The sequence below is a fragment of the Candidatus Pelagibacter communis genome (genome assembly GCF_001179985.1).
In the GTDB taxonomy this organism is placed as follows: Bacteria; Pseudomonadota; Alphaproteobacteria; order Pelagibacterales; family Pelagibacteraceae; genus Pelagibacter; species Pelagibacter ubique_J.
Map to the genome: position 1 here is coordinate 287,902 of NZ_CVSI01000058.1, position 55,536 is coordinate 343,437.

Annotated in this window: 67 protein-coding genes, 1 tRNA gene and 1 pseudogene (2 of these 69 cut by a window edge); 30 read left to right on the forward strand and 39 right to left on the reverse strand. The window is 29.4% G+C overall.

What is annotated here, in order from left to right:
• The 5 genes in view from AMN80_RS03855 to dctP are tightly spaced (at most 46 nt apart) and all read right to left on the reverse strand, a layout consistent with a single transcriptional unit that may run on beyond the window.
• Window positions 1-433 carry the 5' portion of a sulfite exporter TauE/SafE family protein gene (locus AMN80_RS03855; protein ID WP_075520658.1) on the reverse strand. The gene continues 404 nt to the left of window position 1, outside the view, so the window shows 433 of its 837 coding nt (coding positions 1-433); it begins with the start codon at window positions 431-433; the stop codon falls past the left edge of the window.
• Window positions 433-1,419 carry a tRNA dihydrouridine(20/20a) synthase DusA gene (gene dusA, locus AMN80_RS03860; protein ID WP_075520753.1) on the reverse strand — a complete coding sequence of 329 codons (987 nt, stop codon included), beginning with the start codon at window positions 1,417-1,419 and terminating at the stop codon, window positions 433-435. The genes AMN80_RS03855 and dusA overlap by 1 nt, the downstream gene beginning before the upstream one ends.
• Window positions 1,420-1,426: 7 nt before the next feature.
• Window positions 1,427-2,758, reverse strand: a complete 1,332-nt coding sequence (locus AMN80_RS03865; RefSeq protein WP_075520659.1) for a TRAP transporter large permease — start codon at window positions 2,756-2,758, stop codon at window positions 1,427-1,429.
• Window positions 2,758-3,255, reverse strand: coding sequence for a TRAP transporter small permease subunit (locus AMN80_RS03870; protein WP_075520660.1), 498 nt, complete (start codon window positions 3,253-3,255; stop codon window positions 2,758-2,760). The genes AMN80_RS03865 and AMN80_RS03870 overlap by 1 nt, the downstream gene beginning before the upstream one ends.
• Before the next feature lie 46 nt (window positions 3,256-3,301).
• Entirely contained in the window at window positions 3,302-4,312 is a 1,011-nt protein-coding gene (dctP, locus tag AMN80_RS03875; RefSeq protein ID WP_075520661.1) for a TRAP transporter substrate-binding protein DctP, read from the reverse strand.
• A gap of 92 nt (window positions 4,313-4,404) precedes the next feature.
• Here dctP and AMN80_RS03880 point away from each other — a divergent pair, with 92 nt between their 5' ends.
• Window positions 4,405-5,550: a CaiB/BaiF CoA transferase family protein gene (locus AMN80_RS03880; RefSeq protein WP_075520662.1), complete on the forward strand. Its 1,146-nt coding sequence runs from the start codon at window positions 4,405-4,407 to the stop codon at window positions 5,548-5,550.
• On the opposite strand, the gene AMN80_RS03885 is transcribed toward AMN80_RS03880, so the two are convergent.
• The 3 genes from AMN80_RS03885 to AMN80_RS03895 are packed head-to-tail and all read right to left on the reverse strand — an operon-like array spanning window position 5,547 to window position 7,992.
• The gene (locus AMN80_RS03885) at window positions 5,547-6,176 is read right to left on the reverse strand and encodes a (d)CMP kinase (RefSeq protein WP_075520663.1); all 630 of its coding nucleotides are present in this window, start codon (window positions 6,174-6,176) and stop codon (window positions 5,547-5,549) included. The genes AMN80_RS03880 and AMN80_RS03885 overlap by 4 nt on opposite strands.
• Window positions 6,177-6,215: 39 nt before the next feature.
• Window positions 6,216-6,743: a DNA-directed RNA polymerase subunit omega gene (gene rpoZ / locus AMN80_RS05745; RefSeq protein ID WP_075520664.1), complete on the reverse strand. Its 528-nt coding sequence runs from the start codon at window positions 6,741-6,743 to the stop codon at window positions 6,216-6,218.
• A 43-nt stretch (window positions 6,744-6,786) separates the two neighbouring features.
• Window positions 6,787-7,992 (reverse strand): MFS transporter, encoded by a 1,206-nt coding sequence (locus AMN80_RS03895; RefSeq protein WP_075520665.1) that lies wholly within the window; start codon window positions 7,990-7,992, stop codon window positions 6,787-6,789.
• A gap of 8 nt (window positions 7,993-8,000) precedes the next feature.
• On the opposite strand from AMN80_RS03895, the gene AMN80_RS03900 reads away from it, so the two are divergent.
• Together AMN80_RS03900 and AMN80_RS03905 are read left to right on the forward strand one after the other, a co-directional pair.
• Entirely contained in the window at window positions 8,001-8,870 is an 870-nt protein-coding gene (locus AMN80_RS03900) for an NAD(P)-dependent oxidoreductase (RefSeq protein WP_075520666.1), read from the forward strand.
• A gap of 6 nt (window positions 8,871-8,876) precedes the next feature.
• Window positions 8,877-9,476 (forward strand): PNPOx family protein, encoded by a 600-nt coding sequence (locus AMN80_RS03905; protein ID WP_075520667.1) that lies wholly within the window; start codon window positions 8,877-8,879, stop codon window positions 9,474-9,476.
• Between the two features lie 2 nt (window positions 9,477-9,478).
• On the opposite strand, the gene AMN80_RS03910 is transcribed toward AMN80_RS03905, so the two are convergent.
• Window positions 9,479-9,919: a tautomerase family protein gene (locus tag AMN80_RS03910; protein ID WP_075520668.1), complete on the reverse strand. Its 441-nt coding sequence runs from the start codon at window positions 9,917-9,919 to the stop codon at window positions 9,479-9,481.
• A gap of 3 nt (window positions 9,920-9,922) precedes the next feature.
• Window positions 9,923-10,435 carry a gamma carbonic anhydrase family protein gene (locus AMN80_RS03915; protein ID WP_075520669.1) on the reverse strand — a complete coding sequence of 171 codons (513 nt, stop codon included), beginning with the start codon at window positions 10,433-10,435 and terminating at the stop codon, window positions 9,923-9,925.
• Window positions 10,436-10,455: 20 nt separating this feature from the next.
• Between AMN80_RS03915 and AMN80_RS03920 the strand changes: the two genes are divergently transcribed.
• Complete coding sequence (locus AMN80_RS03920; RefSeq protein WP_075520670.1) at window positions 10,456-11,013, forward strand: thioredoxin family protein; 558 nt, start codon at window positions 10,456-10,458, stop codon at window positions 11,011-11,013.
• Complete coding sequence (locus tag AMN80_RS03925) at window positions 11,013-12,095, forward strand: glycosyltransferase family 4 protein (RefSeq protein WP_075520671.1); 1,083 nt, start codon at window positions 11,013-11,015, stop codon at window positions 12,093-12,095. The genes AMN80_RS03920 and AMN80_RS03925 overlap by 1 nt, the downstream gene beginning before the upstream one ends.
• Here the strand turns inward: AMN80_RS03925 and AMN80_RS03930 are convergent.
• Entirely contained in the window at window positions 12,090-13,022 is a 933-nt protein-coding gene (locus AMN80_RS03930; protein ID WP_075520672.1) for a glycosyltransferase family 9 protein, read from the reverse strand. The two genes, AMN80_RS03925 and AMN80_RS03930, sit on opposite strands and share 6 nt — an antisense overlap.
• A 33-nt stretch (window positions 13,023-13,055) precedes the next feature.
• On the opposite strand from AMN80_RS03930, the gene AMN80_RS03935 reads away from it, so the two are divergent.
• The gene (locus tag AMN80_RS03935; protein ID WP_075520673.1) at window positions 13,056-13,445 is read left to right on the forward strand and encodes a DUF6165 family protein; all 390 of its coding nucleotides are present in this window, start codon (window positions 13,056-13,058) and stop codon (window positions 13,443-13,445) included.
• Here the strand turns inward: AMN80_RS03935 and AMN80_RS03940 are convergent.
• Genes AMN80_RS03940 through AMN80_RS03970 form a run of 7 tightly spaced genes read right to left on the reverse strand, consistent with a single transcriptional unit; the run spans window position 13,442 to window position 19,363 of the window.
• Window positions 13,442-14,113 carry an ABC transporter permease gene (locus AMN80_RS03940; RefSeq protein WP_075520674.1) on the reverse strand — a complete coding sequence of 224 codons (672 nt, stop codon included), beginning with the start codon at window positions 14,111-14,113 and terminating at the stop codon, window positions 13,442-13,444. The genes AMN80_RS03935 and AMN80_RS03940 overlap by 4 nt on opposite strands.
• Window positions 14,113-14,805 (reverse strand): ABC transporter permease, encoded by a 693-nt coding sequence (locus AMN80_RS03945; RefSeq protein WP_075520675.1) that lies wholly within the window; start codon window positions 14,803-14,805, stop codon window positions 14,113-14,115. The genes AMN80_RS03940 and AMN80_RS03945 overlap by 1 nt, the downstream gene beginning before the upstream one ends.
• A 43-nt stretch (window positions 14,806-14,848) precedes the next feature.
• Entirely contained in the window at window positions 14,849-15,676 is an 828-nt protein-coding gene (locus tag AMN80_RS03950; protein ID WP_075520676.1) for a transporter substrate-binding domain-containing protein, read from the reverse strand.
• 57 nt (window positions 15,677-15,733) lie between these two features.
• Window positions 15,734-16,774, reverse strand: coding sequence for an adenosylmethionine decarboxylase (speD, locus tag AMN80_RS03955; RefSeq protein WP_075520677.1), 1,041 nt, complete (start codon window positions 16,772-16,774; stop codon window positions 15,734-15,736).
• Between the two features lie 5 nt (window positions 16,775-16,779).
• Window positions 16,780-17,427 carry a class II aldolase/adducin family protein gene (locus tag AMN80_RS03960; protein WP_075520678.1) on the reverse strand — a complete coding sequence of 216 codons (648 nt, stop codon included), beginning with the start codon at window positions 17,425-17,427 and terminating at the stop codon, window positions 16,780-16,782.
• Entirely contained in the window at window positions 17,424-18,494 is a 1,071-nt protein-coding gene (gene mtnA / locus AMN80_RS03965; protein WP_075520679.1) for an S-methyl-5-thioribose-1-phosphate isomerase, read from the reverse strand. Before mtnA ends, AMN80_RS03960 begins: the two co-directional genes overlap by 4 nt.
• Window positions 18,491-19,363: an S-methyl-5'-thioadenosine phosphorylase gene (locus AMN80_RS03970; protein ID WP_075520680.1), complete on the reverse strand. Its 873-nt coding sequence runs from the start codon at window positions 19,361-19,363 to the stop codon at window positions 18,491-18,493. The genes mtnA and AMN80_RS03970 overlap by 4 nt, the downstream gene beginning before the upstream one ends.
• Window positions 19,364-19,404: 41 nt before the next feature.
• On the opposite strand from AMN80_RS03970, the gene AMN80_RS03975 reads away from it, so the two are divergent.
• A complete protein-coding gene (locus tag AMN80_RS03975; protein WP_075520681.1) occupies window positions 19,405-19,932 on the forward strand; it encodes an adenine phosphoribosyltransferase in 528 nt (175 codons plus the stop codon).
• Here the strand turns inward: AMN80_RS03975 and AMN80_RS03980 are convergent.
• Entirely contained in the window at window positions 19,929-20,831 is a 903-nt protein-coding gene (locus tag AMN80_RS03980; RefSeq protein ID WP_075520682.1) for a glycosyltransferase, read from the reverse strand. The genes AMN80_RS03975 and AMN80_RS03980 overlap by 4 nt on opposite strands.
• A gap of 10 nt (window positions 20,832-20,841) precedes the next feature.
• Complete coding sequence (locus tag AMN80_RS03985; RefSeq protein ID WP_075520683.1) at window positions 20,842-21,720, reverse strand: glycosyltransferase; 879 nt, start codon at window positions 21,718-21,720, stop codon at window positions 20,842-20,844.
• Between the two features lie 68 nt (window positions 21,721-21,788).
• Here AMN80_RS03985 and rfbB point away from each other — a divergent pair, with 68 nt between their 5' ends.
• Genes rfbB through rfbC form a run of 5 tightly spaced genes read left to right on the forward strand, consistent with a single transcriptional unit; the run spans window position 21,789 to window position 26,290 of the window.
• Window positions 21,789-22,802: a dTDP-glucose 4,6-dehydratase gene (gene rfbB / locus AMN80_RS03990; protein WP_075520684.1), complete on the forward strand. Its 1,014-nt coding sequence runs from the start codon at window positions 21,789-21,791 to the stop codon at window positions 22,800-22,802.
• Window positions 22,803-23,672, forward strand: coding sequence for a sugar nucleotidyltransferase (locus tag AMN80_RS03995; protein ID WP_102133619.1), 870 nt, complete (start codon window positions 22,803-22,805; stop codon window positions 23,670-23,672). It begins immediately after the preceding gene.
• Between the two features lie 5 nt (window positions 23,673-23,677).
• On the forward strand, window positions 23,678-24,526 hold the full coding sequence (locus AMN80_RS04000) for an NAD-dependent epimerase/dehydratase family protein (RefSeq protein ID WP_075520685.1): 849 nt from the start codon (window positions 23,678-23,680) through the stop codon (window positions 24,524-24,526).
• A gap of 41 nt (window positions 24,527-24,567) precedes the next feature.
• On the forward strand, window positions 24,568-25,773 hold the full coding sequence (locus tag AMN80_RS04005) for a DegT/DnrJ/EryC1/StrS family aminotransferase (protein WP_075520686.1): 1,206 nt from the start codon (window positions 24,568-24,570) through the stop codon (window positions 25,771-25,773).
• Complete coding sequence (gene rfbC, locus AMN80_RS04010) at window positions 25,760-26,290, forward strand: dTDP-4-dehydrorhamnose 3,5-epimerase (protein ID WP_075520687.1); 531 nt, start codon at window positions 25,760-25,762, stop codon at window positions 26,288-26,290. The genes AMN80_RS04005 and rfbC overlap by 14 nt, the downstream gene beginning before the upstream one ends.
• Here rfbC and AMN80_RS04015 read toward each other — a convergent pair.
• Window positions 26,287-26,622: a TlpA family protein disulfide reductase gene (locus AMN80_RS04015; RefSeq protein WP_256997985.1), complete on the reverse strand. Its 336-nt coding sequence runs from the start codon at window positions 26,620-26,622 to the stop codon at window positions 26,287-26,289. The two genes, rfbC and AMN80_RS04015, sit on opposite strands and share 4 nt — an antisense overlap.
• 148 nt (window positions 26,623-26,770) lie before the next feature.
• Here AMN80_RS04015 and AMN80_RS04020 point away from each other — a divergent pair, with 148 nt between their 5' ends.
• Window positions 26,771-27,274: a cupredoxin domain-containing protein gene (locus tag AMN80_RS04020; RefSeq protein WP_082256556.1), complete on the forward strand. Its 504-nt coding sequence runs from the start codon at window positions 26,771-26,773 to the stop codon at window positions 27,272-27,274.
• Between the two features lie 3 nt (window positions 27,275-27,277).
• Complete coding sequence (locus AMN80_RS04025; protein WP_075520689.1) at window positions 27,278-27,724, forward strand: DUF4396 domain-containing protein; 447 nt, start codon at window positions 27,278-27,280, stop codon at window positions 27,722-27,724.
• A gap of 2 nt (window positions 27,725-27,726) precedes the next feature.
• Here the strand turns inward: AMN80_RS04025 and AMN80_RS04030 are convergent.
• From AMN80_RS04030 to AMN80_RS04045, 4 genes are all read right to left on the reverse strand, one after another.
• Window positions 27,727-27,803: transfer RNA gene (locus AMN80_RS04030), tRNA-Met, on the reverse strand.
• Window positions 27,804-27,921: 118 nt separating this feature from the next.
• Complete coding sequence (locus AMN80_RS04035; RefSeq protein WP_179850277.1) at window positions 27,922-28,860, reverse strand: SHOCT domain-containing protein; 939 nt, start codon at window positions 28,858-28,860, stop codon at window positions 27,922-27,924.
• Window positions 28,848-29,168, reverse strand: coding sequence for a hypothetical protein (locus AMN80_RS04040; RefSeq protein WP_075520691.1), 321 nt, complete (start codon window positions 29,166-29,168; stop codon window positions 28,848-28,850). Before AMN80_RS04040 ends, AMN80_RS04035 begins: the two co-directional genes overlap by 13 nt.
• Entirely contained in the window at window positions 29,168-30,022 is an 855-nt protein-coding gene (locus tag AMN80_RS04045) for a bile acid:sodium symporter family protein (RefSeq protein WP_075520692.1), read from the reverse strand. Before AMN80_RS04045 ends, AMN80_RS04040 begins: the two co-directional genes overlap by 1 nt.
• A gap of 100 nt (window positions 30,023-30,122) precedes the next feature.
• Between AMN80_RS04045 and AMN80_RS04050 the strand changes: the two genes are divergently transcribed.
• Window positions 30,123-31,130, forward strand: coding sequence for a helix-turn-helix domain-containing protein (locus AMN80_RS04050; RefSeq protein WP_075520693.1), 1,008 nt, complete (start codon window positions 30,123-30,125; stop codon window positions 31,128-31,130).
• Here AMN80_RS04050 and AMN80_RS04055 read toward each other — a convergent pair.
• The 5 genes from AMN80_RS04055 to AMN80_RS04075 form a co-directional block, all read right to left on the reverse strand.
• Window positions 31,125-31,319, reverse strand: coding sequence for a hypothetical protein (locus tag AMN80_RS04055; RefSeq protein ID WP_075520694.1), 195 nt, complete (start codon window positions 31,317-31,319; stop codon window positions 31,125-31,127). The genes AMN80_RS04050 and AMN80_RS04055 overlap by 6 nt on opposite strands.
• A gap of 85 nt (window positions 31,320-31,404) precedes the next feature.
• Entirely contained in the window at window positions 31,405-33,846 is a 2,442-nt protein-coding gene (locus tag AMN80_RS04060) for a GcvT family protein (protein ID WP_075520695.1), read from the reverse strand.
• Between the two features lie 3 nt (window positions 33,847-33,849).
• A complete protein-coding gene (locus AMN80_RS04065) occupies window positions 33,850-34,632 on the reverse strand; it encodes a hypothetical protein (RefSeq protein ID WP_075520696.1) in 783 nt (260 codons plus the stop codon).
• Window positions 34,633-35,748 (reverse strand): alanine dehydrogenase, encoded by a 1,116-nt coding sequence (gene ald / locus AMN80_RS04070; protein WP_075520697.1) that lies wholly within the window; start codon window positions 35,746-35,748, stop codon window positions 34,633-34,635.
• Window positions 35,749-35,756: 8 nt separating this feature from the next.
• A complete protein-coding gene (locus AMN80_RS04075; protein WP_075520698.1) occupies window positions 35,757-37,097 on the reverse strand; it encodes an omega-aminotransferase AptA in 1,341 nt (446 codons plus the stop codon).
• Window positions 37,098-37,278: 181 nt separating this feature from the next.
• Here AMN80_RS04075 and AMN80_RS05640 point away from each other — a divergent pair, with 181 nt between their 5' ends.
• The 9 genes from AMN80_RS05640 (at window position 37,279) to hisD (ending at window position 45,829) form a co-directional block, all read left to right on the forward strand.
• On the forward strand, window positions 37,279-37,725 hold the full coding sequence (locus AMN80_RS05640; RefSeq protein ID WP_256997986.1) for a type 2 periplasmic-binding domain-containing protein: 447 nt from the start codon (window positions 37,279-37,281) through the stop codon (window positions 37,723-37,725).
• Window positions 37,726-37,732: 7 nt separating this feature from the next.
• Window positions 37,733-38,221: a type 2 periplasmic-binding domain-containing protein gene (locus tag AMN80_RS05645; protein ID WP_256997987.1), complete on the forward strand. Its 489-nt coding sequence runs from the start codon at window positions 37,733-37,735 to the stop codon at window positions 38,219-38,221.
• A gap of 86 nt (window positions 38,222-38,307) precedes the next feature.
• Entirely contained in the window at window positions 38,308-39,105 is a 798-nt protein-coding gene (locus tag AMN80_RS04085) for an ABC transporter ATP-binding protein (protein WP_179850278.1), read from the forward strand.
• Window positions 39,106-41,031 carry an ABC transporter permease gene (locus AMN80_RS04090; protein WP_075520699.1) on the forward strand — a complete coding sequence of 642 codons (1,926 nt, stop codon included), beginning with the start codon at window positions 39,106-39,108 and terminating at the stop codon, window positions 41,029-41,031. It begins immediately after the preceding gene.
• 150 nt (window positions 41,032-41,181) lie between these two features.
• Window positions 41,182-41,547: a hypothetical protein gene (locus AMN80_RS04095; protein ID WP_075520700.1), complete on the forward strand. Its 366-nt coding sequence runs from the start codon at window positions 41,182-41,184 to the stop codon at window positions 41,545-41,547.
• A 17-nt stretch (window positions 41,548-41,564) separates the two neighbouring features.
• A complete protein-coding gene (locus AMN80_RS04100; protein WP_075520701.1) occupies window positions 41,565-42,623 on the forward strand; it encodes a PQQ-dependent sugar dehydrogenase in 1,059 nt (352 codons plus the stop codon).
• Window positions 42,602-43,615: an Ldh family oxidoreductase gene (locus AMN80_RS04105; RefSeq protein ID WP_075520702.1), complete on the forward strand. Its 1,014-nt coding sequence runs from the start codon at window positions 42,602-42,604 to the stop codon at window positions 43,613-43,615. The genes AMN80_RS04100 and AMN80_RS04105 overlap by 22 nt, the downstream gene beginning before the upstream one ends.
• Window positions 43,605-44,516 carry a bifunctional enoyl-CoA hydratase/phosphate acetyltransferase gene (locus AMN80_RS04110; protein WP_075520703.1) on the forward strand — a complete coding sequence of 304 codons (912 nt, stop codon included), beginning with the start codon at window positions 43,605-43,607 and terminating at the stop codon, window positions 44,514-44,516. The genes AMN80_RS04105 and AMN80_RS04110 overlap by 11 nt, the downstream gene beginning before the upstream one ends.
• Before the next feature lie 23 nt (window positions 44,517-44,539).
• The gene (gene hisD / locus AMN80_RS04115; protein WP_075520704.1) at window positions 44,540-45,829 is read left to right on the forward strand and encodes a histidinol dehydrogenase; all 1,290 of its coding nucleotides are present in this window, start codon (window positions 44,540-44,542) and stop codon (window positions 45,827-45,829) included.
• 2 nt (window positions 45,830-45,831) lie between these two features.
• Here hisD and AMN80_RS04120 read toward each other — a convergent pair whose 3' ends face one another.
• From AMN80_RS04120 to AMN80_RS04140, 5 genes are all read right to left on the reverse strand, one after another.
• Window positions 45,832-47,922, reverse strand: coding sequence for an autotransporter outer membrane beta-barrel domain-containing protein (locus AMN80_RS04120; RefSeq protein ID WP_179850279.1), 2,091 nt, complete (start codon window positions 47,920-47,922; stop codon window positions 45,832-45,834).
• 41 nt (window positions 47,923-47,963) lie between these two features.
• Window positions 47,964-48,626: an alternative oxidase gene (locus AMN80_RS04125; protein WP_075520706.1), complete on the reverse strand. Its 663-nt coding sequence runs from the start codon at window positions 48,624-48,626 to the stop codon at window positions 47,964-47,966.
• Between the two features lie 67 nt (window positions 48,627-48,693).
• Window positions 48,694-49,308 carry a LysE/ArgO family amino acid transporter gene (locus tag AMN80_RS04130; RefSeq protein ID WP_075520707.1) on the reverse strand — a complete coding sequence of 205 codons (615 nt, stop codon included), beginning with the start codon at window positions 49,306-49,308 and terminating at the stop codon, window positions 48,694-48,696.
• 1 nt (window position 49,309) lies between these two features.
• The gene (locus AMN80_RS04135; protein WP_218836273.1) at window positions 49,310-49,963 is read right to left on the reverse strand and encodes a class I SAM-dependent methyltransferase; all 654 of its coding nucleotides are present in this window, start codon (window positions 49,961-49,963) and stop codon (window positions 49,310-49,312) included.
• 1 nt (window position 49,964) lies between these two features.
• The gene (locus tag AMN80_RS04140; protein WP_075520709.1) at window positions 49,965-50,627 is read right to left on the reverse strand and encodes a peroxiredoxin; all 663 of its coding nucleotides are present in this window, start codon (window positions 50,625-50,627) and stop codon (window positions 49,965-49,967) included.
• 75 nt (window positions 50,628-50,702) lie between these two features.
• Here AMN80_RS04140 and AMN80_RS04145 point away from each other — a divergent pair.
• From AMN80_RS04145 to AMN80_RS04170, 6 genes and pseudogenes are all read left to right on the forward strand, one after another.
• Window positions 50,703-51,368: pseudogene (locus tag AMN80_RS04145) on the forward strand (MBL fold metallo-hydrolase); the annotation flags it as partial.
• Between the two features lie 48 nt (window positions 51,369-51,416).
• Window positions 51,417-51,998, forward strand: a complete 582-nt coding sequence (gene epsC / locus AMN80_RS04150) for a serine O-acetyltransferase EpsC (RefSeq protein WP_075520711.1) — start codon at window positions 51,417-51,419, stop codon at window positions 51,996-51,998.
• Window positions 51,999-53,000: a cysteine synthase A gene (locus AMN80_RS04155; protein ID WP_075520712.1), complete on the forward strand. Its 1,002-nt coding sequence runs from the start codon at window positions 51,999-52,001 to the stop codon at window positions 52,998-53,000. It abuts the gene before it with no gap.
• A gap of 80 nt (window positions 53,001-53,080) precedes the next feature.
• On the forward strand, window positions 53,081-53,362 hold the full coding sequence (locus AMN80_RS04160) for a hypothetical protein (RefSeq protein ID WP_075520713.1): 282 nt from the start codon (window positions 53,081-53,083) through the stop codon (window positions 53,360-53,362).
• The gene (locus tag AMN80_RS04165; RefSeq protein ID WP_256997988.1) at window positions 53,332-53,667 is read left to right on the forward strand and encodes a DUF1330 domain-containing protein; all 336 of its coding nucleotides are present in this window, start codon (window positions 53,332-53,334) and stop codon (window positions 53,665-53,667) included. The genes AMN80_RS04160 and AMN80_RS04165 overlap by 31 nt, the downstream gene beginning before the upstream one ends.
• Window positions 53,668-53,708: 41 nt before the next feature.
• Window positions 53,709-53,888 (forward strand): DUF2798 domain-containing protein, encoded by a 180-nt coding sequence (locus AMN80_RS04170; protein WP_256997991.1) that lies wholly within the window; start codon window positions 53,709-53,711, stop codon window positions 53,886-53,888.
• On the opposite strand, the gene AMN80_RS04175 is transcribed toward AMN80_RS04170, so the two are convergent.
• The 4 genes from AMN80_RS04175 to AMN80_RS04185 all read right to left on the reverse strand — a co-directional run.
• Window positions 53,878-54,405: a hypothetical protein gene (locus tag AMN80_RS04175; protein WP_075520715.1), complete on the reverse strand. Its 528-nt coding sequence runs from the start codon at window positions 54,403-54,405 to the stop codon at window positions 53,878-53,880. The two genes, AMN80_RS04170 and AMN80_RS04175, sit on opposite strands and share 11 nt — an antisense overlap.
• Before the next feature lie 2 nt (window positions 54,406-54,407).
• A complete protein-coding gene (locus tag AMN80_RS04180; protein ID WP_075520716.1) occupies window positions 54,408-55,031 on the reverse strand; it encodes an SOS response-associated peptidase in 624 nt (207 codons plus the stop codon).
• A 27-nt stretch (window positions 55,032-55,058) separates the two neighbouring features.
• Complete coding sequence (locus AMN80_RS05565; protein ID WP_179850280.1) at window positions 55,059-55,202, reverse strand: hypothetical protein; 144 nt, start codon at window positions 55,200-55,202, stop codon at window positions 55,059-55,061.
• Between the two features lie 69 nt (window positions 55,203-55,271).
• Window positions 55,272-55,536 carry the 3' portion of a DMT family transporter gene (locus tag AMN80_RS04185; protein WP_082256559.1) on the reverse strand. It continues 71 nt past the right edge of the window, so only the last 265 of its 336 coding nucleotides appear in the window; its start codon lies off the right edge, out of view; it ends in the stop codon at window positions 55,272-55,274.

Below are 55,536 nucleotides of genomic sequence, written 5' to 3' on the forward strand. Positions count from 1 at the left end.
TTTTTTTTGGTCTATCCATTAATTGCTCCCTTAAAAAAATAAAAAATAGACCAACACAAAATGAAAATATTGCAAAAAATAAAACTAATGCTGGTGTTTTTAAACTCACTGCCAGGAAAGTTCCACAAATAACGCCTAAAACTATAAAAATTCCAAAAGATTTTACCATATTAAAATCAACTGCATCGTGTTCCATATGTGTTTTTGTAGAAATAATTGAAGTAGGTATAATTATTGCAAGAGAAGTACCAACTGATAAATGCATTCTTGTCACTAAATCAAAATCTAAAACAGTAAAAGCATAGTACAAAGCTGGCACCATTATAATTCCACCTCCTACTCCTAATAATCCAGCCATAAAACCTGCTACGGCTGCCGCAATACCAAGGACGGTTAATAAATTTACTATCTCACTTAAATTTAAATTTTCCATTAAGTGTTAATTTGATTTGCCTTTTCATTATTCTGAACAATTGTCATAATGTGTTTTGCTTTTTTAAAGTCAGAATCTCTTGCCATCATATTATCACTTAAATATCTTTTCCAGTCTTTAGAGCCTGGTTGCCCATGGTACAATCCAACTGTGTGTCTCATAATATGGTTTACTTTTGCCCCTGCTTTCACCTCCTCTTCTAAATATTTTAAAATTTCTTTAGCCACGTCTTCTCTTGAAGGTATATTGTTAGTATTAAAAATTTCTTTTTCTATTTCTGATAAAAAGTACGGATTTTGATAAATCGCTCTACCTATCATAACGCCATCACATATTTCTAAATGTTTTTTTATATCTTCAGTATTTGTAATCCCACCGTTGATGATAACCTCTAAATCAGGATTTTCTTTTTTAATTTCATAAACTCTCTCATAATTTAATTTTGGTATTGAAAGGTTTTGCTTTGGTGTAAGACCTTTTAAAATTGCTTTTCTTGCATGTAATATAATTGTTTTGCAACCTGCTTCTTTGATTTTATTTACAAATTTGTTTAGATAATCAAAATCTTCAATATGATCAACACCAATTCTAGTTTTGGCCGTTACGGGAATATTGCAAGCATTCACCATTTCATTCAGACATTCTGCAACCAGGTCAGGCTCTTTCATTAAACAGGCTCCAAAAGAGTTTTTTTGAACCTTTTTACTAGGGCATCCTAGATTTAAGTTGATTTCTTTATAACTATATTCCTCAGCCAATTTAGCAACTTGTGCAAGCTCTTTTTTATCTGAACCACCCACTTGAAGTGCAACAGGTTGTTCCTCATTTCTAAATCCTAAGATTTTTTCTCTATCACCATGGATAGCTGACTTTGTTGCAACCATTTCTGAATAAAGCATAACATTTTTGCTGATTAACCTTAAAAAAAACCTATCATGACGATCTGTACAATCCATCATGGGTGCAACTGATATTTTGCGATTAATTTTTTTATTAGTATGCAAGAGCTTTTCCCATTAATTTGTCAGGTAACCAAGTTACTATTTCTGGGAAAATACACAATATTATTATACAGATAACCATCATTATCATAAAAGGTATTGAGCCTTTTAATATTTCAGAAAGACTAACATCAGGAGTAATTCCTTTTATAATATATAAATTTAAACCAACGGGTGGAGTAATTAAACCTATCTCCATATTTATTGTAAAGACTATTGCAAACCAATAAGGATCAAAACCAAATTGAGTAATTATTGGAAGCAGAATTGCAGAGGTCATAACAATTACTGCTACTGGTGGTAAAAAGAAACCAGCTATTAAAAGAAAAATATTGATATAAAAAAATAAAACCCACTTATTTAAACCCATTTCTACGATAGTTTGGGCGATTGATTGTGTTACATAGAGAGTTGATAGACTAAAAGCAAATATATATGAGCCCGCAATAATAAACATTATCATTACACTCTCTTTCATTGAAACTTTTACAATGTCCCATATTTTTTTTGGTTGATAAATTTTATAAACGACTGCAATCATAACAAATACAAGAAAAGCACCTACTCCTGATGCTTCAGATGGTGTAGCAACACCTCCATATAAAACATATAAAACTCCAACTACAATTAATAAGAAAGGAAGCACTCTAGGAATGACCTCTAACTTTTCTCTTAAGGTTGGAGGTTTTCTATTTCTAAGAATTTCTGCAGACTTTTTATCTATAAAATATGAATATATATAAGCCCATAACATAAATAATCCTGCAAGAAGTAATCCAGGTATAACACCACATAAAAATAATCTACCAATCGAAGTTCCTGTAGCTAAGCCATAAACTATAAGAACTATACTTGGAGGAATTAATACTCCAAGGGTTCCGCCCGCAGCAATACATCCTGTTGCTAATCTTGCCGAATAACCTCTTTTTCTCATTTCAGGAATTCCCATTGTGCCAATAGCGGCACAAGTAGCGGGGCTTGATCCACTCAAAGCTGCAAATATAGAACAAGCTCCAATGTTAGATACAACAAGTCCACCAGGTAATCTCCAAAGCCATCTATCTAAACCTGTATACAAATCCTTACCAGCTGGAGAATTTGCTACTGCCATTCCCATCAAAATGAACATTGGAATAGATAACAAAACAAATGAGTTTAAACCTGCATAAAATGTTTCTGCAAAAACGTTTAAAATGGAAAAACCTTCTGCAATCACTAAAAACACAACTGAGATGAAACATAATCCAAATGCAATTGGTATTCCTGAAAATAGCATTACAACTGTTGAAACTCCAACAACAAGTCCTAATAATAATGGGTCCACTATTTAAACTCCTTAAGTTTTCTAACATGTAAAATTAATTCAGAAATGTATGACATAGTCATGAGAGTTGCCCCAATAAGCATCGACGAATAAGGTATCCATAATGGGGGTCCCCAAACAGTGCCTGTATTATAATTCTTTACAAAAGCTTCATAAGTTATTTCATAACTCACGTAAAACAAAATTAAAAAGAAAATTAAACAAAGACTGTCTGTAAAAATTTTTAATTTTGTCACATTTTTTTCACTTAAAAATGTATAAAGGTATTCCATGTTTACATGACCTTTTTCACTTAGAACATAAGCACTTCCAATAAATGTTGATGCCACTAGTAACATTGTAACTAGCTCTGTCTGCCATGTAATAGCATTTTTAAATAAATATCTTTCAAATACTAATTCGGTAATAATAACAATAGATAGAAAAAGACAACCCGCAGCGAATATACCACAAGCTTTTGCTAACCAATTTGTTAATTTAATAAATTTATCGGTCATGAAAAATACCCCTGCTTACATTCGCAGGGGTATAATTTTATTTAAATTATTTTACAGCTAAAGCCATATCGATCAATTTTTGACCGTTTGGCACTTTTTCTGCAAAATTTTTGTATGAAGACTGCTTAGCAATAGCTAACCAAGCATCAAAGTCTGATTTTTTCATATAAGACAACTTAACTCCAGCTTCTTTGTAAGCTTTTTCCATTGTCGTGTCTAAACCAGCAGCTTCTTTAGTCATATATTTTTCTGCAACTTTACCAGCTTTCATTAAAGCTTTTTGTTGCTTGCTATCCAATGCATCAAATGATTTTTTTGACATCAAAATTGGTTCATACATAAACCATAAACCGTAGTCTCCTGGAGGTGTGGCACACTTAACTTGCTCATAAATTCTGTAAGATACAAAACTTCCTGAACTTGTGTTTGCTCCATCAAGTACCCCAGTCTGTAAACCATTGTAGATTTCAGAAGATGGCATAGATTGTATACCTGCTCCTGCTGCCTCTAACATTTGGTTAAAAGCTTTACCTGCTGCTCTGAAAGTTTGACCTTTTACAGAAGCTGGATTCGAAATACAATTTTTCTTTGAAACAAATCCACCAGCTAACCAAGCATCAGACAATACTACTACACCTGCATCGTTAATGATTTTTTTAATTTCTTTCATCATTGGAGACGCATTTACTCTTAATGCATGCTTATGGTTTTTAACCATACCAGGCATTAAAGTAATATCGAATTCAGGATGGAACTTAGCAGCATAAGCTAAAGGAAATGCTGAAATATCCAATTGACCTGTAGTCATTGGCTTCCATTGTTCTTTTGGTTTATATAATGATTTTGCAGGATAGATTCTGATATCAACTCCTACATTTGCTTTTTTCATTTCATCAGCAATAATTTGAACCATTTCGTGTCTAACATCGTATGATCCATCAGCTCTTGGTGTACCAGGCCACTGGTGACTAGCTTTTAAAGTTACTGCAAAAGCTGATCCAATAGTTGTTGATACAAAGATTAATGAAATAAAATATAAAGATATTTTTTTAAACATATTTATCCCTCTCTTTAATTATTTAATGGTATATTAAATGTAACTTATTAATAAGAGTCAATATGTATTAAAGTACTGTATAACAATATCTTATGGATGGACCTTTAAAAAACTTATTAGTTCTTGATTTGACAAGAGTTCTCGTTGGACCTTATTGCACAATGGTTTTATCAGATTTAGGGGCCAGAGTTATCAAAGTTGAGGCACCTGGTGCTGGAGATGACTCGAGAAAATTTGGTCCTTTTATAGAAGAGTACTCTGCATATTTTATGTCTTTAAATAGAGGTAAAGAAAGTATTGCTTTAAATTTAAAAGATAAAGAGGATCAAAAAATCTTTGATAAAATTTTAGAAAAAACTGATGTACTTGTTGAAAATTTTAAGCCAGGCACTTTAGAAAAATGGGGTTACGGTTGGAAAGATGTTTGTAAAAAATATCCAAAACTAATATATGCATCTGCTTCTGGTTTTGGGCAAACAGGTCCATTAAGAGAGCTACCAGCTTACGACATGGTTGTTCAAGGTATGGGGGGATTGATGAGTGTAACAGGTCAACCAAACTCTGAGCCAACAAGAGTTGGTACATCAATTGGTGATATTACTGCAGGTTTGTTTACAGCCATAGGAGTTAATGCAGCCTTATATGATAGACAGAAAACAGGAAAGGGAACTTATATCGACGTATCAATGCTTGATTGTCAAATTGCAATTTTAGAAAATGCAATTGCAAGATATCTTTCAAAAAAAGAAATACCTAAACCAATGGGATCTAGACATCCATCAATTGCACCCTTCGAGGCATTTAAAACTAAGGATAGTTATATTATTATTGCAGCTGGTAATGATAAATTGTTTGAAAAACTTTGTGTATTACTAAATATTTCTGAAATTTCAAAAGATGAAAAATTTAATTCAAATTCTGTAAGAAGCAAGAATATGGATGAGTTAAAAATTATTCTTGAGAAAAAACTTTCATCAAAATCAACATCAGATTGGATAAGTCTTATGGAAAAAGAAAAAATACCTTGTGGACCAATATTTAATATAAAGCAAGCGGTAGAAAATCCACAAATAGAAACTAGAAATATGATTGTTAATTCTTTTCACAAAAAGATAGGTGAGTTCAAAACAGCAGGTAACCCTATTAAAATGTCAAACTATAAGGATAGTAAAACTAGAGGTGATATACCTGATTTAGACGAACATAGAAAAAAAATTATTGAGGAATTCTGTAATTAAATAATTTTATCAACCTCATTCGACATTCTTCGTAAAACTTCTTTTTTACTTAATCTATCTGTACTTATATGAATAGCGTCTTTTACTTTTTTAAGTGGTGAATATTTTCTATTTTTATCCATCTTTGTTCTTTTCGCTAAACTTTTTTGAATTTCTTTTAGAGGAGCTTTCTTTTTTAATTCTTTCCATCTTCTTTTAGCTGCAATATTTATTTTACAAGTAAAATAAAATGCTAAATCATATCTTGGGTTTTTATTTAGAATTTTTGTAGCAATATCTCTACCCTCAACACAAATTCTTTTATTTTTTCTAATTATTTTTTTTTGATAAATTTTCATTATTTCTCGAACAGCTTTATCTTTAGCTAAATAACCGACGTGATTACTTATTTCTTGTGAATGAAGTGATTGTTTTTGTATTGAATTATAAGAAGTTCTTTTAAATATTTTTTTTAGATAAGGAATTGGTTTTTTTGGTTTTTTTGTTATTAATATCTTGCTTGCATATCGATATAAAAGACCTGAGTTTAATAACAATAGTTTATACTTTTTTGATAGTAATTTCGCACCAGTGCTTTTTCCACTAGCAGCTTCTCCATCACATGCAACTATAAGAGATTTGCTCATTAAGTTAATGAATATCTTATTTTAAAAATTAATTAAATATTATTGTTCTGAGGGCTCAGAATTTTCTTCAGTCTGGCTATCGTTTTCAGCAATTTCATCTAACGATACTTCACCGGTCTCGTTTTCTTGAGGTTCTGATGAAACATTTTCAGATTGTGCAGGTGCATCAGAATTTTGTAATTCAGCTAAATCTTCTTTTGATACCTGAATTTTTTCAGGAACTTTTCTTGCTCTTTTTGATGGTAAAATTGGTGCACCACTTTTTGAAATTTCACCTTTGTATAAACTGTCAAAATCATCACCTATGTCCTCATCATCTTCGTTCAAATCATCAACCTGTTCAATATGTTTTCTTAATTTATAAACTGCACTATCTGTCAGCTCTTTTACTTGAACATTTTCAACGGCAATTTCTCTTAGAGCTATAACAGTATTTTTATCATTATCCCTGTCAACAGATGGCTCAATACCTGAGTTAAGCTGAGTTGCTCTTTCTTTTGCAACTAAAACCAGTTCATATGGGCTGTCTACTTTATCTATACAATCTTCTACGGTTACTCTAGCCATGCGCAGTGTTTATACACGCATCTTTAAAAAATCAAGTTTTTTTTTAAATTTTGATTGGATTTAGTTTATTTCTGACGAAAATTAGCGCGACTAAAGCTAGAAAAATATAGGTTCCTGAAATCATTGAAATCTGCTCTATTGAAAATCCTTTATCTATTAATAAACCAAACACAGCTGTTCCAAAAGCAGTTGAGAAAACCATAAGTGCTGTTGTTAAAGCTTTAATTGAACCAATATGTTTCACTCCATAAACTTCCGCCCAAGTTGAGGAACCCAGCACGTTTGCTAAACCATTTGAAATTCCTATTAATCCAAGAAATAAAAAAGAAACTATAGCGTTATCAAAAATTATAATCAAAAACAGAGAGAGTAAAAAAGGCAAATTCATATAAATTAAAAGTTTTCTACTCGAAAACTTATCAATTAAAAATCCTGCAATAAATAATGTAATTACTGATAAAATAGAATAAGCCATAAAGGATTGTGCAATAACATAAGGACCCCAATTTTTTGAGGAAAGAATAAATGACTGATAAACAAATATGCCAGTTGCTATCCATGGCATCGCAAGCATATTGGCACAAACTATGTAAAATCTATAATCTTTTATAACCTCAATTCTTTTCCAATTTTTAATCTTTATGTTTCTTTTATTTTTATTGTTATCAATTTCTCTTGAGTCGAGTTTGATATTTTTAATAAGCAAATATGAAATTATTGGCAAAAATAAAATTACTAATGAAATATTAATCCATATACTTCTCCATTCCATAAAAGTTAATAGATAAATGATGAATACAGGTAATATAAATTCAGCTGTGGATAATCCAAACCATCCCGTGCTTAAAGCTTTTCCTCTTGATTTGGTAAAATATCTTGAAATTGTTGTAGTAGCGGTGTGAGACATTAATCCTTGACCTGAAAATCTCATTAAAAAAATAGCGATAAATAAAAAGGTTACCGATGAGATCTTAGAAAAAAAATAACATGAAAAAGATAGAAGCAAAGTTACAAGAGTTCCAAATTTAAAGACATCGATATCATCAATTTTTTTTCCGACCCAAATAATAACTAAACTGCTTAGTAATGTTGCTGATGCATAGATTGTGCCAAATTGTCCGTGAGTGATTGATAATGCATCACGAATACTAGAATTGAAAAGACCTAAAAAAAAACTCTGTCCAAAGCTAGAAAAAAATGTAAATATGAATCCAAATAGAATTACTTTTAAACTTAAACTATTAAACATAAAAAATTATGAGTTGTAATGTAGCTTTTATAGGTCTTGGTGTCATGGGATATCCAATGGCAGGATATATATCAAAAGGTGGTCATAATGTAACTGTTTTTAATCGAACAAAAACTAAAGCAGAGAAATGGATTGGTGAACATAAAGGAAAAATGGCAGAAACACCTGCAGAAGCAGCAAAGGACGCTGATTATATTTTTACATGCGTTGGAAACGATAATGACCTAAGAGAAGTTACATTTGGTGAAAGAGGAATTTTTAAAACAATTAAAAAAGGTGCTGTTTATATCGATAACACTACAGCGTCAGCAACAATCGCGCGAGAAATTTATGATTACGCAAAAAAAAATGGATTTGGATCTTTAGACGCTCCAGTATCTGGTGGTCAAGCTGGAGCAGAAAATGGAGCGCTAACAGTTATGATCGGTGGAGATCAAGCTGACTTTGATAAAGCTAAAGATAAAATAGATTGTTATAGCAAAAAAATGAAATTACTTGGTAAAGCAGGATGTGGTCAATTAGCTAAAATGGTTAATCAAATTTGTATAGCAGGTTTGGTTCAAGGTTTATCAGAGGGAATTAATTTTGGGATTAAAGCAGGATTGAAAATGGAGGACGTAATTGAAGTTATCTCAAAAGGGGCTGCTCAATCTTGGCAAATGGAAAATAGATACAAAACAATGATTGATGATAAATTTGACTTTGGTTTTGCTGTTGATTGGATGAGGAAAGACTTAAAAATTGCAATGGATGAAGCAAAAAATAATGGATCCTTATTGCCTGTAACTGAATTAGTTGATAAATTTTATGGTGAAGTCCAAGGTATGGGAGGAAATCGTTGGGATACATCAAGTTTAATCAAAAGATTTAGAAAGTAATAGTATATGCAACCAGCATACTATGAAGATTTTGGTGAAATTAAAAAGAAAATTTGGCTCATGCTTGATGATGCTGTAAAAAATAGAGCTTCTCAATTTAGAATTCCGACTTTTATTTGTGGTAATGATAATAATATCGATGGAAGAATTGTGGTTTTAAGAAAATCAGATCAATCAAATAATTTAGTTCAATTCCATAGCGATATTAGATCAGATAAAATAGGAATTCTAAAAAAAAATCCAAATGCCTCAATGTTATTTTATGATAAAGATGAAAAAATCCAAGTAAGGTTAAAAGTGAATTGTGTAATAAATCATAAAAATGAAATTGCAAAAACTTCATGGGATAAAACTCAACATATAAGTAGAAAATGTTATTTAGTAGACAAAGGTCCAGGAACTGAGTCTGATGTACCAACATCAGGATTAAAACCAGAATTAGATAATTTTGATTATACAAAAGAGCAAAGTGAGGAAGGTTATAAAAACTTTACTGTTATTCAGTGTAACATTAAATCAATTGAGTGGCTTTATCTAGCAGCTAAAGGTCATCGAAGAGCTAGATTTGATTTAGAAAATAGTAAAGATAGTTGGCTTGTGCCTTAATATTATTTTTCAAGGGCAGATAATTTCTTTTTAAGTTTACTAGATAAACCCACAAACCATTGTTTTTCTTTTCCAGACTCTGGTAAGACAGCACCATATTCAATCATTTGTGAAGGTGGTAAATCTATAATATAAACCCATATCTGTGTTTCATCTAATTTTGATGTTTTAACAATAATATTTTTTAAATCAGAAATTAATCTGTCTTTTGTTTTCTTTGGACGTCCTGCTCTAATTTGACCGAGTAAAAAAATAGAAGGTTCTTTTACTATTTTACCTCCCATAAAATGATTTTTTTTCTTTGTGTTATTAAATATGACTTGAGCGAAATAAGTATTTGCACCAGTTACAACATTATGAATTTTAGTAATTCCTTGAGCTAATTCTTTTTGTTTTTTAGAGTTAAGATTAACATTTGATGTAGTTACTGTATAAGTTGGCATTATCTAAAATATAGATTGTGAATATCTCTTCCAATTATCCTGATAGTGTTTAGTATTTTCATCAACAGCTTTTTTTTCTTCGTCTGTAACCTCTCTGATTACTTTTCCAGGCGATCCTATTACTAGTGAATTATCTGGTATTACTTTATTTTCTGTTATTAAAGCTTTTGCGCCAATAATACAATTTTTTCCTATCTTTGCTTTGTTGAGGATGACTGCACCTATTCCAATTAAACTATTGTCTCCTATTGTGCATCCATGAAGCATTACCAAATGTCCAATGGTTACATTTTTTCCAACTTTTAAAGGACAACCGGGATCTGTATGTAGCACACAACCATCCTGAACATTAGAGCCTTCACCAATATAAATATTTTCTATGTCTCCCCTTAAAGTAGCATTAAACCAAATACTAGAATTTTTTTCTAAGGTCACATCACCAATTATCACTGCATTAGGTGCCACCCAATTTTCGCCAGAGTTTTTTGGTTTTTTATCTTTTAAATCGTAAAACATAATTTATAAATTATTTTAACATGGCATTAACAAAAACTCCAATATGCGATTTTAATCTTAAAGCAATTGATTTCAAATTAAAATCTGTTGAAAACACTGTCTTATCACTTAATGATATCAAGGGTGAAAATGGAACACTGATAATGTTTATTTGCAACCATTGTCCATATGTAAAAGCAATCATAAAAGACTTAGTTGAAGATTGTGAAAAACTTAAAAACTTTGGCATTAATTCAGTGGCAATCATGTCAAATGATACAATTAACTATCCAGATGATTCCTATGAAAATATGATTAAATTTTCTTCAAAACATAAATTTAGTTTTCCTTACTTAATTGATGAAACACAAGAAATAGCAAAAAAATACGATGCTGTATGTACTCCAGATTTTTTTGGATACAATAAAGATCTTAAACTTAATTATCGAGGAAGAATAAGAGAACTTAAGGATTTAAAACCTATCAGAAACGGATCAAGTGAATTATTCGAAGCCATGAAACTAATATCTGAAACACAAAAGGGGCCAGATATACAAAAGCCAAGCCTTGGCTGCAGTATAAAATGGTTTAAAAAATAATGCATTTAATTGTTACTAGAACTTTTCCTCCAGAAGTAGGTGGTATGCAAAATCTAATGTATGGTTTAGCCAAATCATTATCTGAAAATGTAATGATTAAAGTTTTTGCTGATCAACATCCAAATCAAGATAATTTTGATAAGGAATTATCGTTTTCAATTGAAAGGGTAAGTGGACCAAAAATATTCAAAAAATATAGAAAAGCTAATTTAGTAAATACATATTTAGAGAATAATAAAAAAGTTAAATCTATAATTTCAGATCATTGGAAAAGCCTTGAAAATATAAATACTCAAGTTAAAAAAATATGCTTAATTCACTCTAAGGAAATAAATCATAAAAAAAATTCTTTTATTAATAAAAGGTTAATTAAAATTTTAAATAATTGTCATACGGTGGTTGCAAATTCTAATTTTACTAAAAATCTTGCTATAAGTGTTGGTGTTGATGAAAATAAAATTAAAGTAATCAACCCAGGAGTTTTTCCGGTAGATAAAATAGATGAAAAAATTTACAAAAATATACAAAAGAAATTAGAGGGTAGAACTCCTAAGTTAATTACAGTTGCTAGATTTGATAAGAGAAAAAACCATGAAAAAATTATTATGGCTCTAAGAAATTTAAAAGAAATTTATCCAAATATTATTTATATTTGTATCGGACAAGGGGAAAATATTGATAATCTTAAAAAATTAATTTCAGAACTTAAATTGCAAAATCATGTTATATTTCCGAAAAATTTAACTAAAGATGAAAAAAATTCTTATCTAAAATGCTCTGATGTGTTTGTTATGCCTTCTATAACTTATAAAAAATCTGTTGAAGGGTTTGGAATAGTTTATATAGAGGCGGCGCAATTTGGGGTTCCATCAATAGGTGGAAAAGATGGTGGTGCTTCAGATGCAATTGATCACGAACAGACGGGATATATTTGTGATGGTAATAGCTTAGATGACATTTACCAATCAATCTCTAATATTTTACAGAACAATAAATTTAAAGTTTTCGGGAAAAAAGCAGAAGAAATATCAAAAAAATTTTATTGGTCTGAAATTATAAAAAAATATTTAGAAATATTATAAGTTTATTCTTTCAAAAACTTTTTCAGCACTTAATTTATTTAAATCGCTAACTTGAATTGCTTTAAATTTTTCTCTTTCTATACTTACTTTTTTTGCAGTTGTATGTGATCCAAACAATGTTAAACCTTTTGCATTAAGATGAGCTGTCATATGTGCTGGACCAGTATCATTCGCAATTACAAAACTACTTTTTTTTATTAATGAAGATAATTGAGAAATACTCACTGCTTTACCATTATCTAAAATTTTAATTGCATCATATTGATCTGCTTCATTTATCTCTTTAGGACCAGGGGCAGTAATAATTTTAAATTGATCTTTATATTTTCCTTTAATCAAATTTATTAAATTATTAAAGTACGGCCACTTCTTTAACGTTAAATGAGGTGAACAGAATGGAAATAATAATATATACTTAGATAATTTATATTCATTCATAATTTTATTAATATCTACACAACTCCATGAGAAATCAGGGTACATTGTATGTTTTGTTTCTATACCTGAAGATTTTAGCTGATGATTAAACCTTTCAAGAACAGGGCTTTTGTCAAATTCCTCCTTAGTTTTGTCATTTGGTAAAGTTGTCTCTGAGGAACACCAAATATTTAAATTTGCTTTGGGAAATAATATCTTTTTATAAAAAGAAGTTCTGGACGAATTTTGTAAGTCATAAACTTTAATAAATTTATGTTTCTTTATTTTTTTCATTAGACTATAAAGATAAATCAAATTAAATCTTGAAAGTCTTTTATCTAAAATAATTTCTTTTAAAGAGTTGTTTTTCTTAAAGAGATCTAGGTAAGGATTGGTGGTTAAAAGAAAAATATCATCAGTTGAATGATTAATACAAATATCTTGAATTGCACCGCTCGCTTGCGCTATATCTCCTAAAGACCCATGTTTTATGATTAATATATTAGACATATTTTCAACAAGTTATCATATTAAAAAATTTTTATGAATAAAATTCTAGTTGAAGTTTCTGTTGGGGAACTTTTTGATAAAATTTCTATCTTAGAAATAAAAAAAGATAAAATTAAAGATAAAGAAAAACTCAAATATATTGTAGACGAGTATAATTTATTAAAAGAACAAATGGTAAATAATGTAAAACTTAATGAAAAGTTGAGTGATTTGTTTGACACTTTGAAAGATATAAATTCTAAACTATGGGTAATTGAAGATGATAAGAGATTATGTGAAAAGAATTCTAATTTTGGTGAAAAATTTATAAAATTGTCTAGGGATATTCACTTTTTAAACGACAAAAGAGCTTCAATTAAACTTGAAATAAATAATCAAACTGGTTCAAAGATTAAAGAAATTAAGGAATACACTAGTTATTAATAACTATACTTCTTCTCAAGATATCTGATAAAATTATGAATAATAAAGGTCATAAATAAATAAATTCCACCAGCCACTATAAAGACTTCTATTGGTTTAAAAGTTGTAGAAATTATATATTTTGCAACCCCAGTTAAATCCATTAGAGTTACAGTGCTTGCTAGTGAAGTTCCTTTAAGCATTAATATAATCTCGTTTCCATAAGCAGGTAATGATTGTCTTATGGCAATAGGTATTTGAATTTTATAAAATATAATTTTTTTAGAAATACCAAGACTATCACCAGCTTCTATAAAACCCTTGTTTATTGTTTCAAATGCTGATCTTAAAATTTCGGAAGTATAAGCACCTGTATTAAGAGAAAAAGCAATTATTGCACACCAGTAAGGTTCTTTTAAAATAATCCATATAAAAGATGATCTTAAAAATTCTATCTGTCCTAATCCAAAGTATATAATAAATATTTGAACTAATAGAGGGGTGCCCCTAAATACATATGAATAAAAATAAGAAAATTTATTTAAAAATATATTTTTATTTAATCTTAGGATTGCAAAAAAAAGTCCAAGTATAAGTCCAAATATAAGTGAAAAAGATAATAATTTCAAAGTTACTAAAGTTGCATTTAAAAGCTTTGGGAAACTACTTACCATCAAATCTAAATCCATTAGTAGCCTCTCCTATATTTATTTTCTAATCTATTTATCAATTTCATACTTAGAAAAGTTAATAATAAATATAAAACAGCTGCAAAAGAGTAAAAGAATAATGGATCTCTTGTGGATCCAGCTGCAATATAAGATTGTCTCATAATTTCAACCAAACCTGTAACAGATATTAATGAAGTATCCTTTAAAGTAATTTGCCAAACATTGCTTAAATTAGGAACAGCAAGTCTTAACATTTGGGGCATTATTACCTTTAAAAAGTAAATAGGTTTTTTTAAACCTAAAACTTTTGAGGCCTCGAATTGACCTTTGTCAATTGATTGGATAGCGCCCCTAAAAACCTCTGTAGAGTATGCTCCTGAAATAATTCCTATTGCAAAAGAACCCGTGATGAATGCATTGATCTCAATGTATTTGTTATATCCAAAAATTGAAGCAACATACATAACTGCACCACTCCCCCCAAAGAATAATAAATAAATGACTAATAATTCAGGTACACCCCTAATTATTGTTGTGTAAGAATTTCCTAAAAAATTGAGAAATTTATTTTTTGATAATTTGAGTGGAGTAAAAATTAAAGCAAAACAAAAACCTATAATCATGGCTGTTATTGAAACAGCAATTGTCATTAATGTTGCGAAAAATAGTTCATCTCCCCAACCATTATTTCCTAATGCTAAAAGATCCATATTGAGAGGCGACTATATTATATAGTCGCCAATCATTAAATATTTACATCGAAGCGTCGAAGCCAAACCATTTAGTTGCAATCCGGCTTATGTCTCCGTTCTTTCTAGCTTTATTAATTGCATTGTTAAAAGCTTTTAATAGTTCGGTGTCGTCTTTTCTTATACCAACACCAACACCATTTCCAAAAGCACCTCCTGAGAAAGTAGGTCCAACAAGCACTACTGGTTTTTTTGATTTTTCTGCATAATCAGTGAAAGCTACAGCGGCTGCAAGAGCGACGTCACACCTTCCAGATGCCAAATCTAAATTTACCTCATCTTGAGTTTTGTAAGTTCTTACGTTTACTTTACCAACATCACCAGACTCTAAAAAGTTTTGGTGAATAGTTGCTGTTTGCACGCATACAGTTTTACCAGCTAAAGCTCGTGTTATAGTTTTTAAATCTTTTTTAACAGCACCAGATTTTTTAGTAAGATTAATTCCCTCAGAAGTTTGCATCCCCTCAAGATTTGAACCTTTCATTACTGCTAATGAAGCTACTTCATCTGCGTAACCTTGTGAAAAATTTATAGCTTTTTTTCTTTCATCGGTAATAGACATTCCAGCCATTATTGCATCAAATTTTCTCATTATTAATGCAGGTATCATGCCATCCCAATCTTGCTCGACAATTTCACACTGTTGACCTATGTATCTACAAAGTGTCCAGGCTAATTCTACTTCAAATCCAATTAATTTACCTGAAGCATCTTTAGAATTCCAAGGCGGGTAAGCCCCCTCAGTACCAATTCTTATTTTATCAGCATTAGCAGTTACTGATAAAAATAAAGTTATCAATACTCCTAAGCTAAATTTTTTAATTACATTCATATTTCCTCCAAATATATAAACACAATTATTTCACAAATTTTTTGATTAAAAAAGAGATTATTTATTTAATGATGATGCAAAATTCCAAGAACAATCGAAACTTGGTATATAAATTCTATCTAGAGAAGAATTACCAAAACTTTTTCTAAATAAATTTAACCATTTTTCAACTTGTTTTGGTTTTTTGTCTTGGCTACCAACTTGGGCAGTAATAGTGCCATTTGGTTTTAGAATTCTTTTTAAAGACTTAATGTTTTTAGCAGCAAGATCGATACAATATTGGTCGTCATTTAGATCTACGAAAATTTTATCATATTTATTATTTTCAACTTTTTTTATACTTTCAAAGGCATCACCCCATACACACTTAACAGAATTCTTTTTTGTAGCTTTTTGTCCAACTTTACTTAAATGTTTTTCACATACATCAACCACTTGAGGATCAAGCTCATACCAATCTATATAATTGAAACCTTGATTAATACATTCTCTAGCTACTCCTCCATCACCACCCCCAATTATAGCTGAATTATTTTTTTCTAGATTAAGTTTCAATCCAGAATTTACAAAAGTGGAGCTATAAAGGTGTTCATCTTTCTCTGCTACCTGCAACTCATTATCTATAAATAAAGCTTTACCAAATTGCTCTAGATCTAAAATTTGAATGTGTTGTCCTACTTTTGATGTGAAGTCCTCAAGAATATTTTTAACCATATAATATTTCTTAAGGCCTGGTGAACTATAAATATCATCATAATAATCAACTGTATCTCTATTAAACTCTTTCTTAACAATCCTTGTATGTTTAATCTCTTTCTTTAAAATCTCTAATGCAACAGATGGGGATACCTTGCCACAAGTAAAAAAATCAAAACTTATAATTCCTTTTTCAGGAAATGTATGGAAACTAATATGAGATTCTGCTAATAATGCTACTAAGGTAAAACCTTGAGGTTTAAATTTGTATTTTGAAATTTCTAGGACTGTGACTTTTGCTTTTTTAGCAATTTTATAAACTAATTTTTCGTAGAATTTTGGATCATACTCTTTTTGAGTTCCTATAATATCAAAAGTGACGTGCTCCCCTACTTTCGTCATAAAAATTATCCTTTTTTATAATTTTTTACTTTTTCTAATATTACATCCATCTCACTTGATGAAAGAATCTTAGGATTTCCTAACTTTATTGTATTTACGTATTGATGACAAATATTTTCTAGTTCCTCGGCTAATTCAAATGCACTTTCTAAATTTTCTCCAAATGCAACTTGTCCATGATTTGACATTAGACAAGCTTTTCTATTTTTTAATGCATCAATAATATTGTTAGACAGTTCTTGTGTACCAAAAGTTGCGTACTTGGCACATTTAATACTGTCGCCACCAGCTAAAGCTATCATATAATGAAAAGCAGGGATATCTTTACTATGGGCTGATACAGCTGTTGCGTGTGGAGAATGAGCATGAACTATTGCCTTTGCATCTGGTTTTTTTAGATAAATATCTTTATGAAATCTCCATTCAGATGATGGTTTTAAGTTTGTATCGTGATTTCCATCACTGGATACAAAGACTATATCCTCCTCTTTGAGGGTATCATATTTTTTTCCTGAAGGAGTTATTAAAAACCCTTCAACACTATTTTCGATACTTCTTACAGAGATATTTCCAGATCTTAAAGGAGATAAGTTTGTAGTATTAAGTTTAATAGAATATTCAATTATTTCTTTTCTTTTTTCTGAATTTTTCATTTAAATAGTTTTTTTAATCCCTCTGTGGATGCTTGACAAATACCTTTTTCAGTAATTAATCCAGTCACATATTTTGCTGGAGTTACATCGAACGCTAAATTCATTGCTTTGCTTTTTTTTGGATATATTTGTATTTTTTTTAAATTTCCATCACTATCAAAACCTTCTATGGTAGATAGTTCCTCAGAATTTCTCTCCTCAATAGGTATTTCTTTGTGATCTTTTATATTCCAATCAATTGTTGAACTTGGAAGAGCTACGTAAAAAGGAATTTTATTATCATGAGCGGCTAATGCTTTAAGATAAGTCCCAATTTTATTACAAACATCACCATTTGCAAGAGTTCTATCTGTTCCAACAATACACATATCAACTTCTCCTCTTTGCATTAAAATACCACCGGTGTTATCTGCAATTATTGTATTTTTAATTCCTTCCTCATTTAACTCATATGAAGTCAGGTTTGCTCCTTGATTTCTAGGTCTCGTTTCATCTGCCCAAACATGTACCGGAATACCTTTCTTGTGCGCATGATAAATTGGTGAAGTTGCAGTTCCCCAATTAATTGTTGCGAGCCATCCTGCGTTACAATGAGTTAAAATATTTACTGTATCTTTTTTTTTATTATAAATTTCCTCAATTATTTTTAGACCATTCAGTCCGATATTTTCACAAAATTTAATATCCTCTTCACAAATTTTTTTTGCTTCATTTAATGCAATATCTAAAATTTTTTCACTATTAACGCCTGAAAGTTTATTAATCATTCTGTCCACTGCCCATTTTAAATTAATTGCAGTTGGTCTTGATTTTATTAAATCCTCAGCAGATTTTTTCAAAAAAGATTGATCATTATTTTCTAAAATAGCTAAAACTAGTCCATATGCTGCGGTAGCTCCTATTAAAGGAGCGCCTCTTACTTCCATTGTTTTAATTGCATTTATTACATCTTTAACTGTTTTTAGATCTTTGATAACAAATTGATGTGGAAGTTTTGTTTGATCAATTATTTTAACAATATTTTTTTCAAACCATATTGTACGGTATTCTTTTCCATTAATTTTCATTTATTTAATACTCTACCCGCAACTGTTTTTAGTTTATCTTTTGTTTTTTGTGTTCTTTTTTCAGGTGCTGTTATAATAGCAACATCTAGACAATTATTTGTTGGATCTTTAGGATCAATGTGCTTTTCAAAATTATCAATTATATTTTTAATCATATTCTTTGCTTTGGCAGCATTACCCAAAAGAACTTTTATTACTTGTTGAACGTCAACATTTTCATGATCAGGGTGCCAACAATCATAGTCTGTTACCATTGATACTGAGGCATACCTTATTTCAGCTTCTCTTGCTAATTTTGCTTCTGGCATATTAGTCATTCCAATAACATCTGCATTCCAAGACCTATATAAATTAGACTCAGCTAACGTTGAAAATTGAGGTCCCTCCATAACCACATATGTTCCATTTCTTTGATAATCAATTTTTTCTTTTTTTATGGCTTCTTCACACGCATTCATTAATCCATTTGAAGTTGGATGAGCCATAGACACATGTGCTACTATTTCATCATCAAAAAATGTTTTGTTTCTTGCAAAAGTTCTATCGATAAATTGATCTACAATTACAAATTTTCCTGGAGGTAGCTCCTCCTTTAACGATCCAACTGCCGATACAGAAATTATATCTGTAACTCCTAATTGTTTAAGGGCGTCAATGTTAGCTCTGAAATTAATTTTAGATGGACTTATAAAGTGACCTTTGCCATGTCTTGGTAAAAAATAAACTTCTTTTTGGTTATAATTAGTTTTTAATATTTGATCTGACGGATCTCCCCATGGAGTTTTAACGTCTAACAATGCTCTATTTTTAAATTCCTCAACATCATACAAGCCGCTCCCACCTATAATTGCCAATTTATTGTTTGCCATATGTAAAAGATAGTTTATTTAATAATATAACGCAAATTTTAATGGATTTAAAAAAATTTATAAGGTCGATACCTGATTATCCAAAAAAAGGTATTTTATTTAGAGACATTACAACTTTAATTAAAGAAGAGAAAGCATTTGAAGAAACGATTGATCAAATCGTTGAACGATCAAAAAAATTTGAATTTGCAAAGATTGCTGCGATTGAATCTAGAGGCTTTGTATTCGCATCAGCTGTATCTTATATTCTAAAAAAACCTTTTATTATGTTAAGAAAAAAAAATAAGTTACCAGCCGAAACTCACTCTGTTGATTTTGAACTAGAATATGGAAAAGCCACAATTGAAGTACATAAAGACTCCATCAATCAAGGAGAGGCTGTTTTAATTATTGACGATCTAATAGCTACAGGAGGTACAGCTGAGGCAGCCGCTAAATTAATTAATTTTTCAAGAGGATCAGTTGCTGGGTTTATTTTTGTTATAAATCTTTTTGACTTAAAGGGATCGGATAAATTAATTAATTTAGGATATAAAGTAGAAAATTTAATTAACTTTCCTGGGCATTAATGATCAATTCTATAAAAAGATTTCTTTCCAAGAATTGCATTATATAACCCCAAAAAACTATATTTATTTAGATTATACAGCTCATTATTCGATCTTATTTTAAAGAATATCATAAATATAAAAAATTTGATTAATTTATATGAACATTTTTTATGAGCATGTAAAGAACCATAATTTTTTTTATAAAAATAAAATTCCGACCATCTCCAATGCCAGCTTCTAAATTTAATTGCTGCAGTTTTATGTTCGGGCATTACAGCAATAGAACTACTATTACCAATATGTTTAATAAAAAGAATCTTACTAGCTAATATTTTTTTTCCAATTTTACTTAACCTTTTACAAAGATCAAAATCCTCAAAATAAATAAATAAATTTTCATCAAAAACAACTTTGTCTACAAATTTTTTTAGATTAATAATTATTGCACATCCTATTATCCAATCAACCTCGATTAAAGTTTCATTAAATTTTTTTTCAATATTATTTTTTTTAAAATAACCATAAGATGAGTGTCCCGTTTTATTGATATCTTCTTCATAAAAATTAACACCTAAAATAGTAAAATCTAAATCGCTTTCTAAGTAAATTTTTAATTTTTCAAAAAATTTTTTATCACATATTGTGTCAGGACTTAAAGCTAAAGCAAATTTTGTATTAATAATTTTAAAACCAAAATTATGACCTCCTCCAAATCCTAAATTGCTCCCGGTACACTTAATAGATAAATTTTTAAATTTATCTAAAAATTCATTTTTATTTTCAAATTTATTAGAATTTTCTACAATCAAAACATTTACCCTCTCGTCTATAGAGTTAAGGCAATTAATCAAAATATCTCGATTAGTTTTATAAGTAAGAATAACTACTGTAAGCTCAGAAAGAAAATTATTATTCATTTTAATATCTTTAATCTATTTTTGGTCTATACCAAGATGATCTATTTAGCATTGAATTAAATAAACCTAATGTCCTATTATAGTAAACTTTAGATTTAAATTTTTTAAAAATAATATAGTAAAAAAAGAATTTTATTGTTGAAGATACTAACTTAGGCAGTCCTTCAACTAGAGCATATAAATATCCTTTATGTTTTTTTGAAAAATAAAATTTAGACCAAGACCAATGCCAATTTCTAGATAGTTCTACTTCGCGATGGAAAATGTTTGAAACTCCTCTGGCTCCTAGATGTTTGATTTTGCTAGTAGGTACTATAAAGATTTTTTCATTATTTTCTTTTACCCTTTTACATAAATCGTCATTTTCTAAATACATAAAGATTTTTTCATCAAAAAAAATGTCGTCTTTAAACATAGATTTAATTCTTTTTTTATTAATTAGCATGCAATAACCATCTACGCTGTCTACCTCAAAATTTTTTTTGTAATCAATATGTCTTTTTTTTTTAATTGAAAAATTCGGAAATTCCTTATTATCAGAAATCGATGAGATTATTGCAAAATTTCTTAATTGTTTTGCTTCGTTGATTAGATTATCGATTGTATCTTTAAATAATAATACATCAGGATTGAGTATTAGAACAAAATCTGATTTTGCGTACTTTATTCCAATGTTATTTCCTGCACCCATACCAATATTATCATTAGATAATACGCATGAAACATTATTATATTTTTTTTCTAAATAATTTTTAAAATTTTTGTCTTTAGAATTTTCGACTACTATAATTTTAATGTTACTATCTATTGTTTGGATACACTGATCTATAATATGTTGACTTTTAAAGGTAACAATTACTAAAGTTAAATTCTGCCTAGATATTGACATACATAATTGATTAATAATTTATTATAAAATATATACTAACAGTTTCATCTAATGTAAAAAACAAAATTATGAAAAAAGTAATTGTTACAGGAGGATTGGGTTTTATTGGAAGTAATCTAATTAAATTACTACTTAAAAAAAATTATTACGTTCTTAATATTGACAAAGTTACATACTCATCAAACAAATACAATACAAAGGAATTTGTTAGTAATAAGAATTACAAGTTTGTAAAACTAGATATTAAAAATAAAAAATTATTTAATATTTTAAAAAAATTCAAACCTTGTGGAATATTTAATCTTGCAGCTGAAACTCATGTAGATCGATCTATAGACTCTCCCTTTGATTTTATAGAGAGCAATATTGTAGGAACTTTTAATTTATTAGAGTCTTTTAGAAAGTTTTATAAAATGTTTTCAAAAACAAGACTAATTCACATATCTACTGATGAAGTTTACGGTGATGTTTTAAAAGGAAGGTCTGATGAAAACTATCAATATAAACCTAGCTCACCTTATGCGGCAAGCAAAGCTTCATCTGATCATTTAGTTTCTTCTTATGTTAGAACTTTTAAAATTCCAGCAATAGTAACTAATTGTTCAAATAATTATGGACCAAATCAGCATCCAGAAAAATTAATACCAAAATTAATTTATAATATATTGAACAATCGGGAACTGCCTATTTATGGTAGAGGAAAAAATTCTAGAGAATGGATTTATGTTGCAGATCATTGTGAGGGTCTTTTAAAAGTTTTTTTAAATGGAAATATAGGAGAGTTTTATAACATTGGCTCAAATAAAAATTTAAATAATATTCAAATTACAAATTATTTATTAAGAACAGCAAAAAAACATATTAAAGTCGGCAAAAGAGTTAAAATAAAATTAGTTAAAGATAGACCTGGTCATGATTTAAGATATGCTTTAAATAGTAAAAAAATCAAAACAAAACTTAAATGGATACCAAAAACTAGTATCATTGAAGGTCTGAATAAAACTTTTTTATGGTATTATAACAATCAGAAATATTTTAAAAATTTAAAGAAAAAAGATATCGTTAAAAGATTAGGAATATAATTGATTAAAAAAGGAATTATTTTAGCTGGGGGAAAAGGCACTAGAATGAGCCCGATAACAAAAGCTATTAATAAGCAATTGTTACCTATATTTGATAAACCCTTAATATTTTATCCCTTGTCAATTTTGATGCTAGCTAAAATTAAAGATATTTTAATTATTGTAAATAAAGGGGAACTTAAACAATATAAAAAAATATTACCAGATGGTAAAAATCTTGGTATAAAAATTAAGTATGAAGAGCAAAGTAAACCGAGAGGTTTACCAGATGCATTTATATTAGGTGAAAAGTTCATTGGTAAAGACAATGTTGCATTAATTTTGGGTGATAATTTTTTTTATGGACAAAATTTAACAAAACAACTTTTAAATTACAAAAAATTAAAAAAAGGTGCGAAAATTATATTACATAAAGTAAAAAAGCCTGATCAATATGGTGTGGCTAAAATTAGTAAAAATTTTAAAGTAACAATGATTAAAGAGAAACCAAAAAAATTTGTATCTGATTTAGCAATAACAGGATTATATTTTTTTGATAATCTTGTTAGTAAATATTCTAAGGCACTAAAGCCATCTAAGAGAGGTGAATTAGAAATTGTAGATCTTATTAATAAATATAAAAAAAAAGGTAGTTTAAAAGCAAACTTACTTGGTAGAGGGGGAGCATGGTTAGATACGGGTTCTATTGATGATTTTTATAAAACCAGTGCATTCGTTTCCGCAATCGAAAAGAGGCAGGGATTTAAGATTGCATGTATTGAGGAAATAGCACTTTCTAACAGTTGGATTAAAAAAAAAGAAATTAATGAACAAATTAAGTTTTATGGAAAGTGTGAATACTCAAACTATTTAAAAGACTTGATCAAATAGAAAAAGTGAAAAAAATATTATTAACAGGGTCTACAGGATTTGTTGGATCTGCATTGCTTAAAAGTCTATCTAAAAAATATAAGATTTACGTAATCTTAAGAAAAAAAAATCAAAAAGTCTTAAAGAATAAAAATATAATTAAAATTGTTTATATAAATTTAAATGACTTAAATAAAAAGATAAGTAAATTAAAGATTAATACTGTAATTCATTGTGCAACCCATTATGTGAAAAAACATAGTTTTAAGGACATAAAAAAATTATGTGATTCTAATATTTTATTTGGGAATATAATACTTGAAAATCTTAAAATGATGGGTGTAAAAAAATTTATTAATTTTTCAACCGTATGGGAAAATTATGATGGGAAAAAAGGAAACTATTATAATTTATATTCTGCATATAAAGCCTGTTTTAGAAATTTAATTAATTATTACAAAAAAGAATTGGGTAAGATAAATTTTTTGAATTTAACGTTGTCAGATACATTTGGATTAAAAGATAAAAGAAACAAATTAATTAATATTCTTAGATTAAATTATAAAAAAAACCGTGTAACAAAAATAGTTTCAAGAAATTTATATATGAATTTACTAAATGTCACAGATGTAGAAAACGCAATTGATCTTATATTGGAAAGGAATTATAAGTCAGGCACTTATATATTAGAAAATAATAAAATTTTTAAGGTTATAGACTTAATTAACAATATTAATAAAAATCGTAAAAAAATTAAAGTTAAATGGCTATCTAATAAAATTTTAAAGGAAAAAACTTACAAATTCACAGTTCTTAAAAATTGGAAACCCATTAATAGTAATATTGAAGACATAGTAAAAATTATAACGAATTAGAATACTATTGTTTTTTTTTTAATTAAGGCTTAATACAAAGAATGAAAAAAATATATTACGGTAAAGCTGTCTACGATAAAAAAGAAATAAATGCAGTATTAAATGTTTTAAAAAACGATAGCTTGACACTAATTGATGGGAAAAAAGTAAAAGAGTTAGAAAAAAAAGTTTCAAATCTTTATGGCAAAAAATATGGTTTAATGGTTAACTCTGGATCTTCTGCAAACTTGTTAGCCTTATCATCTTTTAATTTTAAAAAAGGTTCTGAAATAATTACACCAAACTTAACCTTTTCTACGACAGTGGCTCCAATTTATCAACTTGGATTGATCCCTCATTTTGTAGGAGCAGTAGAAAATAAATTTGTGTCAGATTGTTCTCAAATTGAAAAATGTATTAACAAAAAGACAGTTGCTTTAATGATTCCAAATTTACTTGGTAATATTGCTGATTGGAAAAATATTTATAAAATTGCAAATAAATACAAATTAAAAATAATAGAAGACTCTGCAGATACTATTGGTTACAAAGTTAATAATAAAAACCTAGGTAAATACTCGGATGTAACAACAAATAGTTTTTATGCATCACATATAATTAATGGTGCTGGTACAGGTGGAATTGTTTGTTTTAATGATTACAAATTATATGAAAAGGCAAAACTGTTAAGAGGATGGGGAAGATCATCAGCAGTTTTTAATGAGTCTGAAAATGCAAATAAGAGATTTAATGTAAAAGTTTCTGGAATTGATTATGATGCGAAATATATCTTTTCAGATTTGGGTTATAATTTCTTGCCTTCGGAAATATCTGCAGCATTTGCACTTGAACAAATAAAAAAATTAAAGAATAATATTTCTATAAGAAATAGAAATTTTGAATATTTAAAAAAATTCTTTAGTAATTATAAAAAATATTTTAAATTGCCTGAACAATATAATGGTGTTAAAACACCTTGGCTGGCTTTTCCTTTAGTAATTAAGAAAAATAAAAAATTCACAAGAAAGAAAATGCAAATTTTTTTTGAGAGAAACCGAATTCAAACTAGAACAATATTTACAGGAAACATTTTAAAACAACCAGTAATGAAAAATAGAATTTATATGAAACACTCAAAATGTGATAAAATCGCAGATGATGTAATGAAAAATGGAATTTTATTAGGTTGTCACCAGGGCATGAATAAAAAAGAATTGAATTATATTTGCTCAACATTCAAAAGATTCATTGGAAATGAAAATAATTAAAACTGAATTTAATGGTCTTTTAATTTATAATAAAAATTCTTATTATGATAAAAGAGGATATTTCAGAGAACTCTATCTTCAAAAACACTTTAAAACATCTTTTCCTTTTGATGTCATGTCGTATTCTAAAAAAAATGTTTTAAGAGGTTTGCATTTACAAAAAAAAAATTCGCAAGCTAAATTGATTACCGTTCTTAGTGGAAAAATATTTGATGTTTGTGTTGACTGTAGAAAAAAATCTAAGACTTTTGGAAAACAATTTTCAATTGTTCTGTCTGATAAAAATAACAAATCTTTATTAATACCTGCTGGCTTTGCACATGGTTTCTATACGTTAACAGACAATGTAATTATGCATTATAAATGCTCAAAATATAGAGATGCAAAATCTGAGATAGGGTTGTTATGGAACGATAAAGATCTTAATATAAAATGGCCAATTAAAAAATTAATAATTTCAGAAAAAGATAAGAAAAATATAAGTTTTAAAGATTTTAGAAAAATGGTTAAAGCTTAAATTGATTTTTTTAAAGCTTCATAAATTAAATCTTCAGTTGTTTCCCCAAGACTTCTATAAATTTCGTTATTATTCTTAAATATTAAAAGTGTAGTTTGAAATTTAACATTTAATAAATTAGCTATATCTTTATTCGTTACATCAAATGAAAAATATTCAATATTATCAAATTTAATATCAAATAGTTTTCCATCATTTTTGGCTTTATTTAAAACTTTCATTTGACTAGCACATGAAGAGCAATATTCTATCCAAGAACTTACTATTACAACTTTTCCTTCTGATTGAGCTTTATCAAACAACGTTTTGTTAAAAGTAGTTTCTTTCTCCATAGAGATCGAAGGGTTTATAATAAAAAGTTGGATAATAAATAATAATATGAATTTTTTAAACATTTTAAAACAATCCCTATATTTCGAAAAATTACAATGTGTCAAAAAAACTTCTTTTAAATAATCATTTATTAATTAATATACTGATATGTTTAGATTATTTTTAACGATTGTGTTTATATTAATTTCTTATAAATCGTATGCTGATAAAAATATGATGATTGGTTCCTTAGGTAAGTCTGAAGAAGTTAATCGTACAATTAAAGTTATAATGTATGATAATTATTATGAGCCAAGTAGCTTTAACATAAAATCTGGTGAAACAATTAAATTTGAGGTTGTTAATGCTGGAGAATTAGTTCATGAATTTAATATAGCTAATGCAATGATGCACAAAAAACATCAGCCAGAAATGGAAAAAATGGTTGAAAACGAAATTTTACTAGCTGATTCAATTGACAAAGAAAAAATGAAAAAAATGGCAAAAATGGACAAGTCAATGGGTCATTCACATAGTAATAGTGTTTTACTTGAGCCAAATGAAAAAGGTGACATTGTTTGGAAGTTTGAAAATGCAATGAACATTGAAATTGCATGCAATGTTCCAGGTCATTATCAAATTGGCATGATTGCTAAAGTTGATATAAAATAATTAATGCAAAAATCATCTGTATCGAGTTTTCACTGGGCATGCAAAAACACGTGGAATAGAAGTGCAAAAAACACTGCATGGTGTTTACTTGGATGTTCAATAGGAGATTTTGGTACAATTTTATTTTTTCAGCTTACAAAAATTCCTTTTCCTGTATTAGGCATAATGACATTAGCAATAATTAATGGATTAATTACAAGTATCATCCTTGAAACTATAATTCTAATGAGACAGAAACTAAATTTTTTGAAAGCATTAAATACAGCGATCGGAATGAGCTTTATTTCAATGATTAGTATGGAAGTTGCAATGAATGTTACTGACTACTATCTTACTGGTGGTGCAATACTAACTTGGTGGGTAGTACCTATTATGTTAATTGTAGGTTTTTTAACACCTTGGCCATATAATTATTGGAGATTAAAAAAATATAATATTGCATGTCATTAATTTGGTAGCGGGAAGTGGGATCGAACCACTGACCTCGGGCTTATGAGTCCCGCGCTCTAACCAACTGAGCTACCCCGCCATTAAATTCGTATTGATTTATACTACTTATTTTTTTTCGTTCAAACAAGAAATTATAAATATTGTTTATCAAGTACATATTTTGCTGGCGTTTCTAGGTTAGTATTATAATTAAATAATCAATTATTTAATAATTTTTTTTTAGCTGTTTCAAACTCATATCCACTTAGAGCTCCACTTTTATATAAATCATTCAATTCCTTTAGTTGTTTCACTATATCTTTACTAGGTGACTTAACTTGAATATCTTCATTCACATAACTAGTTAGATCTAATAAATGGTGCTTCTGTGCTTTTTGTTTTATTTCAAATTTTTTATGATAATTGGCAGCTATAGAGATAAACTTCTCCATTGTTTTTTTATGTTTTGGATGTTTCTCAATGTTGTATTTGTGATATTCAGACGCATCTTCGGTTAAAAATTTACTAACAGGTCCCTCCAATAATTCTGGATCAACTACATAGTTAACTTGGAACCAATTGGATAAATTATGTCTTGAGAAATAAGAGTGATAAGAGTTAAGTCCCATTTGGGGAAATTTTATTCCATTTTCTCTTATGTATTTTCTATATTGAGCTGAATTAACTTTAGAAAAAGGATCATCTGGTGCATAAAGTTCCTTTTGTACATCCCAGTGTGAAATTACCATGCAATTATGTGATCGACCAACTTTTACAACCTTAACTAAATAATATTCTGGTCTTTCATAACAGCCGTCATATTTATCTTTAAATACTGCAGAGTAAATTAGAGGATCTATTTGTCCTTGAAGTCTTACACCCATGTCACCCCAAACAACTTCCCAGAATTCAACAACTTTGTTATTTTCAATTCGTCCAGCACCAAAAATCCTAAAGTCAAAATAACCCCACTTGAACTCCTCTGTTCTAAGAATTGTCCATGTACCTGGAGATAAGTTAATTTTAAATTTTTTAGTAATCTCAAACTCGCCATTATTAATTATTTCACCTGGCTTATAAATTTTGGCATTTATTGATGTACACAAAACAAAGTATATTAAGATAGTAAATTTTAAAAATTTTATTAAATTTTGCATAACCATTTTGATGATGGATCAAACATTGGTATTAAAATTGCTTCTCCTGAAACTAAATTTATTTTCCACTCTCTAATTGGTTTTTCATCATCTACACTTATGATATTTAATTTCTCTTTATCTAAAATAATTTTTTGAAAAAATAACCAAATGTTAGGAGACATTTCCTCTTTTGCAAAGTTTTGCCCATAAACTATATTAGTTTTACTTTTGCTTAATATATTTTGACACTCCAAAGTGTTTAAATCAGCGTATGCAATATTATTGGTTGATATAAATACAAATATTATAAATAATAACTTTTTCATTATGCTTTAGATATTCTATTTATGTTAATATTTCCTATGTAAAACATCAAAGCAACGTATTGAATTAAAGCATATACTGCAATTGGTGTCATATATTCAAGTTCATGAAATAATTGAGCCCCAACAATTAATCCCATAGCTCCATTTTGTAACATAGCTTCAATCATGATTGTTCTTTGTGTTTTAACCTCTTTGAGAGTAAATTTAGTTATCAAATATACGGAAGTTAAAATAGATACAATTACAACAAAAGAGATCGCACCTACATCTGCAAAGTATCCTCCAAGATTATCTCTTTCAGTAAATATTGCTATAATTATTATAAAAATAAATAGAAAAAAGGCTGCTCTGTCAAATCTTAAGTTGTTTCGTTCAGAGAATTTTTTAAAATTTCCCCTAACTAGAATTCCGACAAATGTAGGTAGCGCAATAAATAAAAACATTCTAACTGAAAATTTCAATAAGTTCAGATCAAACGATACATTTTCAAAGAAAGAAGAATATATCTTAAGAAAAATTGGTATAGATATGAAAGAAATCAAAGCGCAGATGGAGGTGATTGTTATTGATAAAGCCACATTTCCTTTAACCAATTTTGTGGCATAGTTTGACATAACCGCCGAGGGTAAAATTAAGAGTAAGAAAACGCCCAATTGAAATTCAGCCTGCATTGGAAAAAAGGATATGATTATAATTCCAATAAGTGGTAAAATCATCATTTGACATATTAAAGCAATTATTAAATTTCTTGGTTTTTCAACTACTTCCAAAAAATTTTTAACAGTTAAATTTAAACCTAAAGAAAACATGATGAAAATCATGCCTATGGGTCCTACATTTTTTACAAATTCCACTTTTCCCTCAAAACACTTATGAAGTAATTAAAATAAATTTCAACAAATATTTATTCTATTAATCTTGAATTATTGGCTTTTTTCATATTATTTACAACCAATGTCATTGATAAATAAAGAAATAAAATTTTCATCAAAAATTCAGATTGAGGATAGCTTTTATGTTTTTAAAAAAAATCATGATCTTCTTATTACTGAAATTTTTTATTTTCAACAACAATGGCTTACTGCTGCATTTAAGAGATTTAAAGATTTCGATAAGTATATAATTTTAATATATTTAATAAATAAAGCCTTCAAAGGATATAACGATCATTTTATTGTTAATTCATTTGATGAATTTTATTCTAAAGAAAATTTTGAAATTCCTAAAATAAACATAATTGATTTATCTAGAGAATTAAACATTTCAAAAGAAACCACTAGAAGAAAAATGATGGAATTGGAAAAAGATGGAGCAATAAACAAGATCAAAAAAAGAATTTTGTTACAAAGAAAAGGTCAAGAAATTCAAAAACCTACAGACTCTATAAAGAATTTATCAAGAGTTATATCTCACTTTAGTGATTATTTAACTAAAGAAAAAATACTTAAAAATAAAATACCTAAAAATGAAATAGAGGACAAAATAAGGAAGAATTTTACTAGGTGCTGGCAATATTTTTTTGATTATCAAATCCCTTTAATTACCAGATGGAAAAAGATATTTGGAGATATTGAAACTTGGACTATTTGGGGAAATTGTGTTTACAATCAAAATTTAGTTTTATCAAAATCAATTAAGGAAAATCAAAATATTTTAAAAAAAGAAGATGCTTTTATAAAAAGACTTAATGAATTTGGAAACCAAGGACTAAATGCTATGACAATTTCAGAATTAACAGGTATTCCAAGACCTACAGTACTAAGAAAGCTAAAAATATTAATAAATAAAAAATTATTAACAAAAGATAAAAATAACCATTATCTAATTTTTGGAGGACCAGGCACAGAAAGTTATACAAAAGATCAAACGAAAGTAATGACTGAAGTCGATGAGATTAGAAAGATTAATGGAAAAGAATTCGTAAATTTAATTACAAAAATACTAAATATTATAGTTTTATAATGAAGCTATAATGCCAGTTACGATGATTACTGAAGCTATGAGACCAAGAAATAATAAATTTTCTTTTCTTTCTCTTTTTTCTTCTCCTCGAACTCTATTTAAGAGTATATTAATATCTACTTTTTGTTCCTGTTTTTTAATTCTTTGAGGTTCAGTTTGGTTTTTAAGGCTATCAACTTCAGTGCTCATATGCCTATTAAACACTAAGCTCGTTACATTATCAATTTATTTTAAGTTCAAAATGGGTTGTAACTTGAACCGGAGTCAAAATGTCCTAGATCTCTGAAAGTTTTTTTGAATTTAAAGGTTTTTTTAAAATTGAAGCCTTAAATTTTTTCTTCTCAACCTCAATTTCAAACTCTGAATTTTCAATCTCCTGATGGCTCATCCCAGAGTTAATATAGCCAAATGTCAAGTTTTTCTTAAAATTAAATGAAAAATTTCCTGATGTGGTCCTTCCAACAATCTTATTTTTGAAAAATATAGGCTCATCGTGTAGCAGAAGTGGTTCTCCAGGTTCAGAATTTTCTAAAATAATCATTTTAAGTTTTTTATTAGTATTTTTGTCTTTAATTTTCTCCAAGGCTTCCCTTCCTATAAAATTTGTATTTTTTTTAAAACTAATTGCAAAATTAAGTCCAGCCTCAAATTGATTTTCTTCAGGAGATATGTCATGGCCCCAATGCACGTAGCCAGACTCCATTCTCATAATATCCATTGCGTGCATACCACATAAAGATAGATTATATTTTTTCCCCTCAGTTACTAAAATTTCAAAGAGTTTTTTTGCATTTTCTTTTTTGACATATAATTCATAACCCAACTCTCCAACATAAGAAATTCTTTGAGCCCATACTTTTATGTCTGATATTTCAACTTCTTTTGCAGTTGCAAATTTAAAGTTATCTTTTGAAAAATCACTATTACTAATTGAAGATATCATTTCTCTACTTTTAGGCCCAAATAAACCTAAACAACAATAATCTTCAGTTACATCCTTAAAGTCTATTTCATTTGAAATATGTTTTAAAATATGAAATTTATCTCTTTCACGATTAGCAGCTGAACTTACTACTCTAAAATAATTTTTATCAATACAGATGACAGTTAAATCAGCTTCGATTCCTCCATCTTTATTAAGCATTTGAGTGTATTTAATAGAACCTGGTATATCTTTTATATTGGCTGTACATAACATTTGTAATTCTTGGTGAACTTTTTCTCCTTTTAAATCAAATTTTGAAAAAGGTGAAAGTTCAAATAATCCAACATTAGTTCTTGCATTTTTTGTTTCAAATTCTGCACTTGGATACCAATTTTGATAGTTGTAACTATATTTATAATCTTTATTTTTTTCATCTTTTGAAAACCACATCGGTCTTTCATATCCGCCTGAAACACCAAAACATGCACCATGTTTTTTTAATTCATCATGGTAAGGGAGGGTTATAACATTCCTTGAAGTTTTGTGTTGTTTGTATGGCCAATGCATTCCATATAAATCTCCAAGCGTTTCAGTAACTCTTTCTTTAATAAAATTTATTTCTGAATGAAATTTTTGAAATCTTTTAATATCATAACTAAATATATCTTCATTGATATGACCATTCATTAACCATTCAGCTGTAACTTTGCCAACTCCACCAGCACTTGCTATTCCAATACTATTTAATCCACAACAAACGAAAAAGTTTTTTACCTCAGGAACTTCACCAAGTAGTGTATTTGTATCTGGTGTAAAAGATTCTGGACCTGCAAAAAATTTTCTAATGCCAACTTTTTCTAATATTGGAAATCTTTTCATACATGCTGTTAAGTAAGGCTCAAAATGTTCAAAATTTTCTGGAAATTCACCAAAAGAAAAGTCTTCAGGAACTTTGTTTGTTTTATCAAATGCAGGAATAGATTTTCCTTCAAATATTCCTAACAATAATTTACCAGCATCTTCTTTAATATAAGTTCTGCTATCAAAATCTCTTATTACTGGTAAATCTTTTGGAACTTCTTTAATTGGTTCTGTGATTACATAAAAGTGTTCAGCAGGATATAATGGAATACTTACACCTAATTTTTCTCCAATTTGTCTCGACCACATTCCAGTTGCTAAAACAATATATTCACATTCTATTTTTTGACCATTAACGACAACGCCTTCAATTCTTTTATTTTTAACTAGTATGTCTTCAACAGGAGAATCTTCAAAAATTTTAGCACCTTCAGCTCTTGCTGCTTTTGCAAGGAGTTGTGTAATACCAGATGGGTCTCCTGAACCATCGCCAGGCATAAGAATGCCTCCTAATAAGTCATCATTTTTAATTAAAGGAACTTTATCTTTAATCTCGTCTTTATTTAAAATTTGAACATTAACATCATAAAGTTGAGCGGTAGTTGCTTGCCTTTTTAATTCCTGCCATCTCCCCTCTTCTTGAGCAATTGACATTGCGCCATTCAAACGAAGTCCTGCTGAATGATCTACTTTTTTTTCAAGTTCTTTATAAAGATCTAAAGAGTACTTTCTAATTTTTGTAATTGTAGCAGATGGACCTAATTGACTAACTAATCCTGCTGCATGCCAAGTGGTACCCGATGTAAGTTTATCTCTTTCTAAAAGAATGACATCTTTCCAACCAAATTTCGCTAAATGATATGCGCAAGAGCATCCAACAACCCCACCACCAATAACAACAACTTTTGCTGAACTTGGTAGTTTTTTCATTAATTAATTTAGAATTTCTTCTTTGAGTTTTTTAAATTCTGCCTCAGTGATTAAACCCTCATCCAACATTTTTTTAATATCCTGCAATTGTTCAACAGTATCATTTTTTTTTGTAAATTTTGATTTAATTTCTTTTCCATTAATGCTCGCAATATAACAATTGTTCATCGCTTCTGATTTTGAACTCCAAGAACTGACAGTAAGTTTGCAAGCATCCAATGCAAGTTTTTTTGCCTGATCCTCATTATTTGCTGACCTTTTTATAAATATATTTTTATCAATTTTATGTTTTGCTGTTGCTGTAATTTTTTTAGTTGAGGAGCTAATTTCTTGATTTGTAGATCCATACCATCTATTTTGTTTGAAAACTGATCTAACTACTTCCTCATCATATTTTCTTGAAAATTTTATGTTTGTTCCGCCCCAAACAACTTTATAACCTCTTGCAAATAATTTACATTTACTGCCACCTCTTGCTTTACTTCTTTTAGAACACATGGAAACTGCTTTAGCTGAGGCTGGAGCACAAGCGCCACTACCAAATTTCGTTGGACAATAAAAATAAAACGATGTTGTTCCTTCTGGATTTACTGCAAAACTTAATGGCTCCCCTTGTCTTTTACCTACATCACCTGATGGATTGCCATCACCCCTTAGATATGCAAAAAAATCATTCATAGTCTGAGTGCTAAATTTAATAGGACCAATGCCAGTTAAAGCTTCGGCTTTGTTATTAAGATTAAAAATTAAAGCGAAACAAATTATTATTTTTAAATATTTTTTCATTTAATTTAACGCTTCAGTTGGAGAAAGAAATTTGTGTCCAAAAGTATCTGCCACAGCTTTATAGGTAACATTGCCTTTACAAACATTTAAACCTGCTAAAAAATTTGGATCATCTTTTAAAGCTTTTTGATAACCATCTTTAGCTAATTTATTTAAAAAAGGTAATGTTACTTTATTTAATGCAAGTGTAGATGTTCTTGGAACACCTCCAGGCATATTAGCAACACAATAATGAACAATATCATCAACAATATATGTTGGGTTTGCATGAGTAGTTGGCTTGCTTGTTTCAACACAACCTCCTTGATCAATTGCAACATCTACTATAACAGAACCTCTCTTCATTAATTTTAGCATTTCTTTTGTAACTAATTTTGGGGCCTCTGCACCTGGAATTAATACACCCCCAACTAATAGATCTGCTTCAGAAATTAGTTTTTTTAAATCAATATTATCTGATTGCTGAGGAATTATTTTATCACCAAATTTTTTAGATAGTTCACTTAATCTTTTTTCAGATTTATCTACAATGTGAACTTTTGCTAACATGCCAGTGGCAATATCAGCAGCATTTTCTCCTACAACACCTCCGCCTAAAATTACAACTGTACCACCTTCTACTCCGGGTGCTCCTCCTAATAAAACTCCTCTACCCTTTTGATTTTTCTCTAAACAATGCGCACCTGCTTGAACCGACATTCTGCCTGCAACTGCACTCATTGGTGCTAATAGTGGTAATCTTCCATTTTGATCTGTGACAGTTTCATAGGCTATACAAATACCTTTAGAGTTAATTAGTCCTTGCGTTAGTTCTTTTGCAGCAGCTAAGTGAAGATAAGTAAAAACAATTTGGTTTTCTTTGATCATTTTTACTTCATTAGAAAGCGGTTCTTTTACTTTTACAATAATGTCAGAGTCGTTAAAAATATCTTCAGCTTTGTCTATTATTTTTGCACCTGCAGATGTATATGCAGAATTATCAAATCCTGCTTCAAACCCACCATTATTTTCAACTAAAACATCATGACCATTTGATACTAAATCTTTGACACTATCAGGAGTTAATCCAATTCTATTTTCTTGAGGCTTTATTTCTTTTGGGACGCCAATTTTCATATAGAAAATTAATTCTTTTTGCTTTTACTATAATTCGTAATTCCTGTTCTTAGCTTATCGATTATTTCATCAATATGTTTTTTCTCGCAAATAAACATTGGTGCAATAATTAAGCAGTCTCCAGTAGCTTTGAAATTTACTCCTGCATCATAACAATGTTTAAATGTTGCAAGACCTGCTCTACCTGGTTTTGTATCCATCTTAATATCGATACCACCCATCATTCCATATCCTCTAATGTTTTCAACAACATCAATATCTTTTAATGAGAATAAACCTTCTTGGAAATAAGGGGCTAATTCTTTTGCTCTGTTAAAAATGTCTTCTTTTTCAAATATATCTTGAACTGCTAAAGCTGCTGCAACAGATATTGGAATTCCAGAATAAGTATAACCGTGGAAGAGTTCTATAACTCCTTTAGGTGAATTATCCATTACTGCATCATAAATTTCTTCTTTACATGCAACGACACCAAAAGGAACAATTCCGTTTGTTGTAGCTTTTGCCATTGTCATTATATCTGGAGTTACGCCAAACTCTTGTGCACCAAAAGTTGAACCTGTTCTGCCCCATCCTGTAATAACTTCATCAAAAATTAAAAGAATATTGTGTTTATCACAAAGTTCTCTAAGTCTTTGCAAATATCCAACTGGCGGAACTAATGTTCCAGTAGATCCTGCAATTGGTTCTACTATACAAGCTGCAATATTTTCAGCTCCAAAGTTTGTACAAATTCTCTCAAGATCATTTGCAATTTCTGCACCCGTTTCAGGTTGACCAGATATAAATTTATGTTCGTCTAAATGTGTATGTCTCATGTGAACAACTCCTGGCATCAACACACTTGCATATGCTTTTACGTTATTAATCATTCCTCCTACTGAAGTGGCACCAATATTCATACCGTGGTAAGCTCTTTCTCTTCCAACAAATCTAAATCTTTGTCCTTCTCCTCTTGCTTTATGATAAGCGATACTAATTTTAATTGCTGTTTCAACAGCAGTTGATCCACATATTGTATAAAAAATTCTATTTAAATTTCCTGGTGTATGTTTTGAAATTCTAGTTGCTAATTCAAATGATCCGCCAAAACCTTGTTGGAACGGTTGAGCATAATCTAAAGTTTTTAATTGATTTGTAATTGCATCAATAATTTCCATTCTACCATGACCTAATGGATTACAAAAAAGACCAGAACTTGCATCAATTTGCGTATTACCCTCGTGATTTTTTAAATAAACACCTTTTGCTTCTGTAATTAATCTTGGTCTTTCTTTAAAATCTTTATTGGATGTAAATGGCATCCAATGTTCATTTAAAGAATTTGGTATTGATGGTTTTTGACTCATTTTTATATATTTCTAATCTTTAGACTAAATCATTTAATTTAACTATAAAATTATAATAGTTTGATACAACTTGAAATTGAATAGATAATTGTGTCGCCCCAAACCATACAATAAGATCGTTTACTTTGGTCTCTTTTTCAACTTTAATGCTCTTTATAAATTTAAATAAGGAGAGGAATAAATGAAAAAAATATTAAGTTTTATTCTTGGAACTATTTTAGCTCTTAACCTTACTATTTCAGTTGCTAATTCAGCTGCAAAAGAAGTTAGAGTTGCTTACTTCTTAGAATGGCCAAGTCCGAATTTAGAGGACATGATGAAAAAAAACTTTGCAAAAGCATTAGGTGTACCAGTTAAGTGGACAAACTTCACAAACGGTGGAGCAATGACTGATGCAATGTTAGCTGGAGATATTGATATTTCTTATTCACAAGGTTTAGTACCTTTCATTAACGCAGTTAAATCAAAAGCGCCAATTAAGCTTGTTGATATAGCTATGGAATATGGAATGGGCGGAACAACTTGCGTAACTTCAAATGCCTCTGGTATTACAAAAGCTAATGCTACAGAACTTGAAGGTAAAAAGGTTGCTGTACCACTAGGAACAATGGCTGAATACGTTTTTTGATGAAAGTATGAAAGTTGTTGGAGCTGACAGAAAAAAAATGGATATCATTCAAATGGATCCTGAAGAAGGAGCTGCTGCTTTAGTAAGCGGTGATGTTGTAATGGCATGTTTATTTGGTGGTAATTCAATCAAAGCTGCAACTGCAGTTGGTACTAGATTACTTACAGTTCAAGAAGCAAGAGATGCTGGTATTCTTGGAATAGATATTACTTCAGTAACTACAAAGTTTATGAAGGAAAACCCAGGTATGCTAAGAACTTTTATTGAAGTAACTCACGAAGCTAATGAAAGATATAGAAATGGTAAAAGCGACATGAACGCTATGTCAAAAGCTTCAGAAATGAAAGTTGCTGATATGAAAGAAACTTTAAGTGGTTTCAAATTTTTAACACCTGAAGAGACTAAACAGTCTATGACTAAAGGAAATCTTGATGCATTCTTAAAAGGAATGGGAACACCAAGAGGAAACGTAGACACTAGTTTCTTACCTTTATAATCTAAAGGTTTATTAAAATTAAATAGGCGCCAATTTTCTAATTGGTGCCTATTTTTTTTATTAGAATTTTAATATAAAGTCATCTTATGAGTGATTTAGTTTCACAGAATTTAAACATGATTTTTAAATCTCCTAAGGGAGAGACTGTTCATGCATTAAAAGATTTAAATTTTACTATCAAAAAAGGTGAGCTTTTAACTGTATTAGGTCCTTCGGGATGTGGAAAAACAACTTTACTAAATATTGCAGCTGGTTTTATTAGACCAACTTCTGGAACAATTACATTAGGTAATAATGAAATTAACGGACCTGGAGTTGATAGAGGAATGGTTTTCCAACAAGGCGCTCTGTTTGAATGGTTGACAGTTTCTGAAAATGTAAACTTTGGTCTTAGAATGAAAAAGAAAGATCCAGAGGAAACGCAAAAAAAAGTTAATGAGTGGTTAGAAATAGTTGGTCTAAAAGGATTTGGCAACACACCTACTTATCAATTATCTGGTGGTATGCAGCAAAGAGTTGCTCTTGCAAGATGTTTAATTAATGATCCAGATTTAATTTTAATGGATGAACCTTTAGGTGCACTAGATGCATTAACGAGGGAAAAAATGCAGTCATTAGTTTTAAAAATTTGGAAAGAAACTGGAAAGACAATCATACTGATTACCCACTCAGTTGAAGAAGCTTTGTTACTTGGTGAAAGATTATATGTCATGGCACCAAGGCCAGGTCGAATACATAAAGAGTATAAACTTCCATTTGCAGAAATGGGATTAAAAGATGATTTAAGAGAAATTAAAAAAAATAAAGAGTTCTCATCTAAAAGAGAAGAAATTCTATCTATGATTTGGAATATGGAAGAAGAAATAATGGGGAAAGATAATTAAATGTTAACCCAATCCATAACTATTTTAATTCTTGTATCCATTGTTGGATGTATTCTTTACGGAAGAAGATTAATTAAAACAGAAAAAGTTGATGCTGTTTTTGGTAATCCTGAAAGAGCTAAAGGTGGTACTCACTGGATTATTGTTGGAAGTAGTGCAATATTACTTGTCTGGCTTTATTATTCGTGGGATATCGCTAAAGGATTTTATCCAAAATCTGCAAATGAATTATGTCAGGTTGCTAAAGTTAATGAGTCTTTACTTGGGCTAAAATATCAATTTCCAATTGAGGAAAGAGAATTCAAAAGTACCTCTATTATAAAAATTGAAAATAAAAATTTAAGTAAAATAAGTAACGAAATACAAGGTTCACAACAATTAAACTCACAGCAAAAAACTATATTAGTTGGTTTTGTAAATAAAACATCTCAGTTAATTCCATTACTTACAAATGAAAATTTAATGGAGATGGATACTAAAATAAAAATTAAAGAAATGACTGATGAGTTAAGACTTTTAAGTTCAAACTTTAAAAAGAAAGATTATCCATTTGAAACACCTGATGAAAAAAGTGCAAGACAAATTGCAGTTTCTGAACAAGGTGATTGGGGAATTATAAAGGTACAAGCAGGAACTGGATCAATAGAAAATACTATAGAAGTTCCTTTAATTGCTGCAACTGATAGAGGTTTGAAATTCCAAGCTGCTGCAGAAGAGCTTACAACTATTAATGATAAATTTTTTAAATTAAGAAATCATAATCCACAATTTAAAAATTCAATTAAACAACTTAAAGAAGATATAAAAGCATATCGAAAAGATTTAAGTGATGCAGAAGAAATAGCATCTAACTATGCAAAAGATATTGTTAAAATTGCAAGAAGAATAGAATTTGCAAGTATTTATCCACCAAGCGCTCTTAATGAAATGCAAAATGCAATTGTTGAGTTTGATAATCTTCAAAAATCAGAACAAGGTGGTTTAAGATTTGTTGATATATTTTTATTCCCTGCTGGAACAATTGTTTCTAGTGGAACCAGTTGTTCTGAGCAAGGATCTGGTAGATGGTTACCAAAACCATCTGATACGTTAAATAAGTTTATCTTAATGTCAAAACCAAGCGTTGGTTACAAAAATATTCCATTACTTTGGATTGATATGATGGATGTTAGTAAGATAGTTGGATTTATTTTACCTGACTGGATTGCAGATATTTTACCAGGAGAATACCCAGTTCATTCATCTGATGGTGTTGTTAAACAAAACTTTAAGGGAAAAGTTTTAAAAGTTGTTACAGGTGATTTCAAATTATTCAAAATTCCAGTGCCTTATGGACATATCTGGGATTCTTTTTTAAGAGTATTTTTAGGTTTAGTCTTTGGAATTTTAATTGGTGTCCCTTTAGGTTTATTTATGGGATTAAATCGTTTTGCTAAAGGTTTCTTTGATCCATTAATTGAGCTTTATAGACCTGTACCACCTTTAGCTTGGGCTCCACTAATTATCTCAGTCCTTGGAATAGATAATACTGGAAAAGTATTTTTATTATTTATGGTTTCATTATCTATTATGATTATTTCTGCAAGAGCTGGTGCATCTGGAACTCAATTATCAAAAATTCATGCTGCTCACTCCCTTGGAGCATCAAAAAAACAAATATTAAGATATGTAATATTTCCAAACTCTTTACCTGAAATTTTAACAGGAATTAGAGTTGCTGTTGGAATGTGTTGGGGAACATTGGTTGCAGCAGAGTTTTTAGCAGGAACTACAGGTATTGGATTTGTAGAAAATGTTGCAAAAAAATATTTTCAATATGAAGTTATTTGGATAACCATATTTATTATGGGTATGCTGGGACTATTATTCGATGTTACATTGAGAAAGATAATAGATAAAACAATACCGTGGAGAGGAAAGGGATAAAAACTGAAAAAATTTATATTTTTTTTTATTTTTTGTATTTTAATTTTTACTGAATCCAAAGCCGATAAATACTATTACAAGTGCGTAAATAATATATTAGAAGACACAGGAGCTAACAAATATTCTGAAGTTACAGGTGGAAAATTTTTTATGTTTATAAAAATTGATACAAATAAAAAGAAATTGACTGTTCATACATCTGCCGGATACGATAATGAGAAAGCTTTTAAAGTAGGAACAGGAAATTTTACAATATCTGATGTGTTAAGATCAAAATTTGTAAAAAATGTAAATTCATCTAAGTCAGTAGATAAATTTGAGATAAATTTAAATAATTACATCGAACAAGCGAGCACAGCAAATTTAAAAGGTTCTACCTATTTTAAACATAATTTAACAGAATATAATTATACTTATGAGAGTGAGTTTTGTATTGGTCCAGTGGAAAATGGTATATTGCTAGAACCAAAACAAGCTGCAAAAAAATACAAAGATTGGATTAAAGGTAAGTTTTAATAAATATAAATTAAACAATGTGGAAAAAAGTTACATTAATCATATTTTTATTTTCAGTTTCATCTGAAGCAGCAGAATTAAATTTTAAAAAGATTGCTGATTTTAGAAGTCCTTGGGGATCCACATTTGTATCTAATAATGAAATACTTTTAACTGAAGTATCTGGTAATTTAAAATTAATTAATATCGAAACTGGTTCTATCACCGAGGTTAAACATAACTTAAAAGTGTTAGAAGATGGTCAAGGTGGTTTGTTAGATGTCTTATATAAAGACGGGGTAGTTTGGGTAAGTTATTCTGAAGATCATGGAAAATCAAAAACAACAACCTCAGTTGCACGAGGGAAATTTAATAAAGATCAAATAGATTTTAAAAATATTTTTGTTGCAACTCCACCAATAAATTCTGGATATCACTTTGGGTCAAGATTAGCTATTAAAGACAATTATCTTTTTGCATCAGTTGGTGAAAGAGGTGAAGGAATGATAGCTCAAGATCCAACAAAACATCCTGGAAGTATAATTAGAATTAATATTGATGGAAGTATTCCAAAAGATAATCCAAAGTTTATTGATAAAAAAGATTGGCTACCTGAAATTTTTCAAATAGGTGTTAGAAACCCACAAGGTTTAACATTAAACCCTTTCGATCAAAAAATTTATGCAAGTAACCATGGAGCAAGAGGTGGAGATTGGTTTGGTGAAATTAAAAAAGGAGAAAACTATGGTTGGAAAGTTCTTGGTTGGGGTGGAACAAATTACAGCGGAACTAAAATTGGACCAAAGTGGTTACCTGGCTATACAAAAGCTATTAAATATTGGGTGCCTTCAATTGCAACAAGTGCAATAACAATTTATAAAGGTGAAGAATTTAAAGAGTGGAATGGTCATGCTTTAATTACATCTCTAAAAGACATGTCACTTAGAAAACTTGATTTTTCCAACTTAGAAAATGTTAAAGAAGAAGTCATATTTAAAAGAGAAATCGGAAGAATTAGAGACATACAAGTCCATCCAGTTAGTGGTAAGATCTTTTTTTTAAGTCAGGATGCTTTATGGCTAATGCAAAAAAATTAACAAACATAATTATTAAAGTACTAAGGGATAGAGGTTTAAGTTCAACGCATGCCATGATTAGTGCTAAAGCTTTAATCAATGCAGAATTGGTTGGTGCACATTCTCATGGGTTATCAAGACTTAAGATGTATTGTGATAGGATTGATAGAAAAGTTATTAATCCAAAACCAAAAATTAAAATAAAAAAAATATCTAGTTCGATTTCATATGTAGATGCTAATAACTCCATTGGATTTGTTGCAGCTGATATCGCTATTAAATCATTAATAAAAAATACAAAAAAAACCGGAATTGGAATGGTTGGTGTAAAAAATTCTGGTCACTACGGTTTATCTAGCTATTTTGTCGAACAAGCTGTTAAAAAAAATTTAATGGTGTGGTGTTTTACAAATGCACCGCCAGCTATTGCACCTTACGGATCAAAGAAAACTTTATTTGGAACAAATCCAATTTGTTTTGGAACACCTTCAGGTGGAAAGGTTCCGTTTATTTTAGACACATCAGTATCAATGATTAATAGAGGTAAAATAAGGGTAGCGGCTAATTTAGGTCATAAAATTCCTTTAGGTGTAGCTTTAGATAAAAATGGAAAGCCAACTACAGATCCAATTAAAGCTCTTAAAGGTGTACAGTTACCTATCGCAGGATTTAGAGGTTCGGGTTTAGCTTGGATGGTAGATATATTAAGTGGTGTAATGACTGGTGCAAATCATGGGGGTAAAGTAAGAGATCCATTTGATGATTTTAAAGGACCACAAAATGTTGGACATTTATTTATGGCTGTAAAACCAAATATTTTTATTGGAAGCAATTATATTAAAAGAATTAAAGAGAACATAAGAATTATAAAGAAATTACCAAAAATCAAAGGAGTTAAAGAAATAAATTTTCCTGGTGAAGGCACAAAAAAAAGATATAAAAAAAATATGAAAAAGAATATTCCAATACCAAAAAGTATTATGGAAGATTTAAAAAAACTAAATGCTATCTAATAAACAAATAATTTGTCCAAATAATTTACTAGATGCATCTTTAAAGAAGAAAGGTGCAACAGCTGCAATTGTTAATGCTGGAAAACCTCTTCCTATGCAATCTGTAATGGATGCTGTTAAAGAAGATTTAATTAAACCAATATTTATTGGCGATAAAGATCAAATTCAAAAATGCGCTAATGAAATTCAATTTGATATTTCTGGTTATGAAGTAATTCATGAGCCAGTAGAAAATAATACAGCAGCAGTTGCTGCTAAACTTGCAATGCAGGGCAAAGTAAAGATTATAGTAAAGGGTCATATTCATACAGATATATTGATGAAAGAAGTTTTAAAAAGAGAATATAAACTTCTTGGCAAAACTAGATTAAGTCATGTTTGGCACATGACTTTAGAAAAAGATGATAAGCCATTAATAATCACTGATGGTGCTTTAAATGTTTTACCGAATGTAAAAACAAAAATGCATATATTAAAAAACGTTATAGATTTTTCAAAAAGAATTGGAAAAAATAGACCTAAGATTGCTGTTTTATCAGCAACGGAAGAAGTTTTAGATAGTATTCAAAGTTCAATGGAGGCAAAAGAAATTACCGAACTTTCAAAAAAAGAAGGTTTAGATGCAGATGTATTTGGTCCTTTAGCTTTTGATAACTGTATTTCAAAAAAATCTGCTGAAATTAAAGGTATTAAAAATGTAGTTGCAGGGGATGCTGATGTTCTTTTAGTTCCTAGTGTTGAAAGTGGAAATGCTTTAGTAAAAATGATGATTTATTTTATGGGAGCTTGTGCAGCCGGTGTTGTAATTGGAGGAAAAGTACCAGTGGTTATTACAAGTAGATCGGATGAAGCGACAGCCAGATTAGCTTCTATTGCTGCTGCAGTTGTTGCATTAGATTAATAAAACAATATAAATTTGTAAAAATGACAATTAAATATTTAAAAAAAGCATCTAAAACTGCATCAACAGATGACACTAAAACAAAAGATATAGTTCAAAATCTTTTAAAAGAATTGGAAAAATCAAAAGAAGAAGGTTGTAAAGAATTAACTAAAAAATTTGATAAATATGATGGAGAAATAATTGTTTCAAAAGAAAAAATAGAGGAAATAAATAAAAATTTAGATCAAAAAACTAAAAACGATATTAAATTTTCATACGATAGAGTTCGTAAATTTGCAGAAGCTCAACTTGCAAACTATGGAAAAGATTTTGAAGTTGAATTATCAAATGGATTATACGCTGGTCAAAAGTTAGTACCTGTTAATACTGCGGGTTGTTATATCCCAGGTGGAAGATATGCTCACATAGCATCTGCAGTAATGAGTGTTACAACTGCAAAAGTTGCTGGTGTTAAAAATATTATTGCTTGTAGTCCCCCTAAAGAAGGAATTGGTGCCCACCCTTCTATAATTTATACAGCAAATTTATGTGGCGCTGATGTAATTTTAAATCTTGGTGGAGTTCCGGCTATCGCTGCAATGACATATGGAATGTTTGGAAATGCCCCAGCTGATATTTTAGTTGGTCCTGGAAATCAATTTGTTGCTGAAGCTAAAAGAATTTTATTTGGAAAAGTTGGAATTGATTTATTTGCTGGTCCAACAGAAATTGGAATTATTGCAGATGAAACTGCAGATCCAGAGATTGTAGCCGTTGATTTAGTTGGTCAAGCTGAACACGGATATAATTCTCCATGTTGGTTATATACCACAAGCCAAAAACTTGCAGATGAAGTTATGAAACGAGTTCCAGAATTAATAGAGAAACTTCCAGAAGTTCCAAGGTTAAGTGCAGAGGCTGCTTGGAGAGATTACGGTGAAGTTATTTTATGTGATACGGATGAAGAAATGGTAAAAGTGAGTGATGACTATGCACCTGAACATTTAGAGATACAAACTAAAAATCTTGAATGGTTTCATAAGAGATTAAAAAACTACGGTTCGTTATTTATCGGGGAAGAAACAACTGTTGCTTATGGTGATAAATGTTCTGGTACCAATCATATATTACCAACTAAAGGTGCTGGTAAATATACTGGAGGATTGTTTGTTGGTAAATTTATAAAAACATTAAGTTTTCAAAGAATGACAAAGGAGTCTACAAAAGAAGTTGGTTCTGCAGCTGCTAGAATTTCAAGATACGAAGGCATGGAAGCTCATGCAAGAACTGGTGATGTAAGATTACGTAAATACGGATATTCTAACGAATAATTTTAAAAGGTACTAACAAGCTCAATAGTTGCACCATAATCAGGAATTGAACTCATTAAATCATAATTTGAATTCACCCTGATATCAAAACCTTTTAAATTTCTATTGTAGCTTAAATAAGCTTTATTATTATCTAAGTTCATTGCATATTCAATGTCATCTGATGGCACATAGCCTAAACCAAAATATAAAGTATCACTGTGAGAATTATCACTCTGATTTCTTTCATAAATAGTCATAATTGATAAACCATTTTCATTTATTAAATCAAATCCAATATTCGCTCTTAAATTTTTAGAATCTTGATCAATTGCTTTTGTATATTCTGTAGTTTCAGAGAGATAACGATATGTAGCATCTGATGATGGGCTAAAATCTAAACCAAGTTCTAAGCCGCCATAAGATTTAAAAGTAAAAGTATCAAAATCTAAAATATCACTTATTGTAAACCCTGTGGATACCATGCCAGTTTCAACAGTTTGTTTATTGTATACTAGTGCAGCAACTCCTTTTTCCCGATATTTTGATAATTCTGTATAACTCAAATCAATTCTAATATTAGGATCTATAACAAAATTATTTTTTTTATATTTAGTAACATAATTAATTGATCCAAAAACTTGCGCTCCATCTCTCTCACCAGTTCTTCTATTTCCCCCACCTACTCTTACATGATCAGTTTTTAAAGTACTTATTCCAATAATACTTTCTGTAAATCTTTCTTCATCATGCGGAAAAGTTCCATAAAGTGATAAACTAAAAGATTCTGTATCTAAAGAAGTCCCAGATGATCCTATATCAACTTCATCATTGCCAAACCTAAGGGCGTAGCCATATAATTTATTTTCACTAATTTTTTTGTCCATTCCAATAGTTATCCCATTGCTATTTATATCTTTTGATGCTGAAGAAGATGTGTCTCCAGTCCTTCCAAAGCTCACACTACCTTCACTCCAAAATGACCAGTTATCTGATAATTTATTTAGAGTATTATTAGTTTTTTCAGCTATTGGAAAAACTTTTGCTAAAGATGCAATGGTTTTGTTTGGAAAATTAAAATTAATATTTTGATTACTTAATTGGTCACTCGTTCTGTGTCTTCTTAACCAATACATTCGGTTAAGAACTGGTGTACTTGCCTGAATAGCAATTTGTTTAGCTGTTTCTGTTTGAGACTCTATTGAGCTTGAAATTTCTTTATCATCTGCTGGATCATCACAAGCACCATCGATTATGCTCCAATTACAACTTAGGTTGAATTCATGAATTTTATTATCGAGATCATCAAGGATAAACATTTTACTTCCATCATTACTAAACACAACTTCTCTTGCATTATTAGTAAGAGAACTTACATTATAGGTACCTTCAAGTGATAAAGTAGAAACATCATAAGGTGTAGTTAATTTAAACTGAGACATCAAATCTTCTGCACCATTAATGGTATACATTTTAGTACCATCGTAATTAAAAGTAACTCCATCTATGTGATTGTGAAAAGAACTTAGGTCTTCAATATTAAGATGAGTAACTCCTGAGCTAAGATCAAATGGTGTAGCTAGTGAATATTCATGAATACGCACCTGTGTAGTATCTCCTACACCAGCAATAAACATTCTGGTACCATCATTATTAAATGCAATTGAATTTGCTCTTTTTTCTCTAGCCCTGATATCAAATCCACCATCAAATGAAGCAGTTGAAACATCAAATGCAGTAGTTAGTGACCAGTAATCTACTGTCCTCCTACCAAAATGGTTAACAATAAACATTTTTGTTCCATCGTTATTGAACACTACTTGTGTTGGTATATGAGAGTCACCACCTCCACTTACATGTACTACTTTAGTATTATTTACGGTTGCCGTTGAAATGTCATATGCGGTAGTTAATGTATGTTCGATAACTGCATCCGTTGTTCCTCCACTTCTTAAAGTATACATTTTTGTTCCATCATTATTAAATGTAAGTCCATAATAAGTGGCTGTGTCGATTGATTTGCTTTGCACAAAGGTTGGTTCCGCTATAGCTTTAAAATGAAATGAGCTTATAAAGATTAAAATTATATAAAAAATTTTAATTAATCTACTCATCATAAATTGATAATTTAAAAATGAATATATAAAAATTGAATTTATTCTCTACTTAAATCTTTAGAGCTAATATTTTCTTCTTTTTTTGGGTATTTTTTTTCGTTAATGATATTTGCAAAACTATGGTTTACATCACGGTGTCCTGCTTCATCATCACGAATTACTCTAACTACATCTTTTAGAGTAGCATGCAAAGGTAGGTTCCAATAATTTATTGCAACTTCTGGAGCTGGCTCATCTTTTATTTTGCCAGTCTCTAATTCGTGTAAATATTCTGTGTAACTTCTTACAGCTTCTTCTTCAAAATAACCAACAATTCTATGAGCGGTTCTTTGAGATACTAAATAAATGATAGCGTATGTAACAATAAAAATAAATTGAGCCATCAAAATAATAACTCTTTCTAACCATGTTGGTTTTGCAACATGAATAAAAGTCATTAAATGCATTCTTTCATTTTCTGCTTCATCTAAAAGAATTTTAATCCACCCTTTATCATCTTCCATTTTTCTTAATGATTTTAAGTGAATTAGCATTCCAGCTACCATTCCAGGTACTGCAGCAACTGTTTCTAATACAACGGCTCTATGGCCGTATCTTTTCTTAAAAAAAGTATCAGCTAGAAATCTTAAAAACTTAGTAAAGCCCAAAGCAACTTTATCGCTAAAGTTGTTTGGCTCATAATGTTTTTCTAAATTATTCATACTTCTTATTTAGTTATTTTTTTTTAAAAACCAATGGGTCTAAATTGACGTTTAAAAGTGTTCTATATCAATAGAAATTAAGAATAGTATTTAAAACATATAAAGACAAAACTGTCATGAAAAGAATAACTAAAATGTTTATGTAAAACCAAGTTCTTTTATTATTTAAATATTTAGATAAAAAATTTGCTAAATAACCAATAGTAAAAAAAAATAAAAAAGAAGATATCGTAGCACCTAATCCAAAATATATTTTATTAACTAAAGCAAAATTTTTAGAGAAATTTCCTAAAAAAAAGACTGTATCTGAATAAACATGTGGATTTAAATAAGTAAAGCCTAAGGTCTTTAATAAAATACTTTTAAAAGTTTCGTCAGTTTTATTTGTTGAAAAATCAACATTTGAAAAACTTAATTTTATTTTAGAATAAATAAAATGTAATAAAAATAATAATAATAGAATATTTAATATAAGTTCAATTGTTTGGTTAAAGTAACTTTGAAAGTATTCAAATAAAATAATACCTAAAAAAATTAAAAGATAATCTGAAATTGAGCAAATTAAGCATACTAAAAAAGTATATTGTCTCTTTAGACCCTGTTCTATAACAAATACATTTTGCGCTCCAAGTGCTAAAATCAAACTTAGACCAGTAAAAAAACCAATTAATAAGTATTCCATATTAAATTTTTTGATTAATAACTAATGATAATTTTCTAGGAAAACTTCCTTCATCAAAATGATCGATACTTAAATTTTTAAATCCTTTTAACAGTTTTTTAATTTTTTCATCTGAAAAATAATGAACAATATATCCATTCATTTCATATAAATCTTCACCTCGATGTGTACCTTTTTTATAATCTGCATCTGAATGATTTCTAACTGTATAAATATTTAATGAATCTTTATTTAAAACTCTACAGACTTCGTTATTCAAATTTTCTAATTCAAAGTTTGTAAAAGCCATACAATAAAGCATATGTGAGTAACAACCATCAAAACTATTATCTGTAAAATTTAATTTTTGTCTTAAGTCATGTGTTTGAACTTCAATCAAATCACCTAAACCTAAACTATTTGACTTATTTTTAATTATTTCAACTGCGGTTGGGCTGTAATCTAAAGCGGTTACTTTAATAGAATTTTTAGCAAAAAAAATTGTATCACGTCCTAGTCCTGCACCAAGTTCAATGATGTGTTTTACGTTATTTTTTTTAAATTTTTCTAGAGCTATTTTTGCAGAGTGACTTGGTTCAGAACCAAACATCTCAGGCTTACTTGAGAAACTTTTTTCCCAATGCTGAGATTGTTCGATTAAAATCTTATTGTCCAACCTACTTCGATGGATCTGGTACTTTTCTTAAATAAGGTTTAACTGCATTCCAACCATCAGGAAACAATTTCTTAGCTTCATCATCTTTGACTGCTGGAACAATGATAACTTCTTCACCTTTTTTCCAATCCGCTGGTGTTGCAACTTTATGTTTTGCGGTTAATTGCATTGAGTCTATTGATCTCAATAATTCCATAAAGTTTCTTCCAGTTGCCATTGGATAAGTTAAGAACAAACCAATTCTTTTATCTGGTCTAATAATAAAAACTGTTCTAACTGTTTGGTTATCAACTGCAGTTCTACCCATTGAAGTAGTTCCTGCATCACCCTCTAACATATTATAAAGTTTTGCAATTTTTAGATCCTCATCCGCAATTATTGGATAATCAGGTTTCATTCCTGTTACATCTTTAATGTCGTCCAGCCATTTAACGTGATCTGCAACTGGGTCTACACTCAAGCCAATAACTTTGACATTCCTTTTATCAAACTCAGGTTTCATTCTAGCTAAAGATCCAAGTTCAGTTGTACAAACTGGAGTAAAATCTTTTGGATGCGAAAATAAAACACCCCAACTATCTCCTAACCACTCGTGAAATGATATATCACCAATAGTTGTTTTAGCCTTAAAGTCAGGTGCTAAGCTATTTATTTTTAAAGTCATTATACTCTCCTTTTTATAAACAAATTATATGCAAGATTGATTTGCTATGCAATTTTTTATAAAGTGATCATTAATATGATATTTGAGCAATTATTTGATACTAAATCTTCAACCTATACGTACATATTATCAAGCGGCAAAGGTAGAGAAGCTTTAATCATAGATCCAGTTTTAGAACACACAGATCAATACATAAATTTTTTAAATAATTTAGAATTAAAATTAGTAAAAGTTATAGATACACATATTCATGCGGATCACATAACTGGTTTAAACGAATTAAGTGAAAGAACAAGTTGCACAAAAATTATGGGGGAGAATTCAAAGTCTGAGGTTGTTGATTTAAGAGTTAAAGAGGATGAAAACGTAAAAATTGATAATATTAATTTAAAAGTAATGTACACACCCGGACATACAGATTGCTCTTACAGTTATTTAATGAACGACAGGGTTTTTACAGGTGACACTCTTTTAATAAACGGAACTGGAAGAACTGATTTTCAAAACGGTAATGCTAGACAACAGTACGACTCTATATTTAATAAATTATTAAAATTACCAGAAAATACTATGGTATTTCCTGCGCATGACTATAATGGTAAAAAACATTCTACAATTGGATCAGAAAGAAAAAATAATCCAAGGTTACAAGTTAATTCTGTTGACCAATACGTAGAAATAATGAATAACCTTAAACTTGCAAACCCTAAAATGATGGATGTAGCTGTTCCAGCTAATCTAAAGGGTTTAACTTTAAATCAAGTTAAAGCATAAAAAACTATAAACAACATGAATGAATTTTTAGATTCTATAATTAAAAGAGATCCAGCTGCTAAATCAAAGTTAAGTGTAATATTAACTTATCCTGGAGCAAAAGCTGTTTTCTTTCATCGAATTGCAAATTTTTTTGCAATTGCAAAATTTAATTTAGTTGCAAGAATAATTTCTCAGTTTTCAAGATTTTTAACAGGAATAGAAATTCATCCTAATGCAAAGATAGGAAAAAATTTATTTATAGATCACGGTATGGGAGTTGTTATAGGTGAGACTTCTGAAATTGGTGATAATGTAACTATTTATCATATGGTCACCCTTGGAGGAATATCTCCAAGTATTAATTCAGATGATCAAAGAAATACAAAACGACATCCAACATTAATGGATAATGTTGTTGTAGGATCGGGTGCTCAGATATTAGGACCAGTTGTAGTTGGAAAAAATGCAAAAATTGGTGCAAATGCTGTTGTTACAAAAGATGTTGATGAAAACTCTGTAATGGTTGGTATACCAGCTAAAAATGTTGGTGAAGTTTCTACACAAGATGAAAACTTTAAACCATATGGAATTACTCAAGATAGTGACAAAAATTAAATGAATAAACCTCAAAATAATTTTATAGAAGGTATTGGAAATACTCCTCTTGTAAAACTGAGAGCTGCATCTGAGATAACTGGATGTAATATTTATGGCAAAGCAGAATACTTAAATCCTGGTGGCTCAGTTAAAGATAGAGCAGCACTAGCTTTAATTAAAGATGCTGAGGAAAAAAAACTAATATCAAAAGGCGGAACGATAGTTGAAGGAACTGCTGGCAATACAGGAATTGGTTTATGCTTAATCGGAAATTCTATTGGGTATAAAACAATCATTGTTATGAATGAAGATCAAACTCAAGAGAAAAAAGATATGCTAAGAAATATGGGTGCTGACTTAAGGTTGGTACCACCTAAACCTTACAAAGATGATGGTAATTTTGTAAAAGTAGCAGCAAAATTAGCAAATGATTTAAAGAGTTCTAATAACCATGGAGTAGTTTGGGCTAACCAATTTGATAATACTGCAAATTCAAAAGGTCATTATGAAACAACTGGTCCAGAGATCTGGATGCAAACAGATGGAAAAGTTGATGGATTTGTTTGTTCATCTGGAACTGGAGGAACTATTGGTGGAGTAAGTAGTTTTCTAAAAGAAAAAAATAAAGACATAAAAATATTTTTAGCTGATCCTGACGGCTCTTCTCTTTTTGATCATATTGAAAATGGTGAATTAAAATCTTCAGGAAGCTCTATTACAGAAGGAATAGGATCAAGTAGAGTAACTGCTAATTTTGCAAAAGCTAAAATTGATGGTGCTTTTAAAGTAACTGATAAAGAAGCGCTACCAGTTCTGTTTGACTTAATTCAAAATGAAGGATTAAGTTTAGGAACTAGTTGTGCAATAAATGTTACAGGAGCTATTAAGTTAGGTAAAAAATTGGGACCAGGTAAAACTATTGTCACAATACTTTGTGATCGATCTGATAAATACAACTCAAAGCTGTTTAATAAAAAGTTTTTACAAGAAAAAGGTCTTCCTGTTCCTAGTTGGATCTAAAAAACGCATTCCTCATTTGTAATAAAACCTTTACCTTGATTAATTATATTAAATATAATTAAACAAATGAAAGGATGATTATGAAAAACTATTTAGCAACACACATATTTAAATCTGAAGAGATGAAGAAAAAATTCATGGATTTTGTTACTTCAACTCCACATGAAGATTTAAAAAAAGGTGTGACAGGTGCAAAAGCAAGATGCTTGGTTACTATGGTAGGTGCAGGTGACTCTATGAAAGTTTTCTGTAGATGGGAAGCTGAAAGTAAAGATGCAATCATAGAACAACTTGGTGATATGAACAGCATGTTTACCACTGATCCAGAAGAGTGTGGAAACATCATGGACTTCAGAAACTAAGGAACAAAGGATTTAAAATGGCTGGTTATGTAGTAGCTCAGATTAATATGACTAATAAAGAGGGTTTTAAAGTTTATGCAGAGCAAGTTCCTGAAACTATAAAACAATTCGGTGGCAAGTATGTTGTAAGAGCTGGTGAATATACATCTATGGAAGGTAAATGGGATTATACTAGAAATGTAATTATTGAATTTCCCACTTACGAAAAAGCATTAGAGTGGTATAACTCAGATTTATACAAGCCGGTTAAAGAATTACGCCAAAAAAATTCTGAAGGTAATTTAATTATAATTAAAGGTGTGTAGTGATCTCAAAAAAATACTCTCAATTACTTTTTACATTGATTGTGGGATTTTTTACAAGTCTTATCATGACTTTATTAATTACTTATATTAACACTGGGCTAGACGAACTATATGTAAAACGATTTTTGAAAGCTTGGTCTGTAAGCTTACCTATTGCAATTATTACTGTGTTAAGTCTTGCCCCAGTTGTTAAAAAATTTGTAGATAAAATTACTTCTTAGAACTTTCTTTATAATTAGACATCCATTTACTAAAAACTTTTATTGCACCATTCATTTCTTTTGTTTTATGGGGGTGTTTTTTTGCTCGTCCTAGCATAGTTGCAATTACATTAACTTGATATTTGATAGGTCTGTTTTTAATTGTATCGACGGTATACAAAGCTTTTTCCTTATTTTTAAAACCTAATCCATGGGTCGTAGTTTTAGGATTATAATCTGAAAATAGAGATAAATTTATTGGTTTTATAGTCTTACTAATTTTTAGAGTATCAATATATTTAAATAAAGTATTGGTATTAACTTTATTCAAAACTTTTTTTGTTTTGCCATCAAAATCAATAAAATTTATTTTAAAACCTTTTTTATCTATTTTTGTAATTAACTTAATATGTCTTTTGTGAAATTTTTTTATATGCTTTTGATAAACATGCTTAATATTTAAGTAATCTTTTAATTTATAATTTGGGGATTTAATTAATAAAATTCTACTTTTGTTTTTATACTTAGTTAAATCCATTATTAATTTAACTTACTAATCAATGATGGATAATTGTTTGTAGGTTTATTAACTTCTTTAGATATCTCATAAAAATTTAAAGGGATTTTTTTAATCTGGCTCAAGTATTTTTTGCCATCCTTTTTAAGATCTAAATAATTATTTATTTCATTATTATTTAAAATAACTGGCTGTCTATGATGTATATCCATAACGTTTTGACTAGCCTCTTCAGTAATTAAACAAAATTCATTATTTTCAAAAATTCCAGCCACGTATAAAGGTTTTTTATCTTCTCTTGTAAAATAAAATGGAGTTTTGCTTTCCTTAGATCGTTTCCACTCGTAAAATCCATCCATTACAGCAACACATCTTGTTGTTTTTATAAGTTTTTTAAAAGAAACTTTTTCATCAATTGTTTCTATTCTTGCATTTATTAAAGGTCTAAAATCTTTTTGTTTTGCCCACGATGGTACTATCCCCCACTTCACTAACTCTAAAGTCTTACCATTTGAATATGATTTTATAATTGGTAATGCTTGACTTGGGTGTGCATTAAAGTTTTCATCATCTTTAACTGTTGTCGATGATTTTACAATTTTAACAGTTTTTTCAACTGGTTTGGTAATTACATACCTGCCACACATAAATTAATTATACTTTAATTGAAAAAATTAAAAACCCATTTTAGACCAATTAATTTTATCTTGGTCTTTACTTTGGAATTTTTCTAACTCTTTTTTTGATGGTTTTCTAAATATAAATACAATAGTTGCTAAAAAAGCAATTCCTAATAATGTTGCGTAACAAACGTTCATAACTTTAAATTAATTAATTTTTTCAAATTTTCAACGTTTTAAAATGTACAGAATTGTCCTAGTTAATTTTTAAGAAGTTTTTCCTAAGAAATTTACAAGTACTACACCTATGATAATTAAAGTTATACCAATAATTCCATAGATATTTGGAATTTGATTATACTTAAGTATTCCAAAAATAGTCACCGCTGTGATTGTTAAACCTCCATAAGTCGCATAAGTAAATCCAACAGGTATTATCATCATTGCTTTTGCCAGAAAAAATATACAAAGAAGTATAGTAACCATGCACATAATTGTCGGACCAATGTTAGTAAATCCATTTGTGGTTTTA

What these genes read in the sequence shown, in the direction of transcription:
- AMN80_RS03915 (WP_075520669.1), bottom strand. Translation starts at nt 10,435, where the DNA reads ATGTTTTACGATTTAAAAGATAAAAAACCAAAAAACTCTGGCGAAAAT.
- AMN80_RS04175 (WP_075520715.1), bottom strand. Translation starts at nt 54,405, where the DNA reads ATGGATTTAACTAAGTATAAAAACAAAAGTAGAATTTTATTAATTAAA.
- AMN80_RS04065 (WP_075520696.1), bottom strand. Translation starts at nt 34,632, where the DNA reads ATGAAAAAATATTTAAAAATAATAATTTGTTTCGCTTTAATTTTTAAT.
- AMN80_RS03960 (WP_075520678.1), bottom strand. Translation starts at nt 17,427, where the DNA reads ATGAAAAATTCAGAAAAAAGAAAAGAAATAATTGAATATTCTATTAAA.
- AMN80_RS04050 (WP_075520693.1), top strand. Translation starts at nt 30,123, where the DNA reads ATGTCATTGATAAATAAAGAAATAAAATTTTCATCAAAAATTCAGATT.
- rfbC (WP_075520687.1), top strand. Translation starts at nt 25,760, where the DNA reads ATGAAAATAATTAAAACTGAATTTAATGGTCTTTTAATTTATAATAAA.
- AMN80_RS05640 (WP_256997986.1), top strand. Translation starts at nt 37,279, where the DNA reads ATGAAAAAAATATTAAGTTTTATTCTTGGAACTATTTTAGCTCTTAAC.
- AMN80_RS04125 (WP_075520706.1), bottom strand. Translation starts at nt 48,626, where the DNA reads ATGAATAATTTAGAAAAACATTATGAGCCAAACAACTTTAGCGATAAA.
- AMN80_RS03985 (WP_075520683.1), bottom strand. Translation starts at nt 21,720, where the DNA reads ATGTCAATATCTAGGCAGAATTTAACTTTAGTAATTGTTACCTTTAAA.
- AMN80_RS04085 (WP_179850278.1), top strand. Translation starts at nt 38,308, where the DNA reads ATGAGTGATTTAGTTTCACAGAATTTAAACATGATTTTTAAATCTCCT.
- AMN80_RS04020 (WP_082256556.1), top strand. Translation starts at nt 26,771, where the DNA reads ATGTTTAGATTATTTTTAACGATTGTGTTTATATTAATTTCTTATAAA.
- ald (WP_075520697.1), bottom strand. Translation starts at nt 35,748, where the DNA reads ATGAAAATTGGCGTCCCAAAAGAAATAAAGCCTCAAGAAAATAGAATT.
- AMN80_RS04105 (WP_075520702.1), top strand. Translation starts at nt 42,602, where the DNA reads ATGGCTAATGCAAAAAAATTAACAAACATAATTATTAAAGTACTAAGG.
- AMN80_RS04180 (WP_075520716.1), bottom strand. Translation starts at nt 55,031, where the DNA reads ATGTGTGGCAGGTATGTAATTACCAAACCAGTTGAAAAAACTGTTAAA.
- AMN80_RS03935 (WP_075520673.1), top strand. Translation starts at nt 13,056, where the DNA reads ATGAATAAAATTCTAGTTGAAGTTTCTGTTGGGGAACTTTTTGATAAA.
- AMN80_RS04015 (WP_256997985.1), bottom strand. Translation starts at nt 26,622, where the DNA reads ATGGAGAAAGAAACTACTTTTAACAAAACGTTGTTTGATAAAGCTCAA.
- AMN80_RS04040 (WP_075520691.1), bottom strand. Translation starts at nt 29,168, where the DNA reads ATGAAAAAGTTATTATTTATAATATTTGTATTTATATCAACCAATAAT.
- AMN80_RS03880 (WP_075520662.1), top strand. Translation starts at nt 4,405, where the DNA reads ATGGATGGACCTTTAAAAAACTTATTAGTTCTTGATTTGACAAGAGTT.
- mtnA (WP_075520679.1), bottom strand. Translation starts at nt 18,494, where the DNA reads ATGAAAATTAATGGAAAAGAATACCGTACAATATGGTTTGAAAAAAAT.
- AMN80_RS03885 (WP_075520663.1), bottom strand. Translation starts at nt 6,176, where the DNA reads ATGAGCAAATCTCTTATAGTTGCATGTGATGGAGAAGCTGCTAGTGGA.
- AMN80_RS03950 (WP_075520676.1), bottom strand. Translation starts at nt 15,676, where the DNA reads ATGAATGTAATTAAAAAATTTAGCTTAGGAGTATTGATAACTTTATTT.
- rpoZ (WP_075520664.1), bottom strand. Translation starts at nt 6,743, where the DNA reads ATGGCTAGAGTAACCGTAGAAGATTGTATAGATAAAGTAGACAGCCCA.
- AMN80_RS03905 (WP_075520667.1), top strand. Translation starts at nt 8,877, where the DNA reads ATGCAACCAGCATACTATGAAGATTTTGGTGAAATTAAAAAGAAAATT.
- AMN80_RS03870 (WP_075520660.1), bottom strand. Translation starts at nt 3,255, where the DNA reads ATGACCGATAAATTTATTAAATTAACAAATTGGTTAGCAAAAGCTTGT.
- epsC (WP_075520711.1), top strand. Translation starts at nt 51,417, where the DNA reads ATGAATGAATTTTTAGATTCTATAATTAAAAGAGATCCAGCTGCTAAA.
- AMN80_RS04090 (WP_075520699.1), top strand. Translation starts at nt 39,106, where the DNA reads ATGTTAACCCAATCCATAACTATTTTAATTCTTGTATCCATTGTTGGA.
- AMN80_RS05565 (WP_179850280.1), bottom strand. Translation starts at nt 55,202, where the DNA reads ATGAACGTTTGTTACGCAACATTATTAGGAATTGCTTTTTTAGCAACT.
- AMN80_RS04035 (WP_179850277.1), bottom strand. Translation starts at nt 28,860, where the DNA reads ATGCAAAATTTAATAAAATTTTTAAAATTTACTATCTTAATATACTTT.
- AMN80_RS03970 (WP_075520680.1), bottom strand. Translation starts at nt 19,363, where the DNA reads ATGGCAAACAATAAATTGGCAATTATAGGTGGGAGCGGCTTGTATGAT.
- AMN80_RS05645 (WP_256997987.1), top strand. Translation starts at nt 37,733, where the DNA reads ATGAAAGTTGTTGGAGCTGACAGAAAAAAAATGGATATCATTCAAATG.
- AMN80_RS03945 (WP_075520675.1), bottom strand. Translation starts at nt 14,805, where the DNA reads ATGGATCTTTTAGCATTAGGAAATAATGGTTGGGGAGATGAACTATTT.
- AMN80_RS03930 (WP_075520672.1), bottom strand. Translation starts at nt 13,022, where the DNA reads ATGTCTAATATATTAATCATAAAACATGGGTCTTTAGGAGATATAGCG.
- AMN80_RS04155 (WP_075520712.1), top strand. Translation starts at nt 51,999, where the DNA reads ATGAATAAACCTCAAAATAATTTTATAGAAGGTATTGGAAATACTCCT.
- AMN80_RS03920 (WP_075520670.1), top strand. Translation starts at nt 10,456, where the DNA reads ATGGCATTAACAAAAACTCCAATATGCGATTTTAATCTTAAAGCAATT.
- AMN80_RS04060 (WP_075520695.1), bottom strand. Translation starts at nt 33,846, where the DNA reads ATGAAAAAACTACCAAGTTCAGCAAAAGTTGTTGTTATTGGTGGTGGG.
- hisD (WP_075520704.1), top strand. Translation starts at nt 44,540, where the DNA reads ATGACAATTAAATATTTAAAAAAAGCATCTAAAACTGCATCAACAGAT.
- speD (WP_075520677.1), bottom strand. Translation starts at nt 16,774, where the DNA reads ATGACGAAAGTAGGGGAGCACGTCACTTTTGATATTATAGGAACTCAA.
- dctP (WP_075520661.1), bottom strand. Translation starts at nt 4,312, where the DNA reads ATGTTTAAAAAAATATCTTTATATTTTATTTCATTAATCTTTGTATCA.
- AMN80_RS04005 (WP_075520686.1), top strand. Translation starts at nt 24,568, where the DNA reads ATGAAAAAAATATATTACGGTAAAGCTGTCTACGATAAAAAAGAAATA.
- AMN80_RS04095 (WP_075520700.1), top strand. Translation starts at nt 41,182, where the DNA reads ATGTTTATAAAAATTGATACAAATAAAAAGAAATTGACTGTTCATACA.
- AMN80_RS03980 (WP_075520682.1), bottom strand. Translation starts at nt 20,831, where the DNA reads ATGAATAATAATTTTCTTTCTGAGCTTACAGTAGTTATTCTTACTTAT.
- AMN80_RS04055 (WP_075520694.1), bottom strand. Translation starts at nt 31,319, where the DNA reads ATGAGCACTGAAGTTGATAGCCTTAAAAACCAAACTGAACCTCAAAGA.
- AMN80_RS03925 (WP_075520671.1), top strand. Translation starts at nt 11,013, where the DNA reads ATGCATTTAATTGTTACTAGAACTTTTCCTCCAGAAGTAGGTGGTATG.
- AMN80_RS04110 (WP_075520703.1), top strand. Translation starts at nt 43,605, where the DNA reads ATGCTATCTAATAAACAAATAATTTGTCCAAATAATTTACTAGATGCA.
- AMN80_RS03900 (WP_075520666.1), top strand. Translation starts at nt 8,001, where the DNA reads ATGAGTTGTAATGTAGCTTTTATAGGTCTTGGTGTCATGGGATATCCA.
- AMN80_RS04140 (WP_075520709.1), bottom strand. Translation starts at nt 50,627, where the DNA reads ATGACTTTAAAAATAAATAGCTTAGCACCTGACTTTAAGGCTAAAACA.
- AMN80_RS04130 (WP_075520707.1), bottom strand. Translation starts at nt 49,308, where the DNA reads ATGGAATACTTATTAATTGGTTTTTTTACTGGTCTAAGTTTGATTTTA.
- AMN80_RS03910 (WP_075520668.1), bottom strand. Translation starts at nt 9,919, where the DNA reads ATGCCAACTTATACAGTAACTACATCAAATGTTAATCTTAACTCTAAA.
- rfbB (WP_075520684.1), top strand. Translation starts at nt 21,789, where the DNA reads ATGAAAAAAGTAATTGTTACAGGAGGATTGGGTTTTATTGGAAGTAAT.
- AMN80_RS04025 (WP_075520689.1), top strand. Translation starts at nt 27,278, where the DNA reads ATGCAAAAATCATCTGTATCGAGTTTTCACTGGGCATGCAAAAACACG.
- AMN80_RS04160 (WP_075520713.1), top strand. Translation starts at nt 53,081, where the DNA reads ATGAAAAACTATTTAGCAACACACATATTTAAATCTGAAGAGATGAAG.
- AMN80_RS03940 (WP_075520674.1), bottom strand. Translation starts at nt 14,113, where the DNA reads ATGGATTTAGATTTGATGGTAAGTAGTTTCCCAAAGCTTTTAAATGCA.
- AMN80_RS03895 (WP_075520665.1), bottom strand. Translation starts at nt 7,992, where the DNA reads ATGTTTAATAGTTTAAGTTTAAAAGTAATTCTATTTGGATTCATATTT.
- AMN80_RS03975 (WP_075520681.1), top strand. Translation starts at nt 19,405, where the DNA reads ATGGATTTAAAAAAATTTATAAGGTCGATACCTGATTATCCAAAAAAA.
- AMN80_RS04075 (WP_075520698.1), bottom strand. Translation starts at nt 37,097, where the DNA reads ATGAGTCAAAAACCATCAATACCAAATTCTTTAAATGAACATTGGATG.
- AMN80_RS04100 (WP_075520701.1), top strand. Translation starts at nt 41,565, where the DNA reads ATGTGGAAAAAAGTTACATTAATCATATTTTTATTTTCAGTTTCATCT.
- AMN80_RS04120 (WP_179850279.1), bottom strand. Translation starts at nt 47,922, where the DNA reads ATGAGTAGATTAATTAAAATTTTTTATATAATTTTAATCTTTATAAGC.